Genomic DNA, 43,559 nt, shown 5'->3' with positions numbered 1-43,559 from the left:
GCTTGGATGAGGGCCCAGGTCGACCCCGCGCAAGCGGGGATCTTCCGTACGCCGAGTCCCAGGGCTTGGTCACCGACTCCTCGACCCCGCGCAAGCGGGAATCTTCCTGCCTGGACGCTGACCTGTCGCGCGAGGAGATGCTCGACCCCGCGCAAGCGGGGATCTTCCGTCGCACGCCCGGTAGTAGTCCGCCGTGGTGTCCTCGACCCCGCGCAAGCGGGGATCTTCCGCACGGTGTGGACCAAGCGCGACTGGAGGCCAGCTCGACCCCGCGCAAGCGGGGATCTTCCGTACACCGCCGGTACCGCGCTGACGCGAGAGAACTCGTCCCCGCGCAAGCGGGGATCTTCCGGGCCTGCTCGGCGGCCCGGACGCCTACGTGTCCTCGACCCCGCGCAAGTGCGGGATCCTCCGCTGGGCACGCAGGGGGCATCTGTTGGTGGTCTCTCGACCCCGCGCAAGCGAGGTTCTTCCGCCATCCTTGACGGTGCCCGCCGCCACGCCACCTTCAACCCCACGCAAGCGGGGATCTTCCCGACTTCGGCACCGGGACCCACACGGCCGCCAACGCGATCCCGCGTAAGCGGAGATTCGGCCCGCGGCCAACGAAAGGCTCGCTGAGCCGCTGATGTGGATCACTCCATTATCGGTTCCTGGAAGTCTGGCGAACGGTGTCCGCGGACCGCGCACCACGCCTTGTTCCTTCGGATCAGAAAGCCGTCCTATGGTGGCCTGCTGCCACCGCTCGGGTGCCGGTGGGATCAACTACGACTGCATACAACCGGCCGATGGCACCGTGGTCAGCGCGGGCGGGCTATGGCCAGGTTCTATTCCGGGAAGGGGGTCGGGCTGCGGGAGGCCGTCGAAGTCGACGTGCTGGTACGCCTCAGCGAGCACGGCGAGCGCAGTGATCTTCGCTCACCGGTCTGACCGTCACGGTCGCCGGGGTCACCATTCCGGCCGACCCATGCACGTAGTCGTCAGCCGCGCGCGGCTCCGCGATCCAGACGACGTCCGCGCCATCGCCATCATCCCCGCTTCCGATGCCCGGCTGCCGCACGCCGCTGACGCCTCACGCCGAATTGGTCGATGACCGACAACCCGAGGACTCCTGACAGCCGCCTCCACGCTGGGAATAGGGCCGTTACGAGTTCCGGCCCGTCAGCGAAGAACCCGGCGCGCCGTGGTCGGTGTGGTCGCGCGCGCCTTCTCGCACAGGCGTTGGAACGCGGGCCTGGGGATCTTCTCGCCGTTCAGGCCGGTTGTGTCAGGGCTGGGGTATTCCAGCCTGTGGTGGTCAGGGGTCTGCCGTGGAGGTAGGCGTGGATTCCGGTGAGGGGGTAGGGGATCACGTCGGGGAGTGCGGTGAGGGGGAACCAGGCGATGTCGGAGCATTTGTCGGGTTCGCGGTTGTAGGGTTCACCGAGCCAGTGGTGGGTGGTGAAGAAGAGGCCGAGGCGGGGGGTGGGGCCGGAGTCGGCGACGTGGGCGGTGTGTATGAGGTGTAGGTGGTCTGGGTTGATGATGACGCCGACTTCTTCGTGTGCTTCGCGTGCGCCGGCGGCGGGTAGTGATTCGCCGGGTTCGAGCTTGCCGGAGGGCAGGTGCCACAGGCCCGCGCCGTAGTTGCCGCGGCGTTGGGTGAGGAGCACCTTGTCGTCGCGTAGGAGCAGGACGTGGACGTCGATGATGGTGTGGCCGGGCATTCGGGGTGGTTCTCCGAGCAGTGTCGGTGGCGTGGGACACCGGGAGGTTACGCGGTCGGCGTGGCGCTATGCGGGTGCGCGATGAGGTATGTCACCCAGGTGGTGATTCGTTGTGCGACGGCCAGCGGTGTCAGTGCGCTGGTGTCGAGCGTGGCGATGGGCCAGCCCTGGGCGAGGAGTCGGTCGGTGGTGTCGCGGTAGAGCGCGAGTTCGCGGCGGGTGGTGTCACGGCCTTGGTGGAAGCGGTCGTGGGCGCCGCGGCGGGCGACGCGGGCGGCGGCGATGTCCGGCTCGGCGGTGAGCAGCACGGCGAGGTCGGGGCGGTCGGCGGGGGCGTTGAGGGCGGCGATGTAGTCGAGGGGGACGCCGTCGATGCGTTGCAGGACGTAGGAGGAGGGCACGTAGCGGTCGCAGAGCACGATGACGCCGTTGTCGCGGTGGGGTCGGATGACGGTGTGGAGGTGGTGGTGGCGGTCGGCGGCGACCAGGCAGGCGAGGGTGTGGCCGCGGTAGGTGTCGGTGTTGTGGCGGGCGAGTGCGCCGATGGCGTCGTGGGAGGGCTGGGTGGTGGCGTGGGTGTGGTGGCCGTGGTTGCCGAGGATGCGCTCGAGTAGGCGCACGGTGGTGGTCTTGCCTGCGCCTGCGGGTCCGTCGACGGTGATCAGCAGACCGCGGTGGGTCGGGGTCATGCCACTGTTCTTCGGTCGTGTTGGCCGCGGGTGAGGGTGATCAGCGCGGTGCGGACGTGTTCGATCGGGGCGTCGCTGAGTTGCAGGTTGATGCTGAAGTTGAACTCGTCGCGTTCGCGCATGGATTCCTCGACGCCGTCGGCGGTGAGGTCGACGGGCTGGTAGTCGAGGAGTTGGTCGGCGGTGTAGGCGCCGGTGGCCATGAGGCGGGTCCAGTCGAGGGTGCCGGGGTAGGGGCGGTACTCGAAGACCGAGGCGCGGAACCGGCCGGGCAGGGGGTCGGTGAGGTCCCACAGGTCGTGGACCAGGCGCACGGTCGTGTCGATCTCGGCGCTGGTCTCGGTGGGGAACCCGAGGATGAAGTAGCCCTTGACGTCGATGCCGCGTTCGGTGAGTCGCCGCACGACCGAGCGGGCGGAGTCTGGGGTGACGCGTTTGTCGATCATGGTCAGTACGCGGTCGCTGCCGGACTCGATGCCCAGGGCCACTTCGCGCAACCCGTTGCGGGCGAGCAGGTCGAGGGTGGTGTCGGGTTCGCGGTGCAGGACGTTGATGCGGCCGGTGGCGTCCCACTGTGCCCAGTCGCCGACGCGCTCGGTGGTGAAGGTGCCCATCATGGGGTGGATGACCCGGCGTGCGCCCAGGAACAGATCGTCGACGAACCGGAACGCCGTGACCCCGGTCCCGCGTAGCTGCTGCAGTTCGTCGATGATGTTGTGTGGGTCGCGCACGCGGATGCGGACGTCGGGGTTGGCGGCCGCGGCGGCGCCGCAGAAGCTGCACTGGTAGGGGCAGCCGCGGGCGCCGACCATGGCGGCTTCCCACCGTCCCCGGTCAGGGTGCGGGTCCTGGACGAGGTAGCGGCGGTCGACGAAGGGCAGCCGGTCGATGTCGGGGGACAGGTGGTGGCCGTTGCCGGGTCGTCCTCCGGTGACCGGGGTGCGCAGGATCGGGTCGAGCCACATCACGCCTGGCAGTTCCGCGCGGGCGTGGTGGTCGTCGAGCAGTCGGGCGACGCGGGTCTCGGCCTCGCCGATCACCAGCGCGGCGCAGCGGGCCATGCGCGGGTCGGTGAGGATCTGGGTGGGCATCGCCTTGGCGTGGTGGCCGCCGACCATGAGTTTGATCGCCGGGTCGAGCCCGGCGGCGATGGCGGCGCTGATCGGGTAGGTCGGGGCGAGCAGGTTCAGCCCGACCCAGCGTGGGGCCAGGGCGTTGATGATGTCGATGGTGGCGCCGATACCCAGGCCGTGGGCCTCGGCGTCAAGGACACCGACGTTGAAGCCGTGCGTGGCGGCGTAGGTGGCGTTGTAGGCCATTCCCAGCACCGGCAGGGTGAAGTCGTTGACGCGTGGGCGGATGTCGTAGTCGCGCAGGGGCGCGTTGACGAACAGCGCGTCCAGTTCGCGGGTGGGGTCGGCCCCGACGATGGGGCTAGGCGGTGGCTCCTCGGGCATGGCGGACTCCCCAGGCGAGGGTGAGCAGGGTCAGGTCGGACAGGTGGTCCCCGGTGATGTCGCGCCAGTGCGCGGCGAAACCGCGGTCGTCATCGGGCCAGGCATGGGTGGGCGCCAGGTGCGCGGCCCAGGTGCGGACGGCGAGGTCGGAGTGCGGGTAGTAGGTGAAGTCGCCGGTGTGGTCCGCGACGGTGGCCCCGGCCGACCACGGCCCGATCCGTGGCACGGCCTGCAGCGCGGTGACCAGTTCCGGCGCGGTCATCTGAGCCCAGTCGTCGGCGCATTTGCGGTACCAGTCGGCACAGGCCCGCAACACCCGGCGGAAGAACTTCAGGCCCACGCGCGCGAACTCGGCGTCGGACAGCGCGGAGACCGTGTCGGGATCGGGCATGAGGAAGACCCGACCGGCGGCGGTGTCCACTGCCAGGCCATGGGCTTCGCGGAAACCGCGGTGCAGTTTGCGGGCCTGGTCCGCGCGGATGACCTGGCGGATCGCCGAGGTCGTCAGCGCGTCCCACAGGTCCGGGTTCCGCACCCGCCCGACCGGACCGTCGGCTCGCAACGGAGCGACGATCTCCTCCGGTCCGCTGGCCCCGGCCGGGTCGACGATGTCGATCACCGGCGTCGGGGCGCCTCCGGGCGCGACCAGGTCCACGGTGTGGCCGTGACCGGTCTCGGTCGGCACGCCGATGACCGTCGCCACCGTCTCGCCCGTCCGGCACGCTCGTACGCAGCGCCCGTCCGGGGTCGTGGTCCAGGCGGGATGATCGAGCATGAGCGTCGCGTGCGGCATGGGATCCTTCCACGGTCGATGAACCGGGACATTCTCCTCACCACACCTCGGGGTCCTGCGAGCGCGGGCGTGCCACCTTTTGCCGCCAGCACGTGGTCATGGCCCGGTCGATGCCAGCAGCGTGGTCACCTGATCCTCGTCGAGCTCCACAGTGACCGGTGTGAACGGCGTCAACTGCACGGCGAGGTGCCGGTCGAGCAAGCCGTAGCCTCGCGCGTCGTTGGGGACCTCCACCACGTCTCCTGCGGCGGCGACCGACGGCACGTCCTGGTAGAGGCGCACTCTCATGGGTTGGCCACACCTCCTTCGGTCAGACACCCCCCGGTGGTCACGGCCGCCGACCACGTCGGGGGACAGGTGGGGGACACTGCGGTGAGCCGAGATCGACCCGGTCAGTAATAGATTACGGCCGAGCGGTATTCCTGGCCAGGGCAGTGGTGCCCGCCGACCGGGTGAACCGCGCCGCGACAGGAGGTGACATGGCGCTCTCGACCACTCCCACCGTCATCAGGAGGTACCTGGCTTTCGAGCTGCGGCGTCTGCGTGGAGCCGCCGGGCTCAGCCAGACCGACGCGGGTCGACGGCTGGGCACGGCCCAGAGCCGGATCGCGCACTTCGAATCCGGACGCAACGTGCCCCGCCCACCCGACATCGAGGTCCTGCTGCCGTACTACGGGGCACCCGATCTGGTCGATCACCTCCGCGCCCTCGTCGTCGGCCTGCGCACCGCGGGGCCGGTCGTCGAGTTGGACACCGCCTCGATGCCACTGCCACCCGGGTTCGACATGTACGTCGCCCTCGAGCAGGGAGCCAGCCGCGTGTTCACCTACGACGCCGTGGTGATCATGGGCCTGCTGCAATGCCGCGCCTATGCCACCGCGGCAGTACGCGCCCACACCCCCGACATGCCCGCCGACGAGGTGGAGGCGGTGGTGAAACTGCGCCTGCGGCGACAGGACGCGCTCGACCGCGACACCATGGCGCCAAAGGTGGTCGCGGTCATCGACGAGGGCGTGCTGCGCAAACACGTCGGCGGTCGGGCCGTCGCCGCAGAACAACTCGGGCACCTGCGCGAACTCGCGGAACGCGACAACGTGACCATCCTGGTCCTGCCCGCCCACGCGGGCGCGCACCCAGGCTTCCACGGCGCCCACATCCGCCTGGAGTTCCCCATCGACCACGACCCGGGCGTGGTCTACCTCGAAGACCTGTGCAGCGGACGACTGCGCGATGATACTGACGAAATCGACCGATACACCGAGGTCGAACGCCGCCTGACGAAACTGGCGCTCCCAGCCGATCAGTCGGCGGCGATGATCGACCGCATCCGAGAGGACATGTCGGCATGAGCGAGACCTGGACCTGGCGCACGTCCACCCGGTCCGCGGGCAACGGCGCCTGCGTCGAGATCGGCACACACCGCGACACACCCATGATCGGCGTCCGCGACAGCAAACTGAGCGACGACAGCCCGATACTCATCATCACCCCGGACCGATTCGCCGCGCTGACCAAGGACATGAAGGCAGGACGCTTCACCGTCCTGGACTGACCACCCCCTGTCGGTCCAGGTCACACAGCGGCCCGGCCACCCTGACCTCGGCCACGATCGTCCGTGCCCTGGCCCCCGGGCTTCACCTAAGCATCCCTGCCCACGAACTGCGCCGCTGCGGTCACCCAGGCGACCTGCGTCGTCGGGCCTCCCGCCTCGAGCGAGTCCATACAGCGCACCATCCGCGCCACCCTCGGACTGCTGTCGCTCGGTCAGCTACCCCCGCCGCGCGGGTAGCCGGACACTGCTGGATCCCAACACGGCCAACGACACCTCGGCCGCGATCTGCGTTGCCCCGATCTCGCTCTTCGCCACCTGTTAGCCTTCCACGCAAGCAATGGGCGGCGCTACCCGGATTGTTCGATGTGGTCGGTCATCTAAGGTACGAGCACAGCCGACCGCCGCTTGGTCTGGCGCAGTGGGAGAACCTCGTGCGACCGAATGGGCCGCCTACGGTGAGGCCACGTCTGGTAGCCAAGACCGCAGACGACTGCGGCGCACAGCCGCGTTCTCTTTTATGATATCGGAGATCACCGCCCACCGGGACCGGTGACGGGGCGTCCATCGAGCACTCAGGCAGGCTTCCTCCGCGCAGGTGGCTCCGGCGGTCCAGGGCTCGAATCGGCTACCGCTGGCCACAGCACTGGGAGCATGGGGCGCGGTTCAGGGTCCTGTTGATCAGCCGGCAACGGCCGCTGGGTTGGAGGAGCTGTCGAACGGACTGCTGCGGCCTGCTTGGTGCTACTCCCGGTGGTGAACTCGAAAGTCAAGGCCCCAGTGTGGACCCGTTCGAAGTGTGGCCGTTGCGTCTGGTCTCGTGATGGCGTCGCCATCACGAGGTCACGACGAACTTGGCGGTCCGTTCGATTCGTCCACGAAGGTGTGCTGAGTCCTTGCCCGGGCGCTGATGACAAGCCGCGATTGCCGCCTGTACGAAGGTCTCGCGAGTAATCGGCTGGTCGGCCTCAACACGACTTCGGATCGCTTCGTCAGCAAGTGTCTGTGCGCGGCTGGCGGCGAGCCCGCGGACGGACACAAGGACCTCTGCCAGCGCGGAAGCCACCTTCGCTGCAGGATCAGACAGATCGACCAGCGTGATCCTTGCGCCGTCCTGCTCATCGGCTCTGGAAGGCGACGGTCCGGTCGTGCGGTTTGAGCCCAGGTCGGGCTTGTGCGATCGCGGTGTTGGAGCGGGCAGCAGATCGGGTTGCAGGCCGCGGAGCAGGTAGGGCACGGCCGACTTGGTGGCTGCCTCGATGGTCAGGCGGCAATGGCGTTTGACCTCGGTCTCGCTGAGGGAGTGGCGCTCATGGGCGGCTTGGACCGCCGCTGCCAATTGGCGTACCTGCCCAAGGCTGGGTCTCTTGTGGCGGCCGAAGTTCAACTCGACGACCAGGGCCGTGGCCCACTCGGCCGGTTCTGCCTGTTCGTCGAGGAACTCGTTCGGTCCGTCCGTCGTCGTGCCTGTCCCCTGTTGATCCCCGAGTGACACATCGAGTGCCGGCGGACGGAGTGAGGGAGGACGGGTTCCCGAAGGACTGGTTTGGGACTCTCGTAGAGCCCCCGTGTCGAGACTTGCAGAGCCCCCGCTGACGGCTCTTTCAGTTCCCCCGTCACCTACTGCGAGGTCTCTCTCAGAGCCTCCGTGGTCGAGCCCCGGCTCGGGGACAGCGGGAACCACCGTGTGGCGAACGGACCTCGTCCGGCGCTTTGGATTGGGTACTCCTTTGTCCGCCCTGGGCGCGCGCTCAGGTGCCGAGCGTAGGTCCGGGCGCGACTCGGCTGTCAGCGCCGGACGGCCCGCGTCGACTGCCTCCCGGTTGACCGAGCCCAATTGCTCGGGGGAGTACCACGAGAACGGGACCATCAGATCCCAGACCACAGGTCGTCTGTCCGCCCGGATGTGGGCGACCAAACGTTGGTCACCTCGCTGGATGAGTCCTCGGGACTCCAGTGATCGCAGCCGCCGCTTCACTGTCTCGGTATCGCACATCGCCGTTCGGGCAATCGTCGGCTTGGACGGATATGCCGCCCGGCCATCGCTGTGCGCGTGGTTGGCCAGCTTCATCAAGATCAGCCGCTCGTAGGCGTCGGCCACCGGCGCCGACTCACTGGCCCATTCGGAGACGAGAAAGCTCATGCCGCGCGGCCTCCGCAGATCCCGCGACGACGCCGGTGGTTGTGCTCGCGTCTCAGCAGTCCAACTGGGGCGTGGGGTCGCTTCACTGACCGCATGGTCGGTGAAGTAGTGCCCCTGACTACCGTTGTCATCGGTCCTCAAACTCCATCATGAGACCAGCAGGCAACGCGGATCGCCGCCATGGTGCATGCGTGGTCAGTGGCCCCCGCTACCGTGGTTCGGCAGGACGTCCAAGGCGCAGCAACGTCACATTCGGCGTGTGGTTGGTTCGGGGCACGGTGACTTCTCTGGTGGGTGGAGAGTCCCGGTTTCGCACGGATCTCGTCGGACGGCGTCCTCGCCGTTCCCCCGTCCTCCGCGCGAAATCACACAAAGGCGGGCGCGGTCCGCGCTGCAGTCCGAATCGGCGAGCACCGACCGGCCGTCTCACGTCCGTCGGCGAGTTCGCTCGAGGCTTCTCCATGTCATGACCCCTCTGAACCAACGACGCCGCGGGAAGTGGCCGACCAAGATCGAAACTTTGCGGCATGAACGCCCCGTCCGTGTTGAAGTGCTGGTCAACGGCAGCGCAGACCTGGGTCCGGTGCCAGCGGCGCGAGCCGTGAGAGGAGGTAGACGAGCGCTGCGGCGCCTTGTTGGGCACCACGCCGCCGCCGATGACCTGGAGTTGGTCCACGCAGGACAGTCCGGGGACATCGGTGACGTGGCCTTCCGGGAGTCCCATCATCCACTCGGAGAGGGCGGGGTTGAGCACTGGTGATCCGGTGCGTCCGGTGATGGTGGGGAAGGGGGCGGCACGTCCGAGGACGCGTTCCCAGTGCTGGATGGCGGGGGCGTATCGACCCCAGCGCGGATCACGCCGGTCAGGGTCTGTCCCTCGTGGCGTGGCCAACCTCGGCTGGTGTTGAACAGGCCGCGGCTGTCGGCGACGGTCGGTGTGGGGAGCAGGGCTGTCACCGCGGAGGGGAGCATCGGGTCCCCGCTGCTGCCGCGTTGGCGGGGGCTGCCCTTGGCGCCGTCGGAGGCGCGTGGGGTCGGCAGCAGGTGTCCGAGTCCGTCGAGGCTGGGTCGTCGGGTCGCCCCGGTCGAGGGGGAGCGGTTCGACCCGGCCCGGGTCGTGGTGGATGTGGGCATCAGGGGTGTGCCGGGTGGGCGGGTGGACGAAGTCGGTCCAGCGCGGCGGGGTCGTCGGGTCGGTGGGGGTGGCGGCGATGATGACGCGGTAGCGCTGGTGGGGGGGCGCCGATGTCGGCAGCGGCCAGGCCACACCACGCCGCGTCATACCCGATGTCGGCCAGGTCGCCGAGTACGGCGCCCAGTGCCCGCAGGGCACGGTCCGGTGGGGTGTCTCCCAGACACGTCGGGCACCGTTCCACCGGGCCAGGGGGTGTTCGTCCACTGAGGACTCCTCTCACGTTCTCCAGCACGACCAGTCCGGGGTGCAGGGCGGTGATGGCGCGGGCGACCTCGGTCCACAGCCCGCTCGGGGTGCCGGGTTCCAGGCCGAGGCGTGTCCCGGCCAGGGACAGGCCGGTGCAGGGCCATCCGGCGGTGAGCACGTCGACCGGCTCCACCCGGGTCCAGTCGATGGTGGTGATGTCGCCGTGGTTGGGCAGGGTGGGGTGGTGGTGGGCGAGGACGCGCGCGGCGGGTTGGCGTGGGCGTGGTCGTCGCGGGGTGGGTGGGTTGTGTTCGGCGTACCAGCGCAGTTCGGTGGGCAGCACGGCGGCGGTGGCCATGTCCAGGCCGCCGTAGCTGGTGCACAGGCTGCCCAACCGCAGCCGCTGTCTGACGGCGCGGCGTGGGCGGGTGCGGGGTGGGCTTGTCGCGGCCCGGCCGCTCGGGCGGGTGGACGCGCGCCGTGCTCGGCCGCCGGGGTGTGTGCTCATCGCAGCGGCCAGGACGGTGTCGGCGCGAACGGTTCGTGCGGTTGTCGCGGTGGGCGGCCGCCTCGTGGGCGGTGGTGGCGGCCGGTTGTGGCGAACAGGTGGAGGGCCGCGGCGGTGGCGAGCGCGGCGGTGGTGGGTAGTCGGTCCGGTCCGGCCCAGGTGATCACGGCGCCGCCGAGCAGCCCGCCGAGGCCCATGCCGAGGTAGATGACGCTGCCCGCCAGGGCGAGCAGCAGCGGTTGGGTGCCGCGGTCGGCGAGGGTGTCGAGCCGGGCGTTGAGCGGGGGTGTGGTCGACCAGGCCGCGGCGCCCCACACGGTCACGGCGGTCATGGCGGCGGCGGGGTGGTGGCAGTGGGGGAGCAGCAGCAGCGCGGCGAGGCTGGTGGCGGTGGCGGTGATCAGGACGGGGCGGGGGCCGAGGCGGTCGGCGAGGTGTCCGGCGGTGAGGGTGCCGGTGGCGGCGCCGAGTCCGTAGGCGGTGAGGTAGGCGCTGGTGGGGCCGTCGAGGAGCACGGCGAGGTAGGGGTAGACGGTGCCGGTGCTCGTCCAGGCCAGCAGGGCGCCGCCCAGGACGCCGCCGACGCCGGGGCGGGTCGCGGCCGCGACCCGGTCACGTATCCCTGCGGCGGGTGGGGCGGGGAGGCGGGGTGCGGTGGCGGCAATGACGAGGGCCGCGGCCGCGCACAGGGCGGTGACGGTCCAGAGGGCGGGGCGGTAGCCGGTGGCGTGGGCGAGGATGGCGACGCCGGGGACGCCGATCAGCAGGGCGCCGGTGAGCCCGGACAGCACGATCGCCATCGCCCGGGCGCGCCGGGCCGGGGTGCTGGTGGCGGCGGCCAGGCCGACGGCGATGGCGGTGGTCATGGCCGCGCCCAGCGCGGTGAGCACCCGCCCGGCCAGCAGGACCGGGTAGGTGGGCGCGGCGGCGGCCAGGGCGTTGCCCGCGGCGGTGACCGTCAGGCACGCCACCAGCAGTCGGCGCCGTTCCCACCGGCCGGTGGCCACGGCCAGCACGGGCGCCGACACCGCGCACACCAACGCGAACACGGTCGCGAGTTGTCCTATCAGGACGATGGGGGTGTGCAGTTCGGCGGACATGATGGGCAGCAGCCCGGCGACCGCGTGGCCGCTGGTGCCGACGGCGAGGGTCCCCAACGCCAGTCCCGCCGCCCCGCCGCGCCGTGTCGGGGTGAGCGGCCGCGGGGATCGGGTGGTCGTGTCGGGTGGGGCGTGCGGCTTGTCGATCACGGTGGTCATGGGGTGCGGGCGGTGATCGCGGTGAGCACCGAGTCCACGACCGCGCACGGGTCCACGCCCGGGAACAGGCCGTTGGTGACCGACACTCCCGCCACGCCGTGGGCGAGGCGGGCCAGCCCGACGCATCCCGGCCCGGACTTGGCGTCGTCGACGCGGGCCTGCAGCCCGGGTTTGCCCGACCAGGTCTTGGCCACCGACCCGGCTCGCGCGGCGGGGTCGGCGTTGAGCCGGGTGCCCCAGACCACGCTGGTGAGGAAGTACCCGCCGACCGGGCCCCCGGCGGCGCCGTCGGTGGGGATCCGGATCGTGCCGACGCCGTCGAAGGCGCACCGCACGTCGAATGGGTCGTCCTTGCCCGGGGAGCGCAGCGCGGGCGGGTGGGGTTTGCCGTCGGTGGGCCGCACCGCTGGTGGGAAGTCCTGCCAGGTCACCGAGCACGGGTCGAACGGGGCACCGACCTGGCGGGCGTCGCGGGGCCGGTCGAGGTCGCCGAGCACGATCGCCCCGGGTGCCCGCCCGCCGCGCCGCTGCTCGACCCCGTCGCGCGCCCCGTCCTGGTCCCGGACTTGTCGGCCGGGGCTGGTGTGTGGTGGGCCGGTGACGCCGGACCCGACCGGGCCACCGACCCGGTCGGCCGTGGAGGTGTCGGTGCAGGCGGTGGTGGCGGTGAGGATCAGCGTGCCGGAGATGATCGCGGCCAGCGTGGTGCGTGGTGCCATGGGTGTCCCCTGGGGGTTGGTCGGGTGTCAGCGGATGAGGGCCAGGACGCCGTCGGCGGCGCGGACGGCCAGTGGGCACTCGGCGGCGGAGACGGTGACGACCTGCACCGCGGCGCGCGCCCCGTCGCGGGTCTGGTCGGCGCGGACGGTGACCGTGTCGTCGGCCACCACGGCGAGCTCGCAGGTGGATCCGGCGGCGGCGGGTCGCCGGGTGCTGACGCCGGGGCGCCCGGCGACGGTGACGGCCACGTAGCCGGGGGTGGCGTTGTCGAGCAGGGCGCGCGGGTCGATCGCCATCCCCAGCTCCACGGTGAGTCGGGCGCCCTTGCCCGCCCCGGGCTGCCCGGGTTCGCCCTTGGTGGCCAGCAGGGAGCAGCCGTGCGGGTGGGGCAGCGACGCCCGCACCCCCTGCCCCAGCTCGGAGGCGACCGAGGTCAGGCCCGCGCACGGGTCGAGGTCGGCGATCCGCAGGGTGGGGGTGGTGAGCTTGTCGGCCCGCAACGCCGGGGCGTCCCACCACTTCCCGGCCTCCGCGAGGTAGGCGCGGGCCACCGCGCACGGCGTCTGGGGCGCCGGTGCGGTGGCCTCGTGGCGCACCAGCAGTTCCAGCGCGGTGGTGGGGCCGAACCCGCGCACCATGCGGCAGGACCGGCCCTGTTCCGCGGTGGAGGCGGGCGGGATCTCGGTGAACTCGATCCCGGCGATCACCTCGGGCGCGACCCGTTGGCCGCGGTCGGCGCCGACGGTGGCCGTGAGCCGCCACGTCGGCAGCCGCACCGCGGTGTCCCCGGCGGACAGGACCAGCTCGCAGGCGTTGAGGTGGCGGCCGGGGACGAGTTCGTCGGGTCGGGCGCCGGTGACCCGGGCCGCGGCGGCGGGGTCGTGCAGGGCGCAGGGGTCGATGCGGCGCATGAGCGGGTAGGCGGCGACCTTGTCGGCCTGCCCGGGCATGGCCGCGATCCCGGGCGCCACTTGTGGTTCCGGTGTCCGGGACCCGGGCCGGGAGGGGGCGGTGACCGGGGTCCGCCCGGACGGCACCGCCCCGGTGGCGGCGGCGTCGGGTGGGGGTTGTGGCAGGGCGGTGCCGGGGATCGGGGTGGAGCAGGCCGCCACGGCGGCGGCGAGCAGCACGGCACCGGCGGCGAGCGCACTGCCTCGGAACGTGAGCAAGGTTGTCCCCCTGGGGAAGTCGGTGGTGGCGCGGTGTGGATCAGCGGACGAGGACGGCGGTTCCGGCGGGGGCGCACTCGATGAGCACCGGCATCGCCTCCGGCGGCACCAGCACCGAGCCGTCGCTGCCGGCCAGCCCGAACCCGGTGGTGGGCCAGGTATGCACCCCGACCGCGGCGATCCCGGCGCCGTGGGCCAGGTGCGTGGGGTGGTGGGCGGCCAGCACCAGGGCGAGGTTCACCAGGCCGCGCGGGATCTCGATCGCGCCGAGGACGACCGTGCGCCCGCGCGGGGTGGGGTGGGCGGGTGTGCCGACCCCGGCGGGCCAGGTCACCCGGTTCGGGCCGCAGTGCAGGGTCACGGCGCGGGCGCGGGTGTCGACCACCAGGTGGTTGTGGTGGGGCACCACCACCACGCGCTCGTCGAGCGCGACCCAGCCGACCGCCCCGTCGGGGTGGGTGGGCAGCAGCACCCGCGCCCACCCCGGACAAGCTCCCACCACCGGCAACCACGTGGGCAGACCGGCGAGCACCTCGACCGGCAGTTCGGCGAACGGGTCGCCCTCGGGCACGCGGTGCACCGGCACCGGCACCAGCGGCGTCAGCCGCGCGGGGTGCGGCAGGGCGTGCGGCTCGGGGTCGCGGGGCGCGCCGGGCAGGGCCGCGGCCCAGGACGCGGCGGGCAGCGGCGTGTCGACGAGTACGAGGTCGCCGTCGCGGCCGGTGCTCACACCGCCCCCGCTCGCGCGGCGCGGGCGATGACGTCGGCGGCCAGGACCACGCTGTTGGGCGCGCGCATGCCGGGCATCAACGGGTCGAGCAGGTCGCGCGCCGCCTCCGGGCCGGCCACCCCGGTGCCCAGGACCCAGACGATGCGGGGCAGGTGGCCGCTGCGGCGGATCGCGTACAGCTCCCCGGTGCGGGCCACCCAGCCGATCGCCCAGGGCCCGGTGCGGTCGACCCCGCTGTGGGGGGCGAACGCGGCGGGGTCGTCGTCGTCGCCGTCACGGCGCCACGCCAGTCCCCACCACTCGACGCCGTCGATCCTGCGCCCGCCCCAGTCGGTGGCGGTCGCGCGGCGCGGGTCGGCGTCGAGATAGGCGGACTCGCCCGCGAAGCAGACCACCCCGGCGGGCGGTTCGGGGCCGCGCCGCCACCCGTGGACCGCCTCGTGGAGCCATCCGCCGGTGGGGGCCAGGTCGATCACCCAGGCACGCAGGGTGGACAGCATGTGCCGGGCGTTGGCCACGCGTCGACCGGTGGCCCCGTGGTGCTCGATCGCCGCGGCCACAACGTCGTCGAGGTGGCCGCGGCGATCACGCGCTGCCCCAGCCGGCAGGGCGCCGGGTTCCCCGCGCACGGCGCGCAGTCGCAGCTGCGCCTGGCCGAGCTCGAACGACAGTGCCGCGACCACCCGCCGCAGCCGGGTCTCCAGGGCCAGGATGTCCACGGCCGGCACCGTCGACAACCCCACGCCGTCGCTGCCGGTCAGCAACAGCGCGAGGGTGGCGGGCACCGGCGAGATCCGCTCGCCCAGGCGCAACGCGGGCCCGTTCGGGCCGTGGTGCCATCCGGCGTCGTCGTCGTTCAACTGTCCTCCCAGTGCGCAGGGCCGCGGCCGCCACCCTGGGCGGCGGCCGCGTTCCGGTTGTGAGACAAAGGGTTCGCCGTGCGGGATGCTCCACACGGGACATTCAGGGGTGACGCGGGCTCGACGTGCGAGGCGCGCGGGAGGTGGTGACCCGGTGCGCGGGCCGGTCGAGCGGGTCAGCAGACGCGGACGAGCACGTTGCCGCCCCCGCCGGTGCCCTGGTACCCGGCGCGGACCATGTCCGAGCGCGACCAGCCGTAGCCGTGGGGTCCGGCCAGCCAATACCAGTCCCAGCCGTCGCGGGCGTTCTGGCGGCAGTGCACGGTGACCCGCTGGCCCGGCCACAGCAGGTGGTTCACCCAGCCGTCCACCGGCCTGGTCCGCACCCGCACACCGCTGCCGGTCACCACACCACCCACCGGACCGGCGGCGAGAGCGGCGGCCCGGGCGGGAACGGCGGTGGCGGTGGCCGGGCAGGACGCGATGGCGGTGGCAGCCAGCGCGGCACACGCGACGGCCGGGAACGTGGTTCGCACGAGAGAATCCCCCTGGGAGACGGTGGTGTCGGTCCCCGACCCGGCGGCCGACGCCACGCTCCCGGGGTGGGGGGGTGTGTGCGGGGCGTCGGCCGCTCTCCTCGGGGGCCACCGGTCACGGCGTGACCGGCGTTGGTGCGCGGCCGGGGAGCATCCGGCCGCGGGAACGGGGCGCGGGACCGTGCCCGCGCGGGTGGGTCAGGGGCACAACGGGGTGGCGGTGGGGTAGGCGAGCAGGTCCGTGCGGACCCAGCCGGTCACCCCGTCCGCGCGGCGCACCCGCGCCCAGAACCAGCCGTCGCGCAACGCGAACCGGGTGCGGCACAGCACACGCGTGCTCTCCCCGCGGCCCAGGTGCGCGCGGACGGCGCCGGTGATCGGGGTGGACCGGACCCGCACTCCCGAGCCGCGCGAGACACCGGTCCCGATCGCGGCACCCGCCCCTGGGGGCGTGGCGGCGGTCCCGGGAAGGCTCGCGGCGGCGCCGCGCTGCACGGCGATCGCGGCACGGTGGGCCGCGGACCGGACCGACTCGATCCCCGCGGACCCGGTGGGTGCGGTGGAGGTGGCGGTGGCCGGGGCGGCGACGCCGGTGGTGAGCGCGGCGGCGAGCAGCAGCGCGGCGGCGCCGAGTCGGATACGGCCCATGGTGTTCCCCCTCGGTGGTGGTCCGGCCGGGCACGTGCCACCCGGCCGGGGCGGGGACCTGGACCGGGCGCGCCTGCGTTCGCGCCCGGTCGCGGTCCCCATCGGGTCGACCGGGGTCGACCGATCGGTCCCGGCGTCCGCCTCCCCGCGGTCACCGGGTCCTCAAGACCACGGGGTGCGGCGGACCGGCGCGGCGTGATTCACCGGACGCGCACTCACGTGGCGGGTGTGGTCGAGGGCGTTCGCGCTTCTCGCCACCCGCCCTCGAAACCGAATGTAATCAGCGGGTAGCCCATCGCGCATGAGCGATGTCCGCCTATTTCCCGCACGATTTCCCGACCCCTGGGTGGCACCACCCACGGAAAGCCGTAAAGCCACCCATCGGAAATGGAACAATGTGATGGGCGCGGAGCGCGGCGTCCTGGTCGCGCGCGCCCCATGGCCGCCGAACACCCGGGAGCGACGAGCGGTTCATCGTGCCGCTGCCTGCGACGGCAGGACACCGGCGGCACGCGTGATGAGCGGGAATCCACGCCGACGTGGGTAGGTTTCACGGACTCCATGGGTGTGCCGGCAGGTGTGTGGGTGGTTCCGCCTATGGAGTCGATGTTCGCGTCCCCCGATTCTGGTCTCGCCGCGACAAGGCGGCCCACGGCATAACCGCGAGAAACGCGTGAACGTGGACGAGAGGCGGGACGGACATGATTGATTCACCGTGGTCGGTGGAGCGACACGCAGACGTGAGGGTGATCCGGTTGCCCACCGGTGTGCGAGCGTGGGTGATCGCCGACCACGCCCAGGCGCGGGCGGCGCTGACCGATGCGCGGCTGCGCAAGTCGGCGCGATCGCTGCGGGAGATCATCGGCGCCGTGCTCGCCGGGCTCGGGCACCCCGCGGACGCGCTGCACGTCATGTTCTCCGACCACATGGCCTTCGCCGACCCGCCGGATCACACCCGCCTGCGGCGGCTGGTGGGCGGGGTGTTCACCCGCCACCGGATGCGCGCGCTGCTCCCGCGCGTCGAGGCGATCACGACCGACCTGCTCGACTCGATGGACACCGTCGCCGGCCCGGTGGACCTGGTGGGCCGGTTGGCCGCGCCGCTGCCGATGGCCGTGATCGGCGACCTGCTCGGGATCCCCGCGGTCGACCACGACCGCCTGCACCGGTGGACGGCGGTGCTGATGGAGGAGGACCCCGCCCAGGTGGGGGCGGCGTCGACGGCGATGGGCGGCTACGTGGCGGACCTGGTCGAGGCCAAGCGATCGCGGCCGGGTGATGACCTGGTCTCGGCGCTGGTGACCGCCCACGACGACGGGGATCGACTCGATCCGGCCGAACTGGTGGCGATGGTGGTGCTGCTCATCGTCGCCGGGCACGAGACCACCGCCAACGCCATCGGCAACGCCGCGGTGACCCTGCTGGAGCGGCCGCACCGGTGGCGCGAGCTGGGCCGCGACCCCGACCTGCTGCCCGACGCGGTCGAGGAACTGCTGCGACTCGGTGGCGCGCTGCGACACACGACCTACCGCTACACGGGCGAACCGGTCACCTACGGCACCACCACGATCCCCGCCGGGGAGATCGTGCTGATCGGCCTGGCCGAGGCCAACCGCGACCCGGCCGTGTTCGACGCTCCCGCCGACTACCGGCCGGGGCGCCCGCGGATCCGGTCACACCTGGCGTTCGGACACGGCATCCACGCCTGCGTCGGCGCGCACCTCGGGCGCCTGGAGATCCAGGAAGCCCTACGCCTGCTCACCGCCCGCTACCCGCGCGCCCGCCTGGCGGTCGCCGCCACCGAGCTGCGCCGCACCGCGAGCCCGATGATGCTCGGCTACCGGGAGATCCCCGTCCTGCTGAGGCCCTGACCCGCCCGTGCCCCCGCCGCCGGTGCCCTGCCCCGCCGCCGGCGGGGCAGGGGTCACCGCGCGCCGACGGCCAGCCCCAGGTACCAACTGCCCAGGACGATCCGGTTCGGTACCCCGACCTTGGCCAGGATGGCGCTGACATGGCGATCGACGGTGCGCGAGGAGATCCCCAGCGTCTCGCCGATCACCGCGTTGGTCATCCCCTGCGCGACCAGCCCCGCCACCCGCCACTCGCGATCGGTCAGCCCGGCCGGATGCTCCCGCGTGGTGATCATGTCCAGGGTCGACACCGCCACGCCGAGGGCGGTGTCGACGTCGAGGCGTTCACCGTCGGCCACGAGCTCGACCATCCGCCGCTCGCCCAGGGCACGCAGACACGCGCCCTGGGCGGTGTGCTGGACCCGCGCCGGCAGCGCCGCGCGCCCGACCCCGTCGGTCACCGCGAGCCGGCCGCGCACCGCGCCGAGCAGCCGCGCGGCGCGCTCGTGCGCGCCGAGGTCCGCGGCGATCACCGCGACCAGCCACAGCGACCACGTCAGTGCACGCCCGCCACCGGCCGCGCGCTGGAGCCGCAACGCCTCGCGCAGGGCGGCCTCGGCCCGGTCGCGGTGCCCGGCCCGGTGTTCGGCCAGCGCCAGCGCCCACGACGCCCACGACATCGACCTCGACGCCCCGGCCCGCCCCGCGGCGTCGAGGTGTCCGCGCGCGAGTCGGATCGCGTCGCCGTGATCACCGAACGCTGCCGCCTCGACGGCGAGCGACATGGCCCGCGCCTGGCCGCCCCTGTCCCCCTCGTCCGCCGCGCCGCGGGCGGCGGCACTGAGCATGGCCACGGCGGCGCGCGCGTCGAGCTGGGTGCCGGCGCACAGCCGCGCGGCGCCGCGGACCAGCAACATCTCCGGCGCCTCGACCCTGTCCAGGGCCGCGGCGAGCTCCTCCGCCTGCCGGTGCAGGTCCGCGGCGGCGGGGTGTCCACTCAGGTGCGCCAGGCACGCCCCGTGTGCCGCGGCCCGCAGCCACGCCCGCGTGGGCGGGCCGGGTGGTTGCCGTCGCAGCGTCTCGACCACCACCGGCACATAGTCCGCCGGCGCCGCGCCGAGGGCGTGGACCGGGACGCGGCACAGGTCCGCGACCAGGTCCAGGCCCCGGGCGGCGAGCGCGGGCCGGTCGAGGAGGAACCCGAGCGCGGCGTCGACGTCGGGCAGCTCGTCGACCAGGCTCCCGAGCACCTCGGTCTCGCCGGGGCTGAACCAGGCCTCGGCCGCTCGGTGCACCCTGCGGGCGCACTCGGTGGCGTGGGCGTGCCCGATCGCGTCCTGGTCGATGTCGGGCGGGGTGAGACCGGCGCCGTAGCGGCGCAGCGGCTCCAGCAGCTGGAACCGGGCCCGGCCGTCGACCTCGACACGGGTCAGGACGCTGGCGTGGACCAGCCTCGTCATCAGCGAGTCCACCTCACCGGGGTCGATGCCCAGCAGGGCACCGACCTCCCGCGCCGAGCCCATGGTGACCGCGCCGCGGAAACGGGACACGATCGACCACATGCGACGCACGGGATCCGGGAGCAGTCGATACGACCGGTCGAACGCCGCGCGCAGCGCACCCGGCAACGTCGTCGGGCCGGCGAGGTCGTCGAGCACGTCGTGCAGGCCGCGCAGGTCCAGCAGGGCCGCGGCGTGCTCGATCGCGGCGGGGTGCCCGTCGAGGAGCTCGACCAGCCGCAGCACGGCGGGGCACGCGGGGTCCAGGCGAACCGATCGGGCCGCTGCCCGATCGACCAGCAACCGCACGGCGTCGGCAAGCCCGCCGGCCATCGGGCGCAGCCCCAGCGGGGGCACCTCCAGCCGGTACTCCCCGGCGCCGTCGAGGACGACGTGGCTGGTGGCCAGCACCCGTACGCCGGGCGCCGCGGCCAGCACGGTGTCCAGCAGCGCGGCGACCTCGGTGGCCACGTGCTCGCAGCCATCGAGCACCAGCAGCAGCCGCCGGTCCCGCAGGTACCGCACCAGCTCCGTCTCAGGATCGCCTGCAGAGCGGTCGTCGAGGCCGACCGCGCGTGAGAGGGTGGCGCACAAACCGTCCCGATCCCCATCGGCGACCGAGACGAGGTCGGCCAGGACCACGCCGTCCGGGCACAGGTCACCCAGATCGGTCCCGGCCAGCTCACCGAGCCGATAGGCGAACTGGGTCTTGCCCACCCCCGCCGCGCCGGTCACCGTCACCCACCGCGTCTCCCGCAGCCGATCCAGGCCCTCGACCAGCAACTCCCGGCGACCGATGAGCACGGTCACCCCGGCCGGAACACCCGTCACCGCCGCCGACAGTCCACTCACCACGCCTCCCCAGGGTCGTCCGGCCCGACGCTAGCGAGATCGAATCCCGCACGGATGCGGGTTCTCCGACTTTCGGTTCGTGGCCAGGCACGGGGGGTGATTCCCCTGGTCACCACGCACCCCCGGGAAACCCCCTCATGGCGACCCGGGGGTACTCGACTGGCCCACAAACCAAGACAGGGGAGAACCCGCACGGTTGAATGCACACGCGGGGTGCGAGCGGGACACGTAGGTGAAGAGGATTCGGGGTCAGTGGTGATGGCGAGCAGACGTCCCAGGAGGCAACTGCCGGGCGCGCTGTTGACGCCGACGGTCGGAGTGACGCGCACCCGGTTGGTGGCGAGCCTGCTGGGAAAGCTCGGCCAGATCGACGACGCGACCGGCCTGCCTGTCCATCGACTGATCACGTTGGGCGGAGCCCCCGGGATCGGCAAGACCCACACTGCCCTCGCCCTGCTCACCCCGGCGGCCGAGCAAGGCCGCCACACGGGATTCGCCTACCTGGGGGAGATCACCCCCGACACCGCGGCCCGCTCCGAGACGCCGAATCTCGACACCATCGCCCGCGCGGTGCAGGAAGCGTTCGGCATCACCGACATCTCGACCGCGGACGCGGTCGAGGTGCTCATCCACCACCTCAAGCCCCGCGGCGACCTCGACCCGGCCAACCCGCGCCAGCCACCGGCACCGACAGGGCCGTTGCTGATCATCGACAACTGCGAGCAACTGCTGGAGCCGGTCGGCGATCTCGTGGCCATCCTGCTCGCGGAGTTGCCCGACGTGCAGGTGGTGGCCACCTCCCGCGGCGAACTGGGCATCCCCGGGGAACAGTTCACCGTCCTCGAACCACTGTCCATCCCGGCCGAGGGGGCCGACCGGACCGACACCTCCGAGGCCCTGGCCCTGCTGCTGCACCATGTCCGCGCCGGCGGCCTGGACATCCCGGACGACCAGTGGGAGGCCACACTGGAGCTGGCCCGATGGTCCGGCGGGCTGCCCCTGGTGCTGGGCATGGTCGCCGGACGGATCAAGGGAGGCATGTCGCCGACCGGAGTCCTGGACCGCCTCGACGGCGGCAGGTTGCTCACCAGCAAGAACACCCGCCGCCTTCAGCGACACCACCAAACCCTGCAGCAGGCACTGACCATGTCCTACGACCTGTGCTCCCTCGGCGAGCGCAGACTCCTGGAGAGGTTCGCGGTGTTCGCGGGCGGCGCCGGGTTGGACATGGTCGAGAACGTGTGCGGCGGCGGCGATATCGACACTTGCGACATCGTCAACCTCCTGGCCGGTCTGGTGAACGTCGCCCTGCTGGCCGCCGACGGCACCGGCCGCTACCAGATCTACAACCCCATCCGCGAGTTCGCCCTGGTCAAACTCCGTGAGCGCGGCGAGGAACGCCGGATACGCAACGCCCACGTCGAGCAGTACCGCGCCTGGATCAAGACCGCCGCCGAGACCTGGCTGGTCCCCACCGCGGACTCCCCGACCGAGGTGGCGTGGTTGGAGCGGACCGGCAAGGAGATCGACAACCTCCGCGCCGCGATGAGCTGGGCCCGCACCCAGGGCACGCCCGAGGTCGGGCTGGAGATCGCGCTCGACCTCGCGCGCCTGCGCTACTGGTGGCACTCCGGTCTGCTGCCCGAGGGCTCCTCCTGGATCGACCGCGCGATGCGCGCCTGCTCCCCGGACCCGACCCCACTGTCGGTGGCCGCGGGCTCGATGCTCGGGTGGATGCTGCTGTGCCAGGGCGACCCCGCCACGGCGGCCACCGTCCGGCACGACGTCCATCGGATGGTGACCGAACTGGGCCTGACCGAGCACCCGCCCCCGCCGGTGGACTTCCTCGACGCCGCCTACCTGCTCCTGGCCGACGGCGACCCCGCCTGCCTGGAGCTGTTTCGCCGCGCGCGAGCGGGCTTCGACGCCGGTGCGCGCGCGGGTGAACCGCTACGCGGCGACCGACACCAAGTGGACCTGATCTCCGGTCTCGCGACGGGACTGCTCGGCACCGACTCGACTGAGGTCAGGCAGATCGCCGCGCGCGTGCTCGACGAGGCACGCCAGGGCCGCGCCGAGTGGGCCCTGAGTTGGGGCCAGTGGGTCCAGGGACTCGTCCCCCTGATCGACGATGACCCCCGCGCCGCGCTCGCACAGTTCCAGGCATGCCTGCGTTCCCAGGTCGCGCTGGGGGACCGGTGGGGCAGCGCCTGGACCATCCTCGCCGTTTTCTGGGCCCTGGCACGCGGCACCGACCCCGACCACGCCGCCCGGGTCCACGGAGGATCGGTCCGTCTGCAAGAGGACGCGGGAAGCCGTGTCGTGGGCCTGCACCCGTTCCGCGGCCAGACCGAGGCCGCGGTGCGCCTGGTCACCGACCGGGTCGGCGCCGCCCGATTCGACCAGCACAGCCGCGCGGGCCGCGCCCTGACCAACCACCAGGTCTACGAGTTGGCGATGCGGCCCTGGCCAGACGGCACCCGCGCCCCGGACCCGGGTCGGGCCCTGTTCACCCCCACGGAGGACCGGATCGTCGCGCTGCTCATCGAGGGCGCGACCAATCGCGAGATCGCCGAGAGGCTGACCGTCAGCTCTCGCACGGTCGAGGGGCACGTCACCCGCATCCTGGCCAAGCTCGGCGTCGAGCGCCGCGCCGCGATCAGGCATCGGCTCGACCAACTCGCTCACTCCGACGACCACACCACCGGCAACGCCTCCGGGCCCCGCAGCGGGCCGTAGGTCCACCGCGGCACGACACCGTCCTGGAGCCGGAAGTCCGGGACGGCGTCCAGAACCTCCCGCACCACCACGGCCAGCACCTCCCGGGCCAGATGCCGCCCCGGGCATTGGTGCGCGCCCGTGCCCCACCCGAGATGCCACGGCGCACGGTCCACCCGCGCCACCTCGCCCTCGGTGAACACGGCCTCGTCCCGATTCGCCGACCCCCACGCCAGCAGCACCCGGTCCCCGGCCACCAGGTCGACCCCGCCCACCCGCACGTCGGTGGTCGCGACGCGCGCGGTCGTGGCCACCGGCGACTCCCACCGCACCGATTCCTCCACCAGCGCCGACACCAGCGCGGGATCGGCCAGCACCAGCGCCCGCAACCCCGGGTCCTCACACAGCAGCAGCAAGGTGGAGCCGATCGCGTCGATCGTGGTCAGCGTCGCCGCGGCCACCATCAACGACGCGAACCTCACCACCTCGCCGTCGGCGAGTCTCCTGCCGTCGATCTCGGTGTTGACCACCACCGTCAACAGGTCGTGCCCGCTGCCCCCGACCCGCGCCCGCGCCTGTGCGGCCAGGAACCGGCGGTAGGCCGCGGCGTCCTCCGTGCCCGGTCCTGTGGTCGAGGCCCGCAGCAGGCGCCGGAACTCGTCCCGGTCGCCGTCGGGGATCCCCAGGAGGTCGGCGGTCACCACCGGCCCCACCCGCCACGCCAGGTCCGCCACGAGATCGGCCCGACCGGCGGGCCGCATCTGTCCGAGCACGGACCGCACCACGCCCCGCACCCACGGCCCCCGGGCCCGCGCCGCGGCGGGCGACAGGAACGGTGCCAGGGCCCGCCGCCACCGCGTGTGTGTCGGGCCGTCCTGCTCGAACACCGGCGCCACGGACCCGGACTCCGACTCCGGGCTCACCAGCGCCGCGCCCAACCCCGGCACCGCGGCCGAGAACCTGTCACCGTCACGAGCCACCGCGGCGACATCGGCATACCGGGTCACCAACCAGAACCCGCCTTGCCGGGCACTGTGGCGCACCGGGCAACCGCCGCGGCGCACCGCCCCCCACCGCTCGTGGATCGTGCCCGCCTCCCCGGGGTCGAGCGGATCGACGTCGGCCACCCGTGTCGCCTCCGGATCGTCGGATTCGGTGATCATGCGGTGCACCCTGCTAGCCCTCCCACCACCGCCACACCGGGGAAACCCCGCTCCTTGTCCGCCGCGTCCCCGGGGAACCACGTGGGTACCCGTGCCGGCACCGGGGGTGCCGGGGTTCGGACGCCGGTGGACACGCGCGTTTCCGCTAGTCGTGGCGCGAGCGCGCGAGCACGACCGACCCCGCTGCCGCCGACCGTCGGCCTGGTGATGCTGCTCACGCCCACGGTCCAGCGCCCAGGAACCGACCGTCGGTCAGGGACGTTCGGAACCGGGACCGCGGGGCTGATCATGGCCGACCCGGCTCACCGCGCTGCGCGATCAGCCGCCCGTACTTCGCTTGGCCTGCCGTGCCGGGCTTGACGCGACTGTTCGTGGATGGATCTTGGCGGGTCAGCAGCGGCGGTATCCGGCGACCCAGTACCCGGTCGCGCCAGGCGGTGTTTCCAGCTCCAGTAGCCCGATCTGCGGGCCGGGCGCGGAAACGGGGCCGCCCAGGGCGGGCCACCGGAGTCGGCAGGCGTCGACGACGGGTCCGCGCGGCCCCTGGGTGGTCGCCGCACTGGTGGGGGAGCGGTAGCGCCGCGCGTCGGTGATCCGCCCGGCCAGGGCCGTGGCCGCCGCGGCGCAGTCGGCGGCACCGTGGGCCTGGGCGAACGCGCGCGCGGCGTCGGCGCTGAACAGATCGCACGCGCTGCTGCCGTCGTCGCGGGCCAGGCGCGCGGCCAACGTTCCGCCGTATCCGGGGGCATAGCCGGGCAGCAGCCGCGGCACCGGTGCCCTCGTGCTGGTCGACGAGGACGCCGCGGTCGGGCTCGTGCCACCCGGCGGGGCAGTGGCGGGGCCCGCACCGGGTTCGAGTGGGCATGGTCGGTAGCCGACGGCGAGGTATCCACCGCCGCCGACTTGGCGGAGCTGGAACCAACCGAGGCGAGGGCCTGGACCACCGGGTGGGATCGGCGCGCGGTCGAGCAGGCCGGGACGCCAGTCGATCGCGCAGCCGTCCACGGTGGCGTCCGGACCGCCGGTGACGATGGCCGACCGCCGATCGCGGTAGCTGAACTCGACGTAGATCGAGTGCGTCCCCGCCGCGATCCGGGCCCGCAGGACGCGCACGGCGCCAGGGCAGTCACCGGCGCCGTGCGCCGCGGCGAACACGGCCCGGGTCGAAGCGTCCATCAGCCCGCACACCACCGTCTCACCGCCGGCCTGGGCCACGCTGGAGTGCGCGACGCGCAGGAACTGGTCCGGGTACGGCAGTACCCGCCCCACGGCGAACTCGTGCGCGGATGCCTCAGCCGCGGCCTCCGCGCCCTGGTGGAGCAGCGTGTCCCGGGCGATCCCCGCGCCCGCTCCGGCGACGAGCACGAGGCCCGCCGCCACGATCTTCACCTGCACCGCGCACCCCAGGTTCCTCCCCACCCCGGTTCGCCTGGCCCCGACTCCAGCATCCCCGAATCCGGGACCATAAGGGTCGGACATCGGTACACACCCACACCCCCTGACCGTCGACCAACCGGCACCGGGGTGACGGCGACACAGCCCCACGCGCTCGACCTCCTCGCCTGCCGACGTGGCCAGGCCGATCGAGCCCCATGCCCAGTCCGCCGCCTCGACCGGATCGGGGCACGGGCACCTACCGCGCTCGCCGACACCTGCGCCTGCTCCCACCCACGTGCCCACCACTACGACTGGTCCACTCCGACGCGGTCGCGCACCCACGCGCCGGGCGCCCCCTGCCCGACTCAGCCTCGTCCGGGCCTTGCCCGCCCTCTCGTGCCGGCCGAGCGCCAGGCCCCCGCTGCCACGCTGGCTCGAGCCCGGCGCCCCGCCGCGGCGCGCCCGTCCCCCTTTCGACCTTCGACCGGCTTGGCCAGGGGACCGTCAACGCCGGTCCCCTGGCCAAGCCGGTCCCCCTTTCTCTGCCCTTTTTCAATGGCGGCTCCCGCAACGCCGCCGTTTCGGTATTCGACATTCAGGGCGTGTCCGTTCGTGGTCCGACGGGAATGTACCCACGGCTGGATCATCGCTCTTTCGCCTGCCCGCCGCTGCCGCAACAAGAACGGCGCGTCACGCGCGCACGCGCGCGTGACGCGCCGACACCTGGCGACGCCGGACGGCCACATCCCGGATCTACCTGGCGAGATGCCGGATGGATGACGTGTTCTCGGTGCCTGTCCCCGCTGTGGTGGACGCATTGTTCGGTGCCCGTCCCCGGTTTGATCAGCCAGAACAGAAAAGCTCGCCGCTGATCCTTGACCGCTTTTCTCCGCTAGTGGCAACTTTGGCGACGCACCACCGAGTGCCGCCGCCGCAGCGCGGCAATCAAAGCCCACTTCGGAGAACGGGATACCCATGTCTGAGATCAACCTGTACCTGACCGGTGACGCGAACCGCACCCCTGCCGCGTCGGCGGGCGTAGCCACTGCCCGGGTCCGCGCCGCGCTGCGCACCCTGGTCCCGCATCTGCACGCCGGGTTCGACCCGGCGACGGTCGCCATCAGCAGTTCCTTGCTCAAGTACGGCGGTGTCCGCGCCGTGACGATCGTGAGCGGGTTCGCGCCCGACGCCGAGCACGCGCGGTCGGTCGCCGAGGTGCTGGCCGGTCAGATCACCCAGTGGGACGGCGTCGCCGCCTTCACCATGGGCGACGGGGAGGCCTCGCTCACGCTCACGTGGCACCCGGTCGACACGGTGGTCATCTGGGGCGATCTGTGCCCGTGCAGCAACGGCGGGGGAGGGCACCGGGTCGGGTTCTGCCTGGCTCGCGCCCGGGGCCTGGACTTCGAGCGCGAGTCGGACGAACCCCTGATCGAGCAGGCGTACGGCGACGCCGCCCCCTGGGTCCTGCGCATCGACCGACTCACCCGCTGCGTGCTGGGGATCGCGTTCGACGGAGGCGCCTTCCACGGCACGCCGAACCAGGCCACCGACGGCGACACGGTGCGCACGGTGCTGGACCTGGTCGGGGCCCTGAGGTGGCTGGACGAGGAGTGGAGCGCGCGGATGGGCGGCTGACCGCCCGGGGGTGGGCCCGCACAGCCGGGCCCACTCCCTGCCCGTTGTCCCTGCTCCGTCGCGTAGATTCGGTGTGCCGCAATGGCTTTCGCCCCCACGGTGTGGGCTGGTGCCCCCGATCCCATGTGGATTCAGGCAACCGACACCCCGCTGTTCGTCTCCCACTCCCGACTCAGGGGGCGCACCCCCGAAGGGCTGCCCAGGGCCGACCGCAACCGGTGGGTGCTCGATTCCGGCGCGTTCTCGTTCATCACCTGGTTCGGGGCCTTCCCGGATGACCCACGCGACTACGCGCGACGGGTACGGCTCTACGACGCCGTGATCGGCGGGTTGGAGTGGGCCGCCATCCAGGACTGGATGTGCGAGCCAGACTCCCTCGCGGTCACCGGCTTGAGCGTCGCCGAGCACCAACGACGCACGGTCGCGTCCTACCTGGACCTGACCGCCGCGTGGGAGGCGATGAGCACCCACCGCCCGGACAGCCCGTTCATGCCGGGGTTGCAGGGATGGACACCGGCCGACTACGTGCGGTGCGTGCGCATGTACCAGGCAGCCGGGGTGGACCTGGCCGCCGCGCCGGTGGTGGGGCTGGGATCGGTGTGCAAGCGGGAGGACACCGAGGAGATCGCCGAGGTGGTCGCGACCGTGCGCGCCGAGGTGCCCGGCATCCGGTTGCACGGGTTCGGGGTGAAAACCGGCGGGCTGGCGCGGTACGGGGCCGAACTGCACTCCTGCGACAGCATGGCCTGGAGCTACGCCGCGTGGAAACGCCGGATCAAGTCCGCCCGGTGCACCCAGTTCCACCGGGTGTGCTCCTCGTGCCTGATCGCCGCCGAGGACTGGCACGCCAAGGTGTGGCCCGAGTTCGTGGCCGCGCGCGCCGACGCCGCGCCCGCCACGTCCCCGGTCGAGTTCCGGGCCGATCCCGCAGGGCAGTTCCTCCTCATCTCGTAGGGCCGCGCCACCACACCGCGCGCCCCGGCGCCCGCTGACCGCCACCCTACGCCGTGCCGGCCGCGCCCTTGCTCAACCACACCACGACAACGACAACGACAACGAGAGGACACCACGATGAACCTTGACCAGATCGCGGACCTGATCCAGCACGACGACACCGCCGAAGGGCGAGGCGATCTCTTCCTGATCATCGCCGGTGACGCCGACACCGACGTGCAAAGCGAGGTTGGGCAGGCGATCATGCCATGGGTCCGCAAGCTGACCCCGGCCGAGCGGTGGGAGTTGTGCGCCGCGTTCGACGTGTGCCCGGTCCACGTCTGCGACGTCGACAACTGCCGCGGCGACGACGAGCCGTGCCCGATCGACCACGGGCGCACCGCACCTCCCACGTACCTGGTGGCCGAGTGGGAACAGTGCTGCGACTGCCCGACCTACCCGCCGCACGAGCACATCGCCGCCTGCCAGACGTGGTACCTGAACGCCACCGGGCAGAGCGAGGACCCCGAGGTCATGGACGCGACGTGGCGCGCGCACGTCGAGACCATCGCCCGCGCCGTCATCGCCTTCGGAGTCACCGGATTCGACGGCCGCTACTTCACCGCCACCGACGCAGGCCCGGTCGATCTTGACGCCCTGGTCACGGTCGTGCGCGCCACCATCCCCGACGACGACCAGCCGCAGTAGACGAGGGACGACCCGGTTCGCAGGGGCAACTGGCGGCCGTATACCGCATCTGCGCGGAGCAGCGCGCCCGCCGTGAGCGGGAGGCCCTGCGTCGTGATGTGCCCGCGCCGCTGGGGTCCGCCGTGGAGGTGACCGGCGTGGTCGCCTCCACCCGCATCGATGACAACCCCTACAACCCGCGAGGAGGGGCGCTATACAAGGCACGCGTGATCGCCGATAGCGGTTTCACCGTGTGGATGACCCTTCCCCGTGCCCTGGGCGACGCTCCGCTTTGCGACCTGGTGGACCGGCGAATCCGGTTCGTGGCGGACCTGGTCGCTCCGAAGAACGGTGATGATCCCTCGTTTTGTCTGGCCAAGCGCCCCGTAACGCCGTGGTGGTCGCCGCCACCGTGACGCCGGATGCCGTGCCGGTCGGTCCCGCCCCCGAGTCGGGGCGTATTCCCCGGCCCCGGGCCGCCGTCGAACCCCAGGGCCCCACTGCACACCGAACCGCCGACGTCCACCCCGCACCCGCACCCGCGCCTGTCAGGCGAGACCGGGCCATGGCAGGGGATGAGCCGCTGACCCTGTCCTGACTGTTCGCCGCGGGGCCCGGAGGAACGGGCCCCGCGGCGGCCGCCCGCCCGTCCCCTTCGCCCCTGCCGCACCGACCCCCTGGATCGGCGCCGGGCACAAGCTCGCGACTGCGCGTGGCCACCCACATCAAGCGCCACCGCCATCGAATACCACGCCGCCGCCCGGCACCCGTCGGCCCCACAGTTCGCACCCTCATCCGGGTCGCCCGCAGTGATCACCAGGTCGCAGACGACAACGGCTCTCGAAAGGCGAACGCTATTCCCACGCCCGTCCCCCTGTCCATTTCACGTGACATGGCCGAGTACGCAATGAATGGGCGACAGTTCGCGTAGCCGAGATGCCTGAGTGGTGTCCTGTGTCGCTTAATCACGGCGGCTCGCCAGCGAAGTTGCTGGTGGGAGTCGGGGTGGCTTGCGCCTGTCCCCGGCAGTGGTCGCCTATTTCGGCGACGCCTGTCCCCGTATTTACCTGGCCAAACGGAATTGATGGTGCCGAATGTTTGGCCCTACATTGCCGGGCGTGGGAACTTTTTCACGCAAGGCCGCGAAAACAACGCGGCGCCCCACACGGAAAAGGATTCGACCCCGTGACCTCCCTCCCCGCCGTCGCTGTGGCCGCCGCCCTGGTCGTCACCGGCGCCCTGGTACCCGCGCTGGTCGGCCGCGCCCTGGTCGCCGCGCGGCGCATGGTGTGGCGACTCATGGATGCCCGCGCCGCGTGGCGGGGGCTGGCCGTCTTCCTGGCCGCCTACGTCGCGCCCGCCGTGGCGACCGCGATCACCGCCGCGTGCTACGGCGCCCAGGGCGGCCCCGTCGGATCCGGTCCGCTGCTCACGTTCGCGGCCATCTGGGGCGCAGCACGGGCCGCCCGCCGGTGCCTGCCTCGATACCTGCGCCGCTTGCGCTGATCGTCACCTGACGCCTGCCCGGGCGTGGGTGCGACCCGAGACGCCACACCCACGCACGTTCGCATTCGCACACACATCGCACGTCGAGAGGTTCCGCCATGTCGAGTACCACCACCCGCCGCACCGGTTTCCGCAAGGCCGCCGACGCCAATACCCGAACTTTCGCCGGTGGCTTGGCCGCCACCCTGCACGACCGATGGGGGGTATGGGAGGTGCGCCGCGCCGGCGTCGTGGTCGGTCACGTGGTGATCGATTCGGATGAGTTCGTGGTGGTGCCGGAGGGGTGGCCCAACAGGGAGGGCATCGGTCGCCGCGCGGGTGTGGCCGACGCGGTGCGGTTGTTGCGTCGTCACCTCGACAACCCCCCGACCGCGCCCGCCACCCCGGAAGCGGCGACCCGCTTGGCCGGGCGGGTGGTCGGCACCTGGGCCACCGGGTCGCGGTCTCGCCGGGTCGGTCACGTGTTGCGGACCCGGATCGCCATCGCGCCGGGGAGCGCGACGGAGATCATCCGGATTCTGCACGGGTATGACCTGGTGGCCGACGTCGAGTTGTCAGGGAACCTGGCCGTGGTGACCTGGGTTCTGCCGGTGGTGGCCGAATGGGGCGAGTTCTCGGATTCGCCCGGCCTGCCGGGCGACTACGACACCGACGTGTCCGCCGTGCTGACCGAGCAAGCAGGGACCCCACACGAGATCGAGCGCGGCAAGTGCGTCCATCGCGACGCGATCAACGCCGCACTTCCGGCCGGGGTCGTGTTCGACGGCACCGTCTTCCGTTCGCTGGACTCGCCGACCCACGAGGCCATCGCCGACGCCATCGACGGGGTGGACTTCAGAGCCGAGACGGCCGGGGTGTCCCACGACTGTCCGGACTGGACCACCACCGACTGACCCGCCCTGGCGGGCCCCACACCCGGTGAGGCCGGCGCCGTCCACACCGGGTCGCCTGTCGACGCCTGCCCCGGTTGCCTGCGTCGCTTCCGCTGATCGTCACCGCCGCCACCTGACCTGCCGCCGCTCCGGCGAGGTCCGCCGCAGCCATCAACACCCACCCTGATTCGCATTCGCACACCTCGTCGAAAGGCTGTCATGTTCACGACCACCGCCACGCCCACGCCGAACGCCACCGCGCCCGGTATCCCGGCCCCTGCTGTGCAGGACCCGGCCCCGGTGCGCGAGTTGGAGATCACCCACACCCCTGAGGACGGAACGGTGTTGGAGGGGATCACCCGGGCGGATGACGCCTACGACATGTTGCGTGGGCTGGGATGGCTTGCGCGCAAGGACGGCAGCTACGTCCTGCAAGCCAGCAAGCACAAGCCTGCGAAGCGGTACCGGATCAAGGAGACCGCCGAGGCTCTTCGGGAGCAGTACGGGGTCGCGGTGCGTGTGGAGCTGGAGCGGGGTTTCACCGCTCCCGAGGAAGCCGAGTACGACCTCGCCGCCGCCGCCGAGTTGCGCGCGAGCCGGTTGGAGCGCCGCGCCGTCCGGCTGGACACGCTGTCCAAGGCCGCCCACGACGCGGCGGTCCGGGTGTTCGATGCCATCCCGTTCGGACAGCCGGCATTGCCGGGTCACCACTCCTACAAGGCCGACAGGCGGCGCCGGGATCGGGCGTGGGCGCAGTTGGGCCGCTCCTACGAGCTGGGGCGCGAGGCCGAGCAAACCCAGGCAGCGGCCGAAACCGCCGGGAAGCGCATGACGCATCGCCACAACCCCGTCACCGTGGCCAACCGGATTGACCGCTTTGAGGCGGAGGGACGCGGGCTGCTGCGGACCATCAAGCGCGACGACGCGGCACGCAAGCTCCCCGAGGAGGCCCGCATCCGGCTGGGTCTGCGCCTGCTCAGCGACGACTACCGGGAGGACATTGCCGAGCTGTACGCGCACAACCAGGGACAGATCGCCTACTGGACCGAGTTCCGGCAGGCCCAGCTGTCCACCGGGGAGGCCGTCGACTACAGCCAGGAGGTGAAACCGGGCGACTTCGTGCGGGTGCGCGGCCAGTGGCACTACGTGGTGCGCGCCAACAAGAAAACGGTGTCGGTGCCCAATTGGCTGGGGCTCTCGTGCACGGACACCAGTCCGTGGCAGGAAGTCCAAGCACACGTTCCCGCTGGTCACGAGCGGCACACGCCGATGTTGACGGGGTTCCTGCGTGGCGAGGTCAAGAAGGCCCAATACGCCGACGACCACAAGTTCGTCACGCACGCCCGCAAGCTGTTCCCCGATCTGGCAGCACAAGCGCTCGACCCTGCTACCGGGCCTGTCGCCGAGTCAGCGGGAGAGACGAGCGCTCCCGAGGCCCCCGAGGTCGATGACCACCAGGCCGAGCAGCACCGAACCGACACTGACGGCGCGCCCGCCGCCGGAGCGCGGCGGGTGACGCTGGAGCTGGGGCAGGGCCACGGCCGCGCCACAGTGGACGCGCGGACCGACGCCGCCACCGGCGCGACGGTCTACACCGTGGTTCGCGCCCGCGCCATGTCCGGGTGCGTGACCCTGCGACCGGTGTCCGTCCGCGCCGCCACGACGTCGGGCCCGCCCCTGGTCGCTGTTGTTCTCGGTGACGCGACCCGAGGACGGTTCGACCTGCCCGAGGACTGCCGCGCCGACGGCGCGGCCCTGATCGTGCACGGAATCGAGCTGGTCGGGATCTTGTCCGAGGTGTCCGCCGAGTCGGTGGCCCAGGCAGGGCAGGACGGCAACCCGCCCCGCTACCGGTTCGGCCGCTACATCGACCACGACCGGCACGGCGCCGCCCCCGGGGCCACGCGCGAGCGCGCCTCCGCGTTGGTGCGCGCGCTGGTGCGGCACTGGCACGACCAGCAGCACCAGACCACCGCGCCGGACGAGGGACACCAGGTGGACGTACTCGACTTGATCCACGACCCGCACGACGTCGAGGCCGCCGCCCGCGTCGCAGGCCCGCACCTGGATCCGCGGCCGGGCGAAGCGCTGGTGTCGCTGTGGTGCTACGACCCCGCGACCGCCTACTACGTGCCCGCCCGCGAGGTGCCCCGGGGCTGGGTGTTCCGGGGCGAGGTAGCCCGCGTCGCGGTCGCCCTGCTCAACCGCGCCCACCACGACGACCTGACCGAGATCTATGCCCGGTGGGCCGGGAACACGGTGGTGTGGACATGGTCCCGACGCCCCGAGCGGATGCACCCCGACGCGCGCGGCACCTACCGGCTTGGCGAGCGCGGGACGTGGTTGGCCAAGCCCGCCGAGGCCACACCAGCGCCCGGCGCGGTCGACGGCGGAGAGCACCAGGCCGACGAGCAGCGGCCCGCGCTCGTCCCGGACGCCGCCGAGTCCGAGTCCGAACTTCTGACCTTGTTCTGAGACCCCCGCTCCGCGCGGGTCGTGTCGGGTCCGCGCGGGACGCGCCCTTTTTCACTACCCCTGAGGAGAGATCACCCATGTACGTCTACAGCTCCGTTCCCGCCCGTGTTCCGATTGAGCTGGTCGAGCCGAGAACCGTCCTTGACGACGACGGCAGCGAGAGCGCCGGCGACGGTTACGCCCTGCTGATCGGGCGGCCGCGCGACTGTGGCGCGCTGGCCGTGACCGGCACCCGCGACGAGCTGCGCGCGTTCGTGGAGTCGGCCGCCGCCGCGCTGGCCGAGCCGACCCAGGCAGGGCCCGAGCCGACCGCCCAGGCCGCGCCCACCGGGTTGGTCGACGATGGCGAGGTGGCCCGTTTGGTCGCCGAACTGGAGTGGCATTTGACGCCGCAGCCGGGGGAGGTGCTGGTCAGGCTGCGGGCAGGGTTGCCCGGGGATCCGGCGTTGCCCGGTCGCCCCTGCACCGAGGGGTACAGCTTTCGTTTTGAGGTCACCGAGATCGCGGTCGCCATGATCGCCCGCGCTCACCACGCGGATGACGACGACTCCGCCGAGTGGGTCGGCGACACCGTGATGTGGACCGAGGTCCTGCCCGAATGGACTCAAGACACGTTCGTCGTCCGCGACGCCGAAGGCCGCTACACACTGGGAGACTCCACGACCTGGGAATGGATGCCCGTCGACCGCTGACCGGCGGCCCGAACGACCCATCCGCGCCCCCGCAGCGGCTACTCGCGCCGCGCCGGGGCGCGTGTGGGGCGCCGTTTCCGTGCTGCGGTTGCCGGTTCGTCTCCGGGGCGTCGCACCCGGTTCCCCGCCTTGTTCTGCCTTCCCCGCCACCCCCGACCCACCCACATCCTTGAAGGACCAACATGCCGCACCACGACTCGGCACCCGACCCTGTCACCCTTGCCGACGCCGACTACCTGGCCGGAGCCTTGGTAGACCAGGTGGGTCGGGTGCTGGACGACCAGGTCGGGGTCCGACACCGCGGCCCTGGCCGCCGCGCCGCTGCGGCCGGAACCCGGTGAAGTCCTGGTCACGCTCTGGTATGGCCCGGACGAGCCACGGGTGCCCGCCGTGGCGACCCCCACCGGGTACCTGTTCCGCCCGTGGGCGGCCCGGGTGGCCGTGGCCGCCATGAATCAGGTGTACCGCAGTGTCGAGTCCGACAACTACGGTCTGTGGATCGGCGAGCACGTCGTCATCGTGGATCGTCAGTGCGCAGACGTTCGCGGCTACGTGCCCGAGATGGTTCGCCCGTCCCGGACCGGCCACTACGCGGTGGGGGACCGCGCGACCTGGGTCGAGATGGACTGATCACCCCCACGTGCCCCGGGGCCTCCCGGAGCCACGCGGAAGTGGTCCCGACCAGGCCACGCCGGTACACCAGGGGATCGCATTCCCTGGTATACCGGTGTTTTGCGTGGTTGGGCCTGTCCCTCTGGTACACAGGTAAGTGGGGGCCAAGGGAGCGAGCATCCTTGGAGGGCACGGGTATGTGCCGTAGCAAGAGGGAAAGGCCCAGGCACGGGAAACGGTGCCCTGGGCCCAAGGACTCACGGGAACGTGAGCGCCGCGCGGAAGCGCGGCGGATTCGGCAGCGGATGGGTCGCAATGACCGCAAGACGCGCCACGCCGCCGAGGAGGCCGACGCCGCACGCGTGGAGGCGAACAGGTTGCGTGCCGCGATCGAGCGCGCCGAGGACGCGGGACGGCCGATCGACCTCAGCCGGGAGCGGGCGGCCGGCGCCGCCGAGGCCCGGGCCGAGGAGTTGGCCGAGCGCGCGGCCGGGTACGCCTGGACCGTTGAGCGGGATTTGGAGGTGTATGGGGATGTGCGGGACGCGGCGCCGGTGCCCGTCCCCCGGGATCTGGAGACCCGGGCCGCCGATTTCACCCCGTGGGCCGCTGTCCAGCTCAGCGACGACGAACTGAGCGACGGACTGGCGTGGGCGTACGAGTCCGGGGACACCGCCGCCGCCGAACAGATCATCGCCACGATGGACTACCGCGACTCGCACGAGGCGGGGGAGATCGTGGCGGATGTGGTGGCCGATCGGGCGCGCCGCCTGGATCGGAGCCCGCTCACCAATCCGGCCGTGCGGGGAAACCGCCGTCTCACCGCACGCGAGCGCAGCCGGGAAGAACACCGTGCCTACATCTACACGCAGTGGTTACAGGCCGAGTTAGACACTCGGGGAAACCTTCTCAACAAAGAAGGGCAAGCCAAGGGCGTTGACGCCATGGAGCTGTTCAGCGGCCGTGCCGACCGCGCCAAACTGTACGCCAGCAAAGACCTTGTCGACTGGTGGGACAACAACGGCGGTCGAGTGCCGTTCTCGCTGTGGGAATCGCTGCGCCGAGGGAACGCCAGCCAGTACGACCGCGTACGCGCACAGGAATACGGAGAAGCAGCGTGAGCACAATCAGAGCCGACATCGGGAGCATGACCCCCACTGCCGCCGACATCCTGGGACCCGGAGAAGTCATCGAGGCCCAGGACGCCGGACGCCGCGCCGCGCTGGACGGAGCACCGGTCACCGCGCACCCCTGGGGCACGGCCGACGACGCCAAGGCGAGAGCGCGCCGTCAGATGTGGGCGGCCGGCTACGCGCAGGGGATCACCGACCGGTACCGGGCCGCCGGATGGACCGGACCCCACACCGACGCCAGTCCCCCGAACGAGAGTGGGGGAGTGGACCCCGAGGACGCCGCGCCGGTCCCCCCGCAGAACGCGTCCGGGGACCAGCCCGAACCCGGGCGGGAAACGTCGTCGCCCGTCCCCCCGACCCCGTCACCGGACACGCCCGCCGGTGCCGTGCTCGGTGACAGAGCCATGGTCAAGCCGCCCACCACCCTTCCCGAGCCCGCCGCCTCGGACCCGGGGGAGGGGAGCGGACGGGACCTGAGTGCTCCCCCGCCGGGGGAGTAGGGCCACCACCGCCACCACGGGCCCACCCTCATCTCGCGCCGCAGCCGACCGACTCCGGCCCACGCGCGGGTTGGGGGTGGGCCCGTGGTGGTCCGCGGGGCGACCGCTGCCCTCCCCCACCGAAGAGGGGGGCCGTTCCGAACCCCTCCCCCACCGCCTGAGATCGCCCTCGACATCGCGGGCGAGCGCCGACGCGCTCGCTGCTCGCTCACCGCCCCGCGCGATTCGTTGGATATACTGACGGCGGAGCCGTCCAGAATATACGGACGGAGTCGCACGAGGCGTCCCACACAATCCCCGGCCTGCCGCGCCGGTCCCTCGCGCCCGTCCCTTTCGCCAGTCCCCGACACTGCCAGTCCCTTTCCCCGGTCCTGTTCCCGGATCATGAAACGGCCCCCCTTCCCGATCAGGGAAAGGGAGCCGCGCACGACGCGCAAAGGGGGCTACACGGTCGTCCGGGGCCGCCGCGGCGCTGCCCCACCTTGGTCTCCACGGGGTGGGGTGTCGGCTCCGTCGGTGGTCGTCCGGTCCGCCTTCTCGGTCTCCCCGTTCGCCGCGTCCGGTTGGCTCTCGCCCACCCCGGCCGGGACACCCGGCGGGGGATCGGGTGTCGCCGTCGGCGGTGCCCACCGGGCCCGGGGTGTCCCGGCTCGCTCGGCCGCGTCGGCGGCGTCCTGGCCGACCTTGGGCGGGTAGTACCTCTCCACTTCCGGGTGTTCCCGGATGCTGCGCAGGTGGAATCCCTGGAGGCGCAGGATCGTGCCACCGACGCGGGCCATGCCGCGGCCGGGGACGCTGGACGCCCCGTAGTCGTCCACGAGCACGCGCCAGTCCTTGCCGAAGGCCATCCGGGCGCCCTCGGGGGAGACGAAGCCGAGCACGATGCGTTCCTCGAGCATGTCGCGGACCGGGCCGGGCATGGAGTCGTCGGTGTCGGGGCGTTGGGTGGCGATCATGAGTCGTCCCTCGCTGGCGCGCATCTGCCGGGAGATCTGTTGGAGGAACGGGTCGAAGTCCGCCTTGCCGAGTATTTCGCGGATCACCTGGATCTCGTCGATGACCACCAGGTAGCGCGGCATGGCCGGCTTCGACCGGTTGCCGCGTTGGTATTCGGCGTCCTCGTCGTAGCGTGACCGCATCAGCGACACGATTTCCCGGATGGCCTTCGACCATTCCTCCGGATCGCGCGCTACGCAATGAACACCTTCGCGGCCCTCGAACACCACGAAATCGGACCCGGACTTGCCGTCCAGGATGAACACCCCGCCAGGGAAGAACTTCATGCGCAACGCGCGGGCGATGAACCCCCGCATCCACACCGATTTGCCGGCGCCGGTGCCGCCGATCACCATGTAGTGCTTTTGCGCGTCGGCGGGGTTGACCATCGCGATGGGCAGCGAGGTGACCAGGTCGCCGCTGTCGGGGTCGATGGAGTCGACGAACCCGTGCGCGTGCTCCTCGTCGGTGACGCCGATCGGGATCCCGGGGACGTCCCCGAAGTCCTGCTCGTCCACGGAGCGGGGCAGCGGCGGGTCGGCGCTGATCTCCAGCCGGGTGGTCCCGGCGGGCCAGTTCACCCTGTAGCGGCCCTCGTGCCGCAGCGCCCAGGAGATCGCCGCGGCGACCTTGTCGCGCACCGCGGGTTCCTCGGCCCTGATGCCGGTCCCGTACTCCACCTCGGCCGCGACCAACCTGGTGCCCGCCCAGTCCGCGGCCACGACGTCGAACCGCTCGGGGTCCTCCCGCACGGTGGCCGCAACCCGGTCGACCAGCCAGGACAGCAGCCGCTCCCGGGCTCGCCACTGATCGGTCAACCCCGCGCCGATCAACCACAAACCGACCGCCAACAGCCAGCCCCACAGCCCGGCCTCCCAGGCCAGCACGGCCAGGGCCAGGACGCCGATCGCGCGGCGGCCCAGCCGCCGGACCGCGCGCCGGGTCCGCCACCGCCAGATCCCGCGGGTGGACATCATCAGCGCCACCCACGCCCCGACCGCCACCGTGACCGGCAGCAGCGAGAACCCGCTGACCGGCCAGAACACCGCGATCGCGCCGACGGTCAGCCAGCCGGGAGCGCGGCGGCTGTCGTGCCAGGCCAGCCGGACCTCGTCGGCGCCGATCGAGGCCCACCACATCGCCGCGGCCTGACGCGCCACGGTGCGCGAGCGCAGCCACCACGGCACCCACCGACGCCGACGGCGCGGCCGTCGATGGGGGACAGGCCCGGCACCGTCGCCAGGGTCCGGTTCGCCCGCGTTCGACGTCGGCTCCGCTGGCGGTGGGGGAGGGGGTGCGGGGTGGTCGTGCTCGAGCGGGTGTTCGGTAGTGGTCATAGCGGCATCCGGGCGGCCTTGCCCGCGACGTCGTAGGCCGCCCGTTCGTGATCGCGTTCCCCACGCCGCGCCTCGTTGATCCCCCATGACGGGGGCCGGGTGCCGCGCAGCTCGGCGGGGTATCCGGCGGTGGGGTGGCGGCCGTGTCCGTCGGGATAGACCGGGACGGCGGTGGGGTAGCGGCCCAGGATCACGGCGGCCACCTGCCGGGGCATCACCCAGTCCCGCAACGGGATCCGGTTGTACTTGGCCGGTGCCCCCGGCAGCAGCCCGACCGGCACGCGGGGGACCTCTACCCCGACCCGGACCCGGCCCCACCGCCCGGCCGCGTAGTCGACCAGCGCGTCCAAGCCCTCGACCAGCTTGGCCACATAGCGGGCGAACGCGACCCAGTCGTCCTCGTCGTTGAGCGCCGCGCGGTCGAGCTCGCCGCGCGCGCCGGTCGGACCCATGGTCCAGCCATGCACCGCGGCGTCCCCGACACGCAGGACGGCGGCGGTCCAGGTCTGGCCCGGGTCGACCCCGACGACCGGCAACACCCCGACCTCAGGCGGGGGAGTGGGTGCCGGGTCAAGCTCGTGGTCCTGGTGCTCGACGGCGACGGCCGTCTCGACGGTGCTCACGTGTGGTTCCCCTGTGGGTCAGCCACGCCGTCGACCAGACCGCACGTTCGCGGTGCTGGGGTCGACGTCGGGCCCGCCTACCGGGGAGGGACGGAGCCGCGCCTACAGCCCAGAATGCCACGCCCGACCCACACTTGGCTGCCACCAGCGCAAACGGCTTGCGGTGGCAGGCGGGCGCCGGGGATCAGGACGCTACACCAGCGTCGAGCGAGGCCTGCAGGCGTCGAGCTCGTCCCGGGTGCGTGGGTCGCCCGGGTCGACCCTGCGGGCCAGGGCTGCGGTGGTGACGGTCAGGCGGTGGCCCATGACGGCGTGGTGGTGCGGCACCATCTCGATCCCCCACAAACCGGCGACCCTCGATGAGCGTGGCACCCTGATCGTCCTCGACCGGCGAACGGATCCAGCACCAGCCCACTGCAGGGCGCGATCCGCACGAGTAGCCGCCTAAGGGGCAGCATCCTCTCCTTACGGTGCTAACCAGGGCGACGCGAATCTGCTCTGCTTGGGTGAGCAGCGAGTTGGTTCAGCTCGCCGGCCCTCTCCATACCCAAACTTCCGGCTTGGACGGCATCGGTGCCGGCGAGGAGTGGCGCCATTCGCAGGGCTTCGGCTCGCCACGCCGGATTCGGCCGACTAACTCAACGGATTGGACGACCGCGTGATTGCCCAACTTCTCAACTGCGGTGCGGTGGTTGAGTAAAGGCGAATGGAAATCTGATCGGTTGTGGCAGTGTTCGTCCCGCGACGGGAATTCCATGAAATGCTGATCGTGAATGATTCGTAGGGTAATGAAGAGCTGTTCACGATGTTGCAGGGGCTGCGCCGGTTGCGGGAGATCGGCGGCGAGCGGGTGAGCGTGCGCCGATCGAGTGGCGGGTGGGTTAGGCGGCGGACGGCCAGCGCACAGTCATGACCACGGAGGCGGCCAGGGCCTCCCAGGAGTGGTCGATGCCGGGTCCCCACATGACGTAGTCGCCGGGGCGGGTCATGGTGTGGCCGCCTTCGGTGAGGTCAACGCGGAAGTGGCCGCTGACCAGTACGACCAGGGTGGTGCGCTGATCATCAGAGGTCCACTCGGGGCGCTTGTCGCCCTCGGGGTGGGTGCCCCACTTGACCTCAACGTCCTTGGAGGAGCGGATGCCCTCGGACGGGTCGATGAAGTGGCCGACCAGCCAGCCGCGGGTGTTGGTGGTGTCGTCGGCGGCGTTGCCGCTGGACCAAGCGGTGGTCACTCGGTGATCTCCCAGTCGAGGGGTGGCAGGGTGACCCGGGTGGGGTCGAGTTCAACGAGGCGCCGCGGGCCCTGGAGCATGGCGAACAGTCCTTCGTTGCTCCACGCTACATCAGGCAGTAGTTCGCTAATGATGTCCGGGTCTGTGTGGAATAGCGATGCAGCCTGGATGATTCCCAGTTGACTGCGACGATTCCAGCCGAATCTCTGTCGGGATGGGGCGCGGCGGTGGCTGGCAGTAGATGTTGTTGGCAGGGCACGTTGGCGGGACAGACTCCCTGATTGGTGCGCCGGTGAGTGGATGTGTCGTCGTCGTGGTGCCGGTGAAGTATTGGTGTGCCGGGCAGAGGCTGCTGTGGGGAGCGGGTGCGTCGGTGGGATAATCGGGCCACCGTGGATGATGTGCAGCGCTGCTGCGGCTTAGTGACGGGTGGACGGGGCAGTCGCGTTGGTCGCGCATGGAGTGGTGATGCGCCGAGTGGAGTGGGTGCGGGCATGAGCGTCGATGGTCGCGGGAGAAGGACACGCAGCACTAGCAAGGAATGGCCACCACTGTAACGGCCGGTGCGGGGCAAGGTCAGCTTCCACTGAGGCGCTGTTCCGTGTCGTGCACGCTCACACCTTGGCCAAGGCGGGCGACCGCCGCGCTGCGCTGACCGAGGCCGGAAACGCCCGCTCCCTGCTCGCCGCCGACCCCGGGGACGAGCCGACGTTCTGGGCGTTGACCTGGGGACCTGCCCGTGCCTCGGTGTATTCGCGGACCGCCCGCGTCCACGAGACCTTGGGCGATCACCGCGCTGCCCAGGAGTACGCACGCGCCGCTACCGCCCGCACCGGCTCCGGCTACGCCCGCGTTGTCGCCCTCGACCTGGCCTCCGCCGCGGAGATACACCTCAAGCACGGCGGGGTCGAACAGGCCTGCGCGACGTGGATGCGCGCGCTGGACCGCATGAATGGCGTTCACTCCGCCCGCGCCCGCAAGGCAGTCATCCGGATGCGTGGTGACATCGCCGGGTTCCGCGCCCGCGGTCTGCGCTGCGCTGTCGACCTCGACGAACGCGCCCGCGAATTGCTCACCTCCGCCTGAATCCCACGGTCCCATCGGACCGACATTCCGCCGCTGCTCGTACACCGTGGGCGCGGTCAGCGTGAGACGCGTACAGGGGTGCGGGCGTGCAGGTCCAGAATCGGGTGCAGGTAGTCGACCCGCGGGCCGGTCACGCCGGACAGCTCCCGCACCGAACGGGGCAGGACGATCTCTCGCAGTTCGGCGTCGCGGCCCGCGGCACGCTCGGCCGCCAGCACGGCCCGGAACCGCTCCCGTATCAGCGCCTCGGGCAGGGACGGCGCCCGGAAGAACACCCCGATGTTGCCGTGCTCGCCCCTGCTCAGAGCCCACAGCGTCAAGTCCTCGTGCGCTACGGCGATCCCGGTCTCCTCACGCAGTTCGCGTGCCGCATGCCGCGCCAACGCCGACCCGTCCAGACCGGCCCTCGCCTCCGGGGGCTCCACCGAGCCTCCCGGCAACTGAAGCCGGCCAGGGGCCGCGGTGGTCGCCGACATACGCCCCACCAGCAGCCCACCCCGGCCGGTCGGTTGGGCGACAGCGACGAAAACACTCGGCAGCACCGCAGCCCCCGGCACTCGGCGCAAAGCGAAGTGCCGGTAGGTGACCCGCGCCCAGGACAGGACCACCGTCCCGGCGTCGTCGCGCCGCAGGCCCGCACACGCCACCACCGGCCCGTCGAACAGACCGGTCGGGTTCTGCAGGACCGCCGCCTCCCACACCGCGTCCTGCGTCACCTGGTGGGCCGGCGGTACCGGCGGGGCGGTCGTCTCGACCAGCCGAAGCGCGCGGACATCCATCAGCTCGACCTCGCCGAAGGGCTGCGGTGGCATCACCACCACATACTAGGAGCGCCAGATGACCGAGGCCCGACCTCAGTCAAAGTTCCTGCTGTGCGGGCGTCGTTGACGGCGGCGGTCGATGAGGCCGTGCGTCCAGCCCGGGTGCGGCGGGGTGAGTGAATGAGGATTTGCCTACCGCTGGCGGCCGGGCCCTGCTGCGTCGTAGACGAGGGTCAGGCCAGTGGTGCCCAGTCGAGGGTGGTGGGTCGTTGTCCGTTGGTGGCAAGCAGGTCGTACAGGGCTATGCGGATGCGGTCGAGGGGGAGGAGGGCGTGGGCGGGGAACTCGGTGAGGTTGCCCATGAAGTCGAAGGTGAGTTCGTGCTCGTCGGCGGGCCGGCCGTTGCCGTCGGTGCTGACCCAGATGCCGTCGAACCCGTGCCCGCTGTAGGAGAGCAGCGCTTGGTGGTGGTCGATGCCCAGGCCGATCTCGGGCGCGGTGTCGCTGTCGTCGTCCTCGACGTAGAGCTGGGCCAGCAGACGCGCCCGGTACCGGAGCGAGTCGCGGTGGAGTCGTTCGATGAAGGCGTCCACGTCGCGCTCGGTGGCCAGCACGACCCCGTCGGCGTCGTCGGGGGAGTAGTGCGCCAGCAGCGTCATGGGCTCGCCTTTCCCCGGTAGGTCTTGTGGAAGCCTCCGGCGCCGTGAACGGTGAGAGTGTAGCCGCGGGGCAGGATGGCGGGCAGCATTCGGTCGCAGGACCAGGGTCCCCGGTCGCCGGGTAGCGGGGACGCATTACTGCGTCCCCGCCCCCTCAGAACCGGACTTGCGACTTTCACCGCATCCGGCTCAAGCAAGTCTTGATGGCGT

Annotated in this window: 41 protein-coding genes, 1 pseudogene and 1 CRISPR repeat array; of the genes and pseudogenes, 17 read left to right on the top strand and 25 right to left on the bottom strand. The window is 71.9% G+C overall.

Annotated elements, in window-relative coordinates; all coding sequences use genetic code 11:
* Window positions 1–18 precede the first annotated feature (18 nt).
* Window positions 19–352: direct repeats of the CRISPR family, unit length 29 nt; unit sequence CTCGACCCCGCGCAAGCGGGGATCTTCCG.
* 901 nt (window positions 353–1,253) lie between these two features.
* The 5 genes from BMY07_RS03630 to BMY07_RS03610 form a co-directional block, all read right to left on the bottom strand.
* Window positions 1,254–1,706: an NUDIX hydrolase gene (locus BMY07_RS03630; RefSeq protein WP_092775008.1), complete on the bottom strand. Its 453-nt coding sequence runs from the start codon at window positions 1,704–1,706 to the stop codon at window positions 1,254–1,256.
* A 47-nt stretch (window positions 1,707–1,753) separates the two neighbouring features.
* Window positions 1,754–2,395 carry a dTMP kinase gene (gene tmk / locus BMY07_RS03625; protein WP_092775007.1) on the bottom strand — a complete coding sequence of 214 codons (642 nt, stop codon included), beginning with the start codon at window positions 2,393–2,395 and terminating at the stop codon, window positions 1,754–1,756.
* Window positions 2,392–3,852, bottom strand: a complete 1,461-nt coding sequence (locus BMY07_RS03620) for a B12-binding domain-containing radical SAM protein (RefSeq protein ID WP_092775006.1) — start codon at window positions 3,850–3,852, stop codon at window positions 2,392–2,394. Before BMY07_RS03620 ends, tmk begins: the two co-directional genes overlap by 4 nt.
* Complete coding sequence (locus BMY07_RS03615; protein ID WP_218150585.1) at window positions 3,830–4,645, bottom strand: DNA glycosylase family protein; 816 nt, start codon at window positions 4,643–4,645, stop codon at window positions 3,830–3,832. The genes BMY07_RS03620 and BMY07_RS03615 overlap by 23 nt, the downstream gene beginning before the upstream one ends.
* Before the next feature lie 96 nt (window positions 4,646–4,741).
* Window positions 4,742–4,933 (bottom strand): hypothetical protein, encoded by a 192-nt coding sequence (locus tag BMY07_RS03610; RefSeq protein WP_143073332.1) that lies wholly within the window; start codon window positions 4,931–4,933, stop codon window positions 4,742–4,744.
* 191 nt (window positions 4,934–5,124) lie between these two features.
* On the opposite strand from BMY07_RS03610, the gene BMY07_RS03605 reads away from it, so the two are divergent.
* Both BMY07_RS03605 and BMY07_RS03600 read left to right on the top strand, forming a co-directional pair.
* Window positions 5,125–5,994 carry a helix-turn-helix domain-containing protein gene (locus BMY07_RS03605; RefSeq protein ID WP_092775004.1) on the top strand — a complete coding sequence of 290 codons (870 nt, stop codon included), beginning with the start codon at window positions 5,125–5,127 and terminating at the stop codon, window positions 5,992–5,994.
* Entirely contained in the window at window positions 5,991–6,197 is a 207-nt protein-coding gene (locus BMY07_RS03600) for a DUF397 domain-containing protein (RefSeq protein WP_092775003.1), read from the top strand. Before BMY07_RS03605 ends, BMY07_RS03600 begins: the two co-directional genes overlap by 4 nt.
* Window positions 6,198–7,029: 832 nt before the next feature.
* Here BMY07_RS03600 and BMY07_RS35170 read toward each other — a convergent pair.
* The 10 genes and pseudogenes from BMY07_RS35170 to BMY07_RS03560 all read right to left on the bottom strand — a co-directional run bounded on the left by BMY07_RS35170 (window position 7,030) and on the right by BMY07_RS03560 (window position 16,148).
* Window positions 7,030–7,689: a hypothetical protein gene (locus BMY07_RS35170; protein WP_245782181.1), complete on the bottom strand. Its 660-nt coding sequence runs from the start codon at window positions 7,687–7,689 to the stop codon at window positions 7,030–7,032.
* Window positions 7,690–8,142: 453 nt separating this feature from the next.
* Window positions 8,143–8,337: pseudogene (locus BMY07_RS36135) on the bottom strand (helix-turn-helix domain-containing protein); the annotation flags it as partial.
* Between the two features lie 1,133 nt (window positions 8,338–9,470).
* Window positions 9,471–10,226, bottom strand: a complete 756-nt coding sequence (locus tag BMY07_RS34770; protein WP_218150584.1) for a DNA cytosine methyltransferase — start codon at window positions 10,224–10,226, stop codon at window positions 9,471–9,473.
* Complete coding sequence (locus BMY07_RS03585; protein WP_177215422.1) at window positions 10,223–11,485, bottom strand: MFS transporter; 1,263 nt, start codon at window positions 11,483–11,485, stop codon at window positions 10,223–10,225. Before BMY07_RS03585 ends, BMY07_RS34770 begins: the two co-directional genes overlap by 4 nt.
* Complete coding sequence (locus tag BMY07_RS34100) at window positions 11,482–12,204, bottom strand: hypothetical protein (RefSeq protein WP_177215421.1); 723 nt, start codon at window positions 12,202–12,204, stop codon at window positions 11,482–11,484. Before BMY07_RS34100 ends, BMY07_RS03585 begins: the two co-directional genes overlap by 4 nt.
* Window positions 12,205–12,231: 27 nt before the next feature.
* Complete coding sequence (locus tag BMY07_RS03580) at window positions 12,232–13,374, bottom strand: hypothetical protein (protein WP_092775000.1); 1,143 nt, start codon at window positions 13,372–13,374, stop codon at window positions 12,232–12,234.
* A 40-nt stretch (window positions 13,375–13,414) separates the two neighbouring features.
* A complete protein-coding gene (locus BMY07_RS03575) occupies window positions 13,415–14,104 on the bottom strand; it encodes a L,D-transpeptidase (protein ID WP_092774999.1) in 690 nt (229 codons plus the stop codon).
* Window positions 14,101–14,964, bottom strand: coding sequence for a hypothetical protein (locus tag BMY07_RS03570; RefSeq protein WP_092774998.1), 864 nt, complete (start codon window positions 14,962–14,964; stop codon window positions 14,101–14,103). Before BMY07_RS03570 ends, BMY07_RS03575 begins: the two co-directional genes overlap by 4 nt.
* Before the next feature lie 176 nt (window positions 14,965–15,140).
* Window positions 15,141–15,500 (bottom strand): hypothetical protein, encoded by a 360-nt coding sequence (locus BMY07_RS03565; protein ID WP_092774997.1) that lies wholly within the window; start codon window positions 15,498–15,500, stop codon window positions 15,141–15,143.
* Window positions 15,501–15,698: 198 nt separating this feature from the next.
* The gene (locus BMY07_RS03560) at window positions 15,699–16,148 is read right to left on the bottom strand and encodes an SH3 domain-containing protein (RefSeq protein WP_092774996.1); all 450 of its coding nucleotides are present in this window, start codon (window positions 16,146–16,148) and stop codon (window positions 15,699–15,701) included.
* 740 nt (window positions 16,149–16,888) lie between these two features.
* Here BMY07_RS03560 and BMY07_RS03550 point away from each other — a divergent pair.
* Window positions 16,889–18,019 (top strand): cytochrome P450 family protein, encoded by a 1,131-nt coding sequence (locus BMY07_RS03550; protein ID WP_177215420.1) that lies wholly within the window; start codon window positions 16,889–16,891, stop codon window positions 18,017–18,019.
* A gap of 53 nt (window positions 18,020–18,072) precedes the next feature.
* Here the strand turns inward: BMY07_RS03550 and BMY07_RS03545 are convergent, their stop codons facing one another.
* The gene (locus BMY07_RS03545) at window positions 18,073–20,349 is read right to left on the bottom strand and encodes an ATP-binding protein (RefSeq protein WP_092774993.1); all 2,277 of its coding nucleotides are present in this window, start codon (window positions 20,347–20,349) and stop codon (window positions 18,073–18,075) included.
* A 258-nt stretch (window positions 20,350–20,607) separates the two neighbouring features.
* Between BMY07_RS03545 and BMY07_RS03540 the strand changes: the two genes are divergently transcribed.
* Window positions 20,608–23,088, top strand: a complete 2,481-nt coding sequence (locus BMY07_RS03540) for an ATP-binding protein (protein ID WP_143073330.1) — start codon at window positions 20,608–20,610, stop codon at window positions 23,086–23,088.
* Here BMY07_RS03540 and BMY07_RS03535 read toward each other — a convergent pair.
* Both BMY07_RS03535 and BMY07_RS03530 read right to left on the bottom strand, forming a co-directional pair.
* On the bottom strand, window positions 23,034–24,230 hold the full coding sequence (locus tag BMY07_RS03535) for a cytochrome P450 (protein ID WP_092774991.1): 1,197 nt from the start codon (window positions 24,228–24,230) through the stop codon (window positions 23,034–23,036). The genes BMY07_RS03540 and BMY07_RS03535 overlap by 55 nt on opposite strands.
* A 390-nt stretch (window positions 24,231–24,620) precedes the next feature.
* Window positions 24,621–25,625 carry a hypothetical protein gene (locus BMY07_RS03530; protein WP_092774990.1) on the bottom strand — a complete coding sequence of 335 codons (1,005 nt, stop codon included), beginning with the start codon at window positions 25,623–25,625 and terminating at the stop codon, window positions 24,621–24,623.
* A 957-nt stretch (window positions 25,626–26,582) separates the two neighbouring features.
* On the opposite strand from BMY07_RS03530, the gene BMY07_RS03525 reads away from it, so the two are divergent.
* The 12 genes from BMY07_RS03525 (at window position 26,583) to BMY07_RS03475 (ending at window position 36,655) form a co-directional block, all read left to right on the top strand.
* Complete coding sequence (locus tag BMY07_RS03525; RefSeq protein ID WP_092774989.1) at window positions 26,583–27,245, top strand: hypothetical protein; 663 nt, start codon at window positions 26,583–26,585, stop codon at window positions 27,243–27,245.
* Between the two features lie 81 nt (window positions 27,246–27,326).
* Window positions 27,327–28,199: a deazapurine DNA modification protein DpdA family protein gene (locus BMY07_RS03520; protein WP_425426224.1), complete on the top strand. Its 873-nt coding sequence runs from the start codon at window positions 27,327–27,329 to the stop codon at window positions 28,197–28,199.
* A gap of 117 nt (window positions 28,200–28,316) precedes the next feature.
* Window positions 28,317–28,886, top strand: coding sequence for a hypothetical protein (locus tag BMY07_RS03515; protein WP_092774987.1), 570 nt, complete (start codon window positions 28,317–28,319; stop codon window positions 28,884–28,886).
* Window positions 28,887–29,014: 128 nt separating this feature from the next.
* On the top strand, window positions 29,015–29,281 hold the full coding sequence (locus tag BMY07_RS03510) for a hypothetical protein (protein WP_143073329.1): 267 nt from the start codon (window positions 29,015–29,017) through the stop codon (window positions 29,279–29,281).
* Window positions 29,282–30,050: 769 nt separating this feature from the next.
* Window positions 30,051–30,371 carry a hypothetical protein gene (locus BMY07_RS03505; RefSeq protein ID WP_092774985.1) on the top strand — a complete coding sequence of 107 codons (321 nt, stop codon included), beginning with the start codon at window positions 30,051–30,053 and terminating at the stop codon, window positions 30,369–30,371.
* A gap of 98 nt (window positions 30,372–30,469) precedes the next feature.
* Entirely contained in the window at window positions 30,470–31,264 is a 795-nt protein-coding gene (locus BMY07_RS03500) for a hypothetical protein (protein WP_092774984.1), read from the top strand.
* Window positions 31,265–31,462: 198 nt separating this feature from the next.
* Window positions 31,463–33,718, top strand: coding sequence for a DUF3560 domain-containing protein (locus BMY07_RS03495; RefSeq protein WP_092774983.1), 2,256 nt, complete (start codon window positions 31,463–31,465; stop codon window positions 33,716–33,718).
* A 77-nt stretch (window positions 33,719–33,795) separates the two neighbouring features.
* Window positions 33,796–34,410 carry a hypothetical protein gene (locus BMY07_RS03490; RefSeq protein ID WP_092774982.1) on the top strand — a complete coding sequence of 205 codons (615 nt, stop codon included), beginning with the start codon at window positions 33,796–33,798 and terminating at the stop codon, window positions 34,408–34,410.
* Window positions 34,411–34,592: 182 nt separating this feature from the next.
* Complete coding sequence (locus BMY07_RS34095) at window positions 34,593–34,751, top strand: hypothetical protein (protein WP_177215418.1); 159 nt, start codon at window positions 34,593–34,595, stop codon at window positions 34,749–34,751.
* 40 nt (window positions 34,752–34,791) lie between these two features.
* The gene (locus BMY07_RS03485) at window positions 34,792–35,040 is read left to right on the top strand and encodes a hypothetical protein (RefSeq protein ID WP_092774981.1); all 249 of its coding nucleotides are present in this window, start codon (window positions 34,792–34,794) and stop codon (window positions 35,038–35,040) included.
* 287 nt (window positions 35,041–35,327) lie between these two features.
* On the top strand, window positions 35,328–36,143 hold the full coding sequence (locus tag BMY07_RS03480; protein WP_092774980.1) for a hypothetical protein: 816 nt from the start codon (window positions 35,328–35,330) through the stop codon (window positions 36,141–36,143).
* Window positions 36,140–36,655, top strand: coding sequence for a hypothetical protein (locus BMY07_RS03475; protein ID WP_092774979.1), 516 nt, complete (start codon window positions 36,140–36,142; stop codon window positions 36,653–36,655). Before BMY07_RS03480 ends, BMY07_RS03475 begins: the two co-directional genes overlap by 4 nt.
* 443 nt (window positions 36,656–37,098) lie before the next feature.
* Here BMY07_RS03475 and BMY07_RS03470 read toward each other — a convergent pair whose 3' ends face one another.
* The 4 genes from BMY07_RS03470 to BMY07_RS03460 form a co-directional block, all read right to left on the bottom strand.
* Window positions 37,099–38,811, bottom strand: a complete 1,713-nt coding sequence (locus tag BMY07_RS03470) for a type IV secretory system conjugative DNA transfer family protein (RefSeq protein WP_143073328.1) — start codon at window positions 38,809–38,811, stop codon at window positions 37,099–37,101.
* 173 nt (window positions 38,812–38,984) lie between these two features.
* Window positions 38,985–39,611, bottom strand: a complete 627-nt coding sequence (locus tag BMY07_RS03465) for a hypothetical protein (protein WP_092774977.1) — start codon at window positions 39,609–39,611, stop codon at window positions 38,985–38,987.
* Between the two features lie 192 nt (window positions 39,612–39,803).
* Complete coding sequence (locus BMY07_RS33385; protein ID WP_143073327.1) at window positions 39,804–39,983, bottom strand: hypothetical protein; 180 nt, start codon at window positions 39,981–39,983, stop codon at window positions 39,804–39,806.
* A 509-nt stretch (window positions 39,984–40,492) separates the two neighbouring features.
* On the bottom strand, window positions 40,493–40,843 hold the full coding sequence (locus BMY07_RS03460) for a signal peptidase I (RefSeq protein WP_092774976.1): 351 nt from the start codon (window positions 40,841–40,843) through the stop codon (window positions 40,493–40,495).
* A 504-nt stretch (window positions 40,844–41,347) separates the two neighbouring features.
* Here BMY07_RS03460 and BMY07_RS03450 point away from each other — a divergent pair.
* Window positions 41,348–41,929: an NsdA family TPR-like regulatory protein gene (locus tag BMY07_RS03450; protein WP_483860460.1), complete on the top strand. Its 582-nt coding sequence runs from the start codon at window positions 41,348–41,350 to the stop codon at window positions 41,927–41,929.
* Window positions 41,930–41,985: 56 nt separating this feature from the next.
* On the opposite strand, the gene BMY07_RS03445 is transcribed toward BMY07_RS03450, so the two are convergent.
* The 3 genes from BMY07_RS03445 to BMY07_RS36130 all read right to left on the bottom strand — a co-directional run bounded on the left by BMY07_RS03445 (window position 41,986) and on the right by BMY07_RS36130 (window position 43,528).
* Complete coding sequence (locus tag BMY07_RS03445; RefSeq protein WP_092775425.1) at window positions 41,986–42,741, bottom strand: NUDIX hydrolase; 756 nt, start codon at window positions 42,739–42,741, stop codon at window positions 41,986–41,988.
* Window positions 42,742–42,923: 182 nt separating this feature from the next.
* Window positions 42,924–43,349 (bottom strand): Imm1 family immunity protein, encoded by a 426-nt coding sequence (locus BMY07_RS03440; protein WP_092774974.1) that lies wholly within the window; start codon window positions 43,347–43,349, stop codon window positions 42,924–42,926.
* Window positions 43,346–43,528 (bottom strand): DddA-like double-stranded DNA deaminase toxin, encoded by a 183-nt coding sequence (locus BMY07_RS36130; RefSeq protein WP_425426234.1) that lies wholly within the window; start codon window positions 43,526–43,528, stop codon window positions 43,346–43,348. Before BMY07_RS36130 ends, BMY07_RS03440 begins: the two co-directional genes overlap by 4 nt.
* Between the last annotated feature and the right edge of the window lie 31 nt (window positions 43,529–43,559).

Source organism: Actinokineospora terrae (assembly GCF_900111175.1).
Taxonomy (GTDB): Bacteria; Actinomycetota; Actinomycetes; order Mycobacteriales; family Pseudonocardiaceae; genus Actinokineospora; species Actinokineospora terrae.
The sequence above is the reverse complement of the archived record's forward strand: the minus strand, read 5'-3'. Positions and strand labels throughout refer to the sequence as shown.

Coding starts and splice junctions, on each gene's coding strand:
- BMY07_RS03630 (WP_092775008.1), bottom strand. CDS start 1,706: ATGCCCGGCCACACCATCATCGACGTCCACGTCCTGCTCCTACGCGAC.
- tmk (WP_092775007.1), bottom strand. CDS start 2,395: ATGACCCCGACCCACCGCGGTCTGCTGATCACCGTCGACGGACCCGCA.
- BMY07_RS03620 (WP_092775006.1), bottom strand. CDS start 3,852: ATGCCCGAGGAGCCACCGCCTAGCCCCATCGTCGGGGCCGACCCCACC.
- BMY07_RS03615 (WP_218150585.1), bottom strand. CDS start 4,645: ATGCCGCACGCGACGCTCATGCTCGATCATCCCGCCTGGACCACGACC.
- BMY07_RS03610 (WP_143073332.1), bottom strand. CDS start 4,933: ATGAGAGTGCGCCTCTACCAGGACGTGCCGTCGGTCGCCGCCGCAGGA.
- BMY07_RS03605 (WP_092775004.1), top strand. CDS start 5,125: ATGGCGCTCTCGACCACTCCCACCGTCATCAGGAGGTACCTGGCTTTC.
- BMY07_RS03600 (WP_092775003.1), top strand. CDS start 5,991: ATGAGCGAGACCTGGACCTGGCGCACGTCCACCCGGTCCGCGGGCAAC.
- BMY07_RS34770 (WP_218150584.1), bottom strand. CDS start 10,226: ATGAGCACACACCCCGGCGGCCGAGCACGGCGCGCGTCCACCCGCCCG.
- BMY07_RS03585 (WP_177215422.1), bottom strand. CDS start 11,485: ATGACCACCGTGATCGACAAGCCGCACGCCCCACCCGACACGACCACC.
- BMY07_RS34100 (WP_177215421.1), bottom strand. CDS start 12,204: ATGGCACCACGCACCACGCTGGCCGCGATCATCTCCGGCACGCTGATC.
- BMY07_RS03560 (WP_092774996.1), bottom strand. CDS start 16,148: ATGGGCCGTATCCGACTCGGCGCCGCCGCGCTGCTGCTCGCCGCCGCG.
- BMY07_RS03540 (WP_143073330.1), top strand. CDS start 20,608: ATGGCGAGCAGACGTCCCAGGAGGCAACTGCCGGGCGCGCTGTTGACG.
- BMY07_RS03535 (WP_092774991.1), bottom strand. CDS start 24,230: ATGATCACCGAATCCGACGATCCGGAGGCGACACGGGTGGCCGACGTC.
- BMY07_RS03525 (WP_092774989.1), top strand. CDS start 26,583: ATGTCTGAGATCAACCTGTACCTGACCGGTGACGCGAACCGCACCCCT.
- BMY07_RS03520 (WP_425426224.1), top strand. CDS start 27,327: ATGGCTTTCGCCCCCACGGTGTGGGCTGGTGCCCCCGATCCCATGTGG.
- BMY07_RS03515 (WP_092774987.1), top strand. CDS start 28,317: ATGAACCTTGACCAGATCGCGGACCTGATCCAGCACGACGACACCGCC.
- BMY07_RS03500 (WP_092774984.1), top strand. CDS start 30,470: ATGTCGAGTACCACCACCCGCCGCACCGGTTTCCGCAAGGCCGCCGAC.
- BMY07_RS03495 (WP_092774983.1), top strand. CDS start 31,463: ATGTTCACGACCACCGCCACGCCCACGCCGAACGCCACCGCGCCCGGT.
- BMY07_RS03490 (WP_092774982.1), top strand. CDS start 33,796: ATGTACGTCTACAGCTCCGTTCCCGCCCGTGTTCCGATTGAGCTGGTC.
- BMY07_RS34095 (WP_177215418.1), top strand. CDS start 34,593: ATGCCGCACCACGACTCGGCACCCGACCCTGTCACCCTTGCCGACGCC.
- BMY07_RS03480 (WP_092774980.1), top strand. CDS start 35,328: ATGGGTCGCAATGACCGCAAGACGCGCCACGCCGCCGAGGAGGCCGAC.
- BMY07_RS03450 (WP_483860460.1), top strand. CDS start 41,348: ATGGTCGCGGGAGAAGGACACGCAGCACTAGCAAGGAATGGCCACCAC.
- BMY07_RS03445 (WP_092775425.1), bottom strand. CDS start 42,741: ATGCCACCGCAGCCCTTCGGCGAGGTCGAGCTGATGGATGTCCGCGCG.
- BMY07_RS03440 (WP_092774974.1), bottom strand. CDS start 43,349: ATGACGCTGCTGGCGCACTACTCCCCCGACGACGCCGACGGGGTCGTG.